This window comes from Methanococcoides sp. AM1 (genome assembly GCF_900774055.1).
GTDB lineage: Archaea > Halobacteriota > Methanosarcinia > Methanosarcinales > Methanosarcinaceae > Methanococcoides.
Genome location: NZ_CAAGSW010000006.1, coordinates 56758 through 114167, shown reverse-complemented (window position 1 = coordinate 114167; position 57410 = coordinate 56758). Strand labels below are relative to the sequence as shown.

The window sequence follows — 57410 nt, the reverse complement described above, 5'->3', positions numbered from 1 at the left end:
TGCACGAATGGGGCATGAGATCGAGCAGAGGATACAGGGTGCTGCAAGCCAGACTGATACATATGTCTGTACCATGGGTGGAGTTGTCATGATACCCCAACGTAAGGTGCTTGATCTTATTGATTGTTCTATTGTTGTCGGTAATACCAATATCTTCTCTTCTACAAAGGAGCTTGTAGCAAATGTTGCAGAGCTGAATGAGAAATTCCCTGATGTTGTCGGTCCTGTTCTATCATCCATCGGAAAGATGTCAGTAACGGGCGAGGAACTTGTGAATGCAAAGGATTATGTTTCTATCGGCAAGCTCATGAATATTAATCAGGGTCTTCTGGATGCTATTGGTGTGGGTTGTTCTGAATTAAGTTCATTTACGTATGCTGCCCGTGACAGTGGAGCATATGGTGCAAAGATAACCGGTGCAGGAGGTGGTGGTTGTATGGTGGCGATCGCTCCGCATGAACTTGTGGGCGGGGTAGCTGCTGCAATTGCTTCTGCAGGCGGGGAAGTTGTTGTTACAAAAGCAACGGATATTGGTGTAAGGGTGGAATCCCTGTGAGTTCAACAAACGATATCACAATATTGAAAATTGGCGGGAGCGTCATTACCGACAAGAATTCGGAGGATGGTCTTGCCTGGGAAGAAGAGATAGTCCGCATTGCGCGTGAGATCTCAGGGTTTGAAGGAAAACTTATCATTGTTCATGGTGCCGGTTCATTTGGTCATCCTCAGGCAAAGAGGTATGCACTTACCGAAAGATTCCATGCAGAAGGTGCGGTTGTCACTCACAAGGCTGTAAAATCCCTGAACCGGATCGTTGTGGACATTCTGGACGAAGAAGGTGTCAATGCGATCGCAGTTCATCCTATGGGCTGTACTGTTGCAAAGGGTGGCCGGATCTCAGAGATGTATCTTGGCAGCATCCTTTTGATGCTTGAAAAGGGTCTTGTGCCTGTACTGCATGGTGATGTAGTGATGGATACTGAAAAAGGCGTGTCTATCGTATCAGGTGATCAGGTAATTCCTTATCTCGCAACGGCACTTGGTGCTTCCCGCATTGGTGTTGGCAGTGCTGCAAACGGTGTCCTTGATGACAAGGGCAACACTATTCCTGTGATCACTTCGGATAATTTCGAAGAAATGAAGGGGTATATCGGTGGTTCGGCAGGTACGGATGTGACCGGTGGTATGCTTGGGAAAGTGCTTGAGATGCTGGATCTTGGAAAAGCATCAAGTATAACTTCCTATATATTCAATGCAACAGTTGCAGGGAATGTTTCGAGTTTTCTGAATGGTGAAAATATCGGGACTGCAATTAGAGAATCATAATATACATTTACAGGTTTGATAAATTTGAGTACGTCCAGAAGAAAGATAGAACATCTTGAGCATTGTGCGCAGCGTCCGGTAGAATCAAGGGACGTTACGCCAGGATTCGATGATGTGATGCTTGTACACAGAGCACTACCTCAGATCAATATGGACGAGATCGACCTTTCCACCAAATTCCTGGGAAAGGAGTTGAAGGCACCTTTTTTGATAGCATCAATAACCGGAGGTCATCCGGATACCAAGCCGGTAAATGCAGCACTTGCAGAAGCTGCTGAAGAGGTTGGTGTTGGGATCGGCGTGGGTAGCCAGAGGGCTGCCATAGAGGACCCTGAACAGGAAGATTCATTCAGTATCGTGCGTGATGTAGCTCCGAATGCATTTGTCTATGGGAATATCGGGGCAGCACAGCTCAGGGAATACGACATTGAATCGATTGAAAAGCTTGTGGAAATGCTGGATGCAGATGCAATGGCTGTTCATCTCAATTTTCTTCAGGAGGCTATACAGCCTGAAGGCGACAGGGATGCTACCGGTGTGCTTGAAGCTATAGAAGAGGTCTGCTCATTGAAGGTCCCGATAATTGCAAAGGAAACCGGTGCGGGTATCTCCAAAGAAGATGCACAAATGCTTAAAAAGGCAGGCGTCAGTGCAATAGATGTTGGGGGAGTTGGTGGAACCAGCTGGTCCGGCGTGGAAGTTTATAGGGCAAATGAAAGTGGTGATACAATATCCGGGCATCTGGGTGAACTATATTGGGATTTCGGAATTCCCACAGTTTCCAGTGTGCTTGAATGCAGAAGTTCCCTTCCTGTGATAGCCACAGGTGGTGTCAGGACAGGCCTTGATATTGCAAAATCCCTCTCTCTGGGAGCATGTGCTGCAAGTGCAGCGCTTCCTTTTGTTGGACCTGCACTGATTGGAAAAGATGCGGTGGTAGAAAGCTTGTCAGGCATGCTCAATGAACTGAAAGTTGCAATGTTCCTTTGCGGATGTGGGACTGTCAATGAGCTTCATACTGATTCGAAGACCGTGGTCACAGGCTGGACAAAGGAATACATAACACAGCGTGGTTTTGACTTAAAGGAACTTTAAGTAAGGTCGCATCTGTAAAAGAGCGATCATCATCAAAACACAACAATTCACATTCATTTTTTGGTCAAGGGACCAAAGGAATAACTTGTATTGAAAGTAACCGAAATTTATTGGAGGAAAATATGACAGATATTGGAATAATAGCAGTTGGCGGATATAATGAAATGGGCCGCAACATGACTGCTATAAGGGTTGACGAAGACATCATTATCGTAGATATGGGTCTGAGATTAGATAGGGTCCAGATCCATGAGGATGTGGAAATTGATAAGATGCATTCTCTTGAACTGATTGAAATGGGTGCTATACCTGATGATACGATCATGAAGCAGGTCAACGGCAACGTTGCTGCTATCGTTTGTACACACGGGCACCTTGATCACATTGGTGCGATCTCAAAGCTTGCACACAGGTACACTGCACCGATCATCGGTACTCCGTACACAGTTGCTCTTGTTAAGCAGCAGATCGAATCAGAACGCAAGTTCGGTGTAAAGAACAGGATCATCCCGGTTGAAGCAGGTGGTATCTACCAGGTCAATGATGAGGTATCTATTGAGCTGATACGTGTCCAGCACAGTATAATCGACGCTGTATTCGTAGCAGTCCACACACCAGCAGGTGCTGTACTTTATGCTTGTGATTTCAAGCTTGACCGTACACCTACACTGGGTGAGCAGCCGGACTTTGACAGGCTCAGGGAACTCGGAAAGGAAGGCGTCATCTGTATGATGGTGGAAAGTACCAATGCAAAACGTGCAGGGAAAACACCTTCAGAGAGGATCGCTCATGACATGGTCCGTGATGTACTTCTTGGTACAGAGGAATCAGATGTTGGAATGATCATAACGACATTCGCTTCTCACATATCCCGTATTAACTCTATCATCCAGTTCGCTGAAGAGATGGGGCGTATTCCTGTATTGATGGGTCGTTCCATGGACAAGTATGTAGTAACTGCAAAGGATATGGGATACATTGATTTCCCTGATAATGTAGAGATCTACGGTAAGAGAAAGGATATCGATAAGGCGTTCAAGAAGATCATGAAAGAAGGTAAGGAAAAATACCTGCCTATTGTAACTGGTCATCAGGGTGAACCTGGTGCTATTCTTTCACGAGTTGCAAAGGGTGATACTCCTTATGAAATTGAGTCCGGAGATCGTGTTATCTTCTCTGCAAACGTGATCCCAAGTCCAATGACACAGGCAAACCGCTACGCACTGGAAACCAAGATCCGAATGAGAGGTGGCCGTATCTATGATAACGTGCACGTTTCAGGACATGCTTATCGTGAAGATCACTGGGAACTTCTGCGTTTGATCAATCCAGAACACGTAATCCCTGCTCACGGTACTATCGAGATGCACAGCGCTTATATCGAGATGGCAGAAGATGCCGGCTACGTTCTGGGCGATACCGTACACCTGTTGAGAAATGGTGAAGAACTATATATTGAAGAATGATCATTTGAATTATAACATAGTCGTGGTTAGTATGGATCTTATGGATGAAATAAAAAAGCGAAGTGTGCATGTCGATAAAGGGATAGGGGAACTTCTTCCGATCGCACATCCTGAAGAGCTTTACAAAGCATCAAGGTACTTGCCGGATGCAGGTGGAAAACGTCTCCGTCCTACTGTCCTTATGCTTGCAACTGAGGCGGTAGGTGGCGATCCCATATCCGTTGTTCCGGCAGCAGTAGCTGTTGAACTGGTTCACAATTTCACCCTTGTCCATGACGATATAATGGACAATGACGATGTCAGGCGTGGAATGCCTGCAGTTCATGTAAAGTGGAGCAGTGAAGGTGCTATCCTCGCAGGAGATACTCTCTATTCCAAAGCTTTTGAGATCATCTCATCTATGGAGAAGGATCCTGCACGCATACTGAAGTGCGTTGCTCTTCTTTCAAAGACCTGTACTGAAATATGTGAAGGTCAGTGGATGGATATTGATTTTGAGACTCGTGATTCTGTTTCAGAAGAAGAGTATCTTGAGATGGTTGAGAAAAAGACCTCTGTGCTCTATGGTGCAGTAGCAAAGGTCGGTGCCCTGCTTGGCGGAGCTTCCGATGAGGTTGCAGATGCGCTTTATGAGTTCGGCCGTCTTGTAGGGATAAGTTTCCAGATACAGGATGATGTCATCGACATGGTGACTCCTGAAGAGATCCTCGGCAAGGTCCGTGGAAGCGACCTGATAGAAGGCAAGAGGACACTGATAGCTATTCACGCTCTCAACAATGGCGTTGAACTTGAGATATTCGGGAAAGGCGGAACTGCTACTCCTGAACAGATCGATGAGGCAGTTGCCATACTTGAAAGATCCGGTTCAATTGGATATGCACAGGAACTTTCTGCAACTTACCTTGAAAATGGTAAAAAGATGCTCGATGTTCTTGACGACTCTGAGGCAAAGGATATTCTGCTTGCTATCGCAGACTACATGGTAACCAGGAACTATTGATTTCGTTTCCCTTCCATGGTGGAGGGAATCTTTTCTTCTTTTTTATTTTGATCTTTATTCTATTCTACTCCTATCGATTCCACTCCACTCCATCTCACTTCATTCACACCAGTCTGATCTATTGCACTTTATTCCACTCTTTCTCATTTAACTGGATCTTATCTCATCTCGTTCCATTCTACTTAAAGAAGGTTTTTTAACCATCTGTGATAATGTTGTCTTGGGGAATACTAATGCTTAAAGAAGCGATGTTCTATGAAAAGCTGGATGAGGGGAAAGTTCGATGCAACCTTTGCAATCACAGGTGCAAGATATCTTCAGGTAAAAGTGGTATCTGCGGGGTGAGGGAGAATCGCGATGGTATGCTTTTTTCCCTGATCTACAACACTGTTTCCAGTGAGGCAGTTGATCCAATTGAGAAGAAACCATTGTTCCATTTTAAACCCGGTTCAAAGGTTTATTCCCTGGGGACCATTGGATGTAATTTCAGATGCAAGCACTGCCAGAACTGGACAATTTCCCAGGTCAGGCTGGATGAGGCTGTATCCATGGAGATCACGCCGCAGGAAGCAGTGGATAGGGCCATTGCCACAGGATCATCATCTATTGCATGGACCTACAACGAGCCGACCATCTGGTATGAGTACACTTATGATTCTGCAAAGCTGGCAAAAGAATCCGGACTGGGGACAGTATATGTGACCAATGGTTACATCACTCCGGAAGCATTGCGGCACATATCTCCTTATCTTGATGCTTTCAGGGTGGACATCAAGGCTTTTACGGAAGAGTTCTACAGGGAGACTGTCGGTGCCAGGCTTGCACCTGTGCTGGAGTCTGCAAAACTGGCAAAGGAACTGGGGATGCATGTGGAGGTAGTTAATCTTGTCATACCGACACTGAACGATTCTGAGGATGAGCTACGGCAACTCTCCGCATGGGTATATGAAAATCTGGGCGCTGACACTCCGATACACTTTACCCGATTCCAGCCATATTATAAGATGAAGCATCTGCCGCCAACACCGGTGGAAACACTTGAGATAGCCCATGGTATTGCATTGGATGAAGGTTTGAGGTACGTTTACATTGGAAACGTTTTTGGCCACCAGTATGAGGGCACATATTGTCCTTCTTGTGGCGAACTTCTGATAGGGCGCGGGCTATTCGATGTGAATGAGTACAATATTACTCCGGAGCACAAGTGCCGCAATTGTGGGGAGCCTATCAATATCTATGGTGAATATGGTGGTCTTTGAGTGGAATCCTAGGGCGGTATTTTGGTTCAAAATTGCGAAAATTCCTGCTTATTGCGGGCATTTTTGCTTTTTCGAACAAAAGGTTTAAGTTCGATAACTGCATTAGGAGGAATCGTGCGTTGAAGCGCAATCAAGTGCCGCTATAACTCAGTTGGTAGAGTGTCTGACTGTTAATCAGAATGTCACAGGTTCGAGCCCTGTTGGCGGCGTTTTCTACTTACCTTTTTTTGAGGGCCTATAGCTTAGTCAGGTTAGAGCGCCCGGCTCATAACCGGGCGATCACCGGTTCAAATCCGGTTAGGCCCATCTCAATATTCAATTAAGTTTAACTCTGTTCTTTGCAGATCTTAATAATAATAAATAACAAAAACAAGAAACAAGCTGAAAGAAGTCTTGGGTTCTTTTAAGGCTCTACCTTATACTTCCTGCCTTCTTCTGTTGGATGATAGATTATCCAGTTACCACTTTTCTCCCGATGAATAAGCCCATTATCCACAAGGATCGAAAGATGGTAGGAGAGTTTTGAATCGGGCATATTTGTGATATCCTTGATCAGGCAGACACACAGGGGCTGCACCAGCACAAGGTTGAGTATTTTCAGGCGTATCGCGGAGGATAGTGCATGATGTATGCCACTTTGCCTGGCGATCTTGTCATCATCTGCGATCCTCAATGCAATACCTTCAGTTCCCCCAAGCAGTTTCACTTCATTTTCGATCGGTTCAGGAATTATCATCTAATGCACCTATTGGAAATAATATTGAGTAAACGCTGTTATTATTATGATATCCATTAATGGTATCAGAAGTGAAATATCTTTTGTAGCGTAAGATCATTTCATGTACTTTAATTCCATCATCCTTGTGATAGCAGATGGTCCGTCAAGTTCGTTGGAGAGGTCATGTAGCTCCCGACTTTTTTCAAGTAACTTTCCGTCATTTGTGATCTCATGTATGTATTCAAGGAGTTGTGCAGGGGACGTTGAATAGTTCAACTTCCTTCCGCATCCGTCTTCTTCCAGTGCATTAGCGTTGTTCTCCTGCTCGTTGTGTCCAATGTCCGGAAAAGATAACATCGGGATGCCAAATGAAAGAGCTTCCATCATCGTACTGTGACCTCCGGGTGCAATTACAAGATCGGAACTTTTTATGTATGGGAACTGGTCCTCAATGAACCTGAGTATGGTCACGTTTTCTGGCAGGTCAGTGAAGTCATCGGGATCGACACTTGGCCCGGACAGGAGTGTATAACTGATCGTAGTATCCAGTCTTGCTGTTTCGATGACCTTTCGAAATATCGGTTCACGATATCCAAAACCACCAACTGTGGAAAGCACATGCGGTCTGCTAAGATCCGCTTCGATCACTTCTTCATACTTTTTCCCGACAAGTGGTCCGCTGTAGAACACATTATCTTCTTTTTCATCCTCAAGATCAAGGTTCAGGCGACAGATTGTGTCTGGCATAGGATAGTCCGGTATGATGATCCCGTCAACTTTCCTGAATATCGCGTTATAAAATCTCTTTGTTACCTTTCCAATGAGCTTCATGAAAGATCCTTTATCGTAAAAGAATTCCTCCATGTTAGATTGGTTTATCATAAGGTGCACAGGGATCTTTTTGAACATCGCAGCAAGGGTTGCAGTGTAATAACTGTCTGATATAACCACCTGGGGTTTGAATTCTTTCAATTGCCTGCTGACCTTTCTGATCCCGAGCAATTGACCACTTTTGATGGTAGCAAGGACTGATCTTTTAAGATCAAGGCTGCCTGCATCACCCACAAGCTGGATCTCCGGCGGAATCTCTATTGTTTGCAATCCTTTCTTTTCAATGAGTTCTCTGGAATACCCGTAGGCTCCGATCATTACATCATGACCTGCTGCCTGTATTTGTTGTGCAAGTGGTATGCAGCGGCTGGTATGTCCGAGTCCTTCCCCGCAAACAAAGAGCATTATTTTCATTGTGATATCCTTCCCTTACTCTCTTTTTCATTTTTTCTGATTTCCTGTTCGTCTTTACAGTTAATCCTTTCCGACCATCCTAATATATTCTCACGGTATCTTGTTGCAATATAGTAACTTGTAACTGCCAGCATTATACCTCCGATCATATCAGTGATCCAATGTATTCCCAGATACAATATCGTAAACTGGATGGCAATAGTGATTGCAACTGCAACTGCTTTATATCCTATGTTTTCTGCCCTGGATATAATGAGCAACATTGCCATTAGGGAAAGTGCTGCATGAAGGCTTGGGAAGCAATTGTCAAGTGTAGGGTCGCAGATACGCACGAAATGCACGATGGATGGATCAAGGGTGTAAAGCAATGGTGCCATATTGGGTAATGTTTTACTTGTCACGTCCACAGGGAACAATATGTAGAACGGGTATGCTATCAGGTAGATGAGTGTAAATGCTATAGAGAACTCCTGCAGGCTTTTTTCATCCTTTTTATATGCGAATATAAGGAAAGTACCTATCAGGAGGCCGGTGAATCCAATAAGGTATACAAAGGCTGAAATGTACGTAAGCAAGGGTGAAGCAAAAGCCTGTAGGTGAGTTACGGCACCTCCTTCGATCATGACCATGAAACTTGCATAATTCAATGTAGGGTTCAGTTTCAGCAAATGCTCAATATCTAGTTGCAGAAGCATCAGGCCAAATACAAGGATTGCAGCAAATGCATATGGGAGGAAATTAGATATAAAATGCAGTTTGTTGTTTGGTTCTGTTCCTTTTCTTCTAAGGTTTAAATCTTTCTGCATTTTTTACTTCCGTCATCTTCTTTAATTAGAATGAATTAGGTTGCATCATATTTATACATTATGTATATCGTCAGACAAGTCGATATATCGAAACAAATCTGTTATATGGGACTACGTATATAGTCAGTAATATTAATTCGACTGAAAAATCCCCTTATTTATAGGAATGATCTATGTGAACAAGCTAAGAAAATGGTTGTTAATTTCTTTTCTTATAAGTGCCATTTCCATTGTTCTTGTTATGTTCTATACAATAGGTCCACAAACACTGGAACTTATCCATGATATAAGGCCGGAGTTCCTTCTGGCTGCTGTATTTCTTCACTTGAGTTCCTATATCCTCTGGGGCTTGCGGACAAAAACAATGTGTAACTCACTTGGCTTCAGGGTGGGTTTATCCAGATCGATCGAGATCGTTACTTCAAGCACTTTCCTTGCATCTGTCACTCCATCATCAATTGGCGGAGAGCCTTTGAGGGTACATCTGCTAAATCAGGACAATGTACCTGTGGGAAAGGCTACTGCGGTAGTTCTTGGAGAGCGATTACTTGACGGTATCCTTATCATGATGTCGGCCCCACTTGCCCTTCACCTGTTCCGCAGGATCATATCGTCATCCGGCCTGGATATTGTGATAATGGTCGGAGAGTTGTTCCTCATTCTGATATTTGTAATGGTGATCTATGCAGTCTGGCATCCTCACCATACAAAGAAAGCGCTTTACTTCATACTTCATCGGGTTGCAGGATTTATGGGGAAGGGAGGCGATCCTCGTCTTGACAGGGTTCTGGGAAAGATCGATCTTATCATTGAAGACTTCCATGATAGCATGGCCTTCTTTGTGACAAAAGGGCGCAAAGGATTGCTATTTGGTAGTGTTTACACTGTTCTCTTCTGGTTGGTTGAATTTGCCATGGTTCCGGTGATCCTCATGGGATTGAATCAGCCACCATCTATTATCATCTCATTTGCTGCACAGATTCTGCTAATGATACTCTTGGTCATTCCGGTCACTCCGGGTTCAAGTGGCGTGGCAGAGCTTGGTGCAACTTCCCTGTTCTCGGTTTTCGTTCCGGCTTACATGGTTGGCATAGTTGTTATTGCATGGCGTGTTTTCACACTTTACATGAACCTTATTGTAGGTGGTTTTGTAAGCTTCAAAATACTCAAGGATACAGATTATATTCGGAATCTTATGAAATAATATTCTCGAATATCTCAAATATATTGAATGTTTAAATGGGTGTTCAAATAAATATTTAAATTAATAGATGAACTTGGATGCCTGAATTATCAATAACCGGAACCGATACTTGAATTAATGAACAATACCTATGCGAGTAATAGAATGTTTCCAATAATAGCTGTTGATATCTCAGGTCGTCACAGGATAAATCGGGGGTACTACATGGTCTGTGCTGCTGTTGCAGTTGATGTCTCTGCAAGTCATATCGAATCAGTTTCCCAGATAGCCGTAAAACCTTTTCTGGTATCTTCAGCACCAGATATTGTAGATGTTGTCAGTATTATCGAAACAACTGTTGCGGAGATAAATTACCCTGGTGCCATTATATTGGAGCATGGGGATCTGTACAATCAGCCGGAATGGCTTTCACAGAGAATGTTCTCACGCGAGTTCAAATATCAGGAATCTCTAAGCGAAAGGTTGGCAATAGAATTTGCACACCATGTGTCCCTTAGTTCCAGAAATCTTCTTATGAAGGAATTGGGCATTGATTGATTGATTGATTGATTGATTGATTGATCGATTGATTAGTTTAACCACTTACCTATACATCCATCAATTTGTTTATCACTAATAGATAAACATTGGATATGTATCCGCATGATTCCGTTCAAGGTTGTATTATGAAAAAAACCATTGTTGTCCAACGAAATGATCCGAATTCTGATGATGCTGCAAATGAGCGGAAGCTGGCCGAGCTCAAGGAGTTAGCACATGCTGCTGATTATGTGGTTGTTGGCACATTGGTGCAATCAAGATATCCTGACCGGAAGTACCAGGTAGGTCGTGGCAAGGCAGATGAACTCGCAGAACTTGTAGAAGCTCTGGATGCTGAAAAAGTAATTTTTAACAACCAGCTATCAACGACGCAGATCTATAATATCTCCGAGACCTGCAAATGTGAGGTTATGGACAGGTTCCAGCTTATCCTTGAGATATTTGCTGCAAGAGCTACCACAAGACGTGCAAAACTGCAGGTCGAGCTTGCAAAATTGCAATATGAGCTTCCTAAGGCAAGGTCTATTGTTTCCCTGCTGAAAAAAGAGGAACGACCGGGGTTTATGGGTCTTGGAGGATATGAGGATTCGTATGAGCAGGATATTAAGAAACGGATCGTAAGGATCAGGACCGAACTTCTTCATTCGTGCAAGGGGAGTGAGTCACTTCGCAGTTTCAGGCATGAGCGGGGTTTTTCACTTGTAGCTCTGGCAGGGTATACGAATGCGGGAAAAAGTACCCTTTTCCAGTCACTTGTCGAGGAGGGGACAATAGTCGAGGACATGCTTTTTACGACACTGTCTCCTACAACACGTTCTCTCACGATCAACAAAAGAAAAATGCTTCTGACGGATACTGTGGGATTTATCGAAGACCTTCCTCACTGGATGGTAGATGCTTTCAGGTCAACTCTTGATGAGATCTTCCTGGCTGATATCATTCTTCTTGTGGTGGATATGAGTGATCCTGTGGATGTTATCAGACAGAAACTGGCAGTCAGTCATGATATCTTTTGGAAGAGAACAGAGGGTGCTGTGATAGTTACTGCTCTTAACAAGACAGACCTGCTTCCTGAAGATGATCTGAAAGAAAAGCTGGACGTGATCGATTATCTTGCTCCTGATCCAGTCATGATATCTGCAATATCTGGAGAAGGCCTTGACGAACTTAAGCAGCTTCTATATGGTAACCTTCCTGAATGGGAACATTGCAGGATATCCATCCCGATGTCCGAAGAGGGGATGTCCATGGTATCATGGCTTTATGATGAAGGTATTGTGCACACGATCGAGTACGGTGATTCTATTATTATGGATATAGAAGCAAGGGATGAGATCATTCAGAAAATGCAGTCTTTCGCTATTTCTTCTTAATAATATTAACATTCGGTTAATATTTGTTCGTATACATGCGAAAAGTATATATGGGTACAGAACGTTTGTATAATTGCGAACGGGTTTCTTCATACATCCCCTAAGTACTACACCACAAATCCCCTATTTAATCGACTTGATTCATCCCGTTCGCTTTTTAGTCCTCCTATTTTTCTTTTTTTGACCAATTATGCAGGGCATTCTTCAAAAACTTTATAACTGGAAAGCACAGCTTTCTCTATATGCGTATTGATCTTCATGTCCACTCCTGTTTTTCAAAGGATAGCAATGCTGAAATAGATTCTATTCTTGAATTTGCAAAAAAAAATGGTCTTAATGGTGTTGCAATATGTGACCATGATACCCGGGAGGGAGGCCTTGCCTGTGCCAGAAGGGCAAAGGAATTAGGTTCTGATATGGTTGTTATCCCTGGGATTGAGGTCACCTCTTCTAAAGGACATATCCTGGTACTTGCTCCGGATGGGGACATCGAACCAGGAATGACCCCTGAGAAAACAATAGAACGTGCAAGAGAGCTTGGAGGTGTTGTGGTAATTCCTCACCCTTTCAAGATAACATCTCATGGTATCGGGTACGTTGAAGGGCTTGATGCTGATGCTGTAGAGGTCCTGAATTCCAGGTGTGTGACCGGTGGTGCTAACAACAAGGCAAAAAAGGTTGCAAAAGAGCTTGATTTCCCGCAGGTAGGAGGCAGTGATTCACATGAAGCAAAGATGGTTGGTTGTTCTTATACTGAGGTGGATACTTCGGAAAGGACGGTGGAATCAGTGCTTCAGGCCATACGTGACGGGAACGTAACTTCCGGAGGGCGAAGGACGCCTGTTTCCTATGTTGTAAAACAGATGATCGTGGGAACCGGGAAAAAGATAAAGCGCGCTTTCGGCATGCACACTTGATATTATGTTAATATCATATTATTGCACAATATTTTCATTGTTCCCATTCTTTCATTCCTGAAGGTATTCCTCATTGAACATCTTCAATACCAAAAGGAATGTTGAGATCAGTAATGGTCCTACTACGATACCTATGATCCCGAAGAGGTAGATACCTACAAATATTCCGAGCAGGGACACAAAGGGGTGCATAGCTCCTACTTTTTTCTGAATAAAAGGCCTGAGGACATTATCTATATTGCTGATTATTATTCCGATCACGAGTATTGCAACACCTGCAACATAGTTCTTCAATGCAAATTGTACAATGGCTGCAGGGATCCATACAAGGGGTGCACCTACCACAGGCAAAAAAGACAGGATCGCAGTGACAGCTCCCCAGAGTGTTGCTCCTTGTATTCCTAATGCATAGAAGGTCAGACCAATTAGTGATCCCTGAAGGAGTGCTATTAATAGTGTGGCAATGAGGGTGGATTGTATGACGTTCTTGAGCTCTCTTAAAAGTATCTCGGTGTTCCTGTTGTTGAACGGGACAAATTCCTTGAGCTTATTATCAAACCCTGTGTTGGTGGATGTGAACAGGTAGTATAGCAAAAAGAACATGATAGTCAGGGAGATGATCTGGCCGCTGATGTTCTGCAGTGCTGATAAGATGTATTTGCTAGTGTATGAACCTATGGTGGATGCGATGTTGACCACTTTTTCCTGAATTTTCAGGTCAGGTGCAATCTCATTCAGGTAGTTTATGTTCTCTGTGATGTCAACATAGCTAATGTTGGTAGCAATACTGCTGATAACAATTTCGAGTTCTCCTACGATAGAAACGAACAGGAAATAAAGTGGTATGAGTACCAGTATGATTGACATCAACATCACGGAAACTGCAGAGACATCTTTACGCAGTTTGAATCGTTCTGTAAGCAGGCAATATACCGGTTTGAATATTACATAAAGGATGAACGCTCCCAGAAAAGCATTAACGTAGGGTAGCAGTGCATAGCTTAGCACGATGGCAAGTATGATTATGCATAGGAGTGCTAAAACCATCTTTACAGACCGTTCTTTTCTCATCATAAATCATCCAGTCTTATTATATTTATAGTGTTCGAATAGAAAGGAAGATCACTAAGGGAATAAAAATGATCTTGGGTCAAACCGGAAGTATAATTGTGAATGTTGTGCCAATTCCTTCCTCACTTTCTACAAAGATCTCTCCCATGTGAGCTTCAATGATCTTCTTACAAATATGTAATCCAACACCGGTTCCACCATATTTTCTTCGGGTAGATCCGTCTACCTGATAGAAACTGCTGAATATATTGGGCAAAAGTTCCTTGGGGATTCCGATGCCTGTGTCTTTTATCTTTATTTCTAAAGTATCGTCGTAGGTTGAGGCAGAAAATATGATCTTTCCTTTAGAAGGTGTAAATTTTATTGCATTATCCAGAAGGTGAGTAAACATCCTTTCCAGATGTTCGATGTCTCCCAGTATGGCAGGAAGGTTTTTCGGAACATGATTTTCAATTATCAGTTCCTTCTTCTCTACATATAAGGCTCTATCTTCAATTATGTCTTCAATAAGTCTTGCAGGATAAAGTGGTATTATATTATACTTTATGTTCTGGTTGCGTTCTCCACTTACGTACAGTAGAGAGTCGATCAGATGTCGAAGCCTTTCTGAATTTCTGAGGACCGCATCCAGTGCATTTTTCTGGGAATCGTTCACTGTCCCCAGCTTCTCTTCCATTAATAGTTCGCAGAAACCTTTTATGGATATGAGTGGAGTCCTGAGCTCATAATTAAGATTTGTCAGGAACTGGTCCTTTATATTATCGAGTAACTTAAGTTCCGTGTTCGCTTCTTCCATTGCGCTTTCTGCAAGTTTTCTCTCCGTAATGTCATCGCCGGAACTAATGGTTCCCAATATGTTCATTTCATCGTCCCGAAGTACTACGTCGTGCCAGAGTACCCACTTTTCATCTTTATTTTTGGTAATGATGGGCTTTTCAGAGAATTCAGGAGGCTCAATAGTTCCGCTAATGACGCCTAAATAGCCTTTCTTTATATCATCTCTGATGTATTCCGGTACGAAAACATCGAACCAGTTCTTCCCCATGACCTCCTCTTTTGAGTAACCAAGAACATCACATGCCTTCTGGTTCACGAGGGTAACTCTGAAGTCCCTGTCAACAACTCCGATGATCGAACCTGCGACATCAATATATCGTTGTACCTGATCCCTTTCTTTGACAAGTTCCTCGTGCAGATGACGCATGCGAAGAAGTGAACGTACTCTCGTTGTAAGTTCCAGTTCATCAACAGGTTCTATAAGGATCTCATCCGCATTTGCTTTAATGATATCTGTCTTTTCCTCATTTTCGAGGAGGGATGTAACTACTATTACGGGTAACAGCTTGTTCCGAATCTTGTTCTTTATTTTCTTGCAGACATCGTGTCCTTCCATATCTGGTAGGTCTTTGCCAAGAAGAATAAGTTCGGGATTTTCTTTTTCTACTAGTTCAAGGGCTTCATTGCCTTTAGTGGCCCTTATTATATCGTAGTCTGCTGAAAGAACAAGGCTCAAGCTTTCAACATCAGGACCTTTTGCTTCTGCAACAAGGATCTTTGATCTCTTGCTTCCGTTATGTTCCCTGGTACTTGTCTTCATTAATGCTCCCTGTAATGTTCCATCAATTGTATGGTATTACAGTAAATAAAAATGTATAATAAGGTTATGGTCATTCTTTTGTTTTGAAATAACTATTATCTGGAAGATCTGATAAATATGGCACTTATTATTTGAGAAGTCCGATATTCTCTTTCTTGATCACGTGATCATAGTTCTTGTATCCAAGAATATCTGCTATCACATTCGTTTGTTTACCTTTGATGGCTTCAAGTTCATCGGATGTGTAGTCTGTGATACCTTTTCCAAATACTTCTCCGTCACATTCCAGTTTGACTATATCGCCTCTGTCAAAGTTGCCGATGACCTCGACAACACCGGATGGGAGCAAACTCATACTGTTAGTTAGAGCCTCCTTTGCTCCCGGATCGACTATGACGGTTCCGGATGCTTTGCTAAGTATTATCCAGCGTATCCTGTTCTTTTGAACGTACTGGTTTGCAAGGAAGAGTGTTCCGATGGTTTCTCCGGCAAGTATTCTGGTAATACTATTATCCACACTGCTATTGGCAATGACCATGTAGCAGCCGGCCATATTGCATATCTTTGCAGCTGCTATTTTAGTACGCATGCCTCCAACACCTTTCATGCTGGTAGGGCTTCCGCCATAGCTTTCGATGGTAGGTGTGATCTCCTCCACGGTATTCAATAGTACTGCGTCATCATGCCTTTTTGGATTCTTGTTGAACAGGCCGTCTATATCGGTCAGCAGTATCAATAGGTCAGCTTCAGTCTTACTTGCGACCATTGCTGAAAGCTTGTCATTGTCGCCAAGTGTTGCTTCGATCTCATGAACACAGATGGGATCATTCTCATTGATTATCGGGATAACTCCGTAGCTTAAAAGTGTGGATATGCTGTTCCTCAGGTTCAGGTATGTCAACCTGTTGGTGAAGGAATCGTATGTCAGGAGTATCTGTGCCACATTAAGGTCATACTTTCGGAAAGCATCCATCCAGTGCTGCATCAATACGCCCTGTCCGACAGCAGCAGCTGCCTGACGTACGGGTATCTCCTTTGGGCGGCAGTTCAGGTTCAGGATCTCTATACCAATTCCAATTGAACCGGAACTTACCAGTATTACCTGCTTCCCTGCGCTATGCAGCTCGGATACCTGTGATGCGACCTTCTCCATAATTTCAGTATTAAGGCTTCCATCTTCCCTGCTGATCGAAGTTGTACCTAACTTGATGACTATTTTCTTAGCATCACCTAGTATCTGTTGCCTGTTGATCAAAGCGGACACCTTTTTGTTATTATCAGTTGTTCAAAGCATCGGATAGTTTTTTATCGATCACTCTGTGAGTAAATGGCTTTGGCTCATCTCCTGCATAATCGGAGACCTTGTCCCCATTACCTAACAATACATATTTGTAAATGACGAGTCCTTCCATTCCCACCGGGCCACGTGAATGTATCTTGTTAGTGCTAATGCCGACCTCTGCACCTTTTCCATAGCGGAATCCATCTGCAAATCTGGTGGATGCATTTACCATAACACTGGATGAGTCCACAAGATCGATGAACTGCTTTCGTTTTGGTGCATCTTCTGTGATGATCGCATCTGTGTGGTGTGATCCATAGTTGTTGATATGGTTTATCGCCTGCTCAATGGAGTCAACAAGCTTTACTGAAAGGATCAGCTCATTGTATTCTGTTTTCCAATCTTCATCGGTTGCCTTTTTAATATTTTTCAGGCCAAGTTTTTCTGCGATGGTGTATGATCCTTCATCAAAACGAAGCTCGACGCCTGCTTCATCATACCTTTTCATCATTTCGGGAATGAAGTCCTCAGCGATTTCCCTGTTTATGAGCAGTGTTTCCATGGCGTTGCATACTGCAGGGTACTGCACTTTTGAGTCAAAGCATACATCATACGCTTTGTTCATATCAGCATTGTTGTCTACATAAACATGACATATTCCATCTGCGTGGCCGAGCACCGATATCTTTGTATTGTCCTGTATATATTTCACGAATTCGTTAGAACCGCGTGGGATCAGGAGATCAATATAATCGTCAAGTGCAAGGAGGTTCATGACCTCTTCCCTTGTTTCCATGAGCTGGAATGCACCGTTTGGTATTCCTTCCGTATTTTCCATTGCCTTGACAAGTATGTCAAATATTGTGCGGTTGGAGTTCAATGCTTCGCTACCACCTTTGAATATGGTGGCGTTCCCGCTCTTGAGGCAAAGTGACATGATCTGTGGGACAACATCCGGACGGGATTCGAAAATAACTCCTATGAGTCCGATAGGGCAGCTTACCTGATAAAGGTCCAGGCCGGTGTCAAGTTCAAGCGTCTTCATTGTTTTACCGGAAGGATCCTCAAGTTTGATAACATCACGAATACCGTTGATCATTCCGTCGATCTTCGCATTACTGACCTTAAGACGGTCTACAAGTGCCTGTGACAGTTTACCTTCGGCCTTCATTCTCCCGGCTTCTTCCAGGTCAGCGTTGTTTGCTTCTATTATTCTGTCGCGGTTCTCGTCAAGTGCGTTGGCCATGGCTTCAAGAGCCCTGTCCTTTGTCTTAGTGTCTACACTTGCAAGTGTAATGGATGCCATTTTAGCTTCCATTACTTTCTTTTCTATCTCTGTGGCCATGAAGTGATCCCCTTGTAAAAAGATAATATGATGATCTGTTCGAAGTTTAGTTTCTTCGGTCCTGTTTGAATGCTTTTGATGATGATTACTTTACTGATATAATTATCGATTTACCTGCTCTTTTTTCATGTTTATAGCATGCCGAATATGTCATCGGTGAAGGGTTTCCATCAAACAAAGCTTTCGCTCATGAACAAATGTTGTATCGAGATTAAAAAAAGCGGACTAATATCCGGATCAAAAAAGATAGAAAAAAGCAGGCAAAGCCTGCCTTTTCAAATTTATGTTTATTTTGCTGGGATGATGAGTGATCTCTCACCAGCTGGCTCGAACTCCCTGATTGCGCCTCTTCCAAACTCTTTCCTTGGTGCGGTAAAGTCGAATGGTAGAAGGTCATCTGCGAAGCAGACCTTGATCAGTGGGTTGACTGCCCATGCATCTCCACGTCCAGCGTGTGCTGCTGAAGCGATTGCGGTGTAACCACCCTGGTGACCTACGTTCATTGCGTAGTTAGGGTAGTTTGGACCACGGAGCTCAAGAGGCAGACCTTCGTCGGACTGGAAGGAGAATACGTTTGTAGCACCACACTGGTCCTGCAGGTCGAATCCGAAGAAACCAAGACGTCCGAGGGCTTCCTTGTGCAGGTACATTGAAAGGTACCATGCGGAAAGACCAGCGTTTCCGTTTCCGGTTGCGAGTGCTGTTGCACTACCTGCTGCTGCGGAGAGTACTGTTGCTCTCTGGGAACCACCGAAGTGGTCTTCGAGTGCTGTTGGGTACTTCTCGTAGTTCTCGATACCGTAGATCGTGGACTCTGTTGCGATGTCCTTGACAACATCCATTGTTGCCTTGACCTTGTTGTCGGTACCCTTGTTTGCTGCACCATCGTACTTGTCGTTGATGTAGTCAACGTTGTAGTACAGGTTATCGTCAAGGATGTTGTTGGTGTATGCAGCGGTTGCATACTGTGTGAATCCGACACCACCAGACATGTAGGAACCAAGCCAGATCTGATCGTAGAGCATACATCCTGCACCTACTACCTCGAGAGCTACGTGTGCTGGGTCTTCTGCGTCGACACGGCTTGTCTGAACGATATCAGCCATGTGACCGAAGGAAATTCCACCAGGCTCGTTTGGACCACGTGCACGTCTTGCTGGAAGCATATCTCCCATTGAGATTACACCAGCGTGCTTTGCTGCATATGAAAGGTCAGCTACTGCTGCTTCACCAGCACACATGTTGTATGCTGCGATGAAGGACATACCGACCTGCATTGCCATCCACCTTGAGGTCTGTGCACCATCTGTTGTTCTGCTTACAACGGTTGGGATGTGTGCTGCCTGCCAGGTTGTCTTTCCGATAGCTGCTTTGAGTGCTTCTGCCTGCTCTTCTGGGAACTGCTTGTTGATGTCGATGAGGAACTGGTCATCGATCTCATCTGCAAGTTCGTCGTCACCGGTGAAGATCTTACAGTAACAGTCATCTACAAGAGCTGGGTGTGTTTCGACCATGTGCTCCTGAACAACTGCTCCACCAGGGAGTGCGTGGTTGAGCACTTCAAGGTAGTGGTTGATGGTTTCTGGTGTGACTTCTATACCGAGACGCTTCTCGAGTGTCTCGTGAGCCATGTCCATACCGACGATTGTGGTTCTTCTGATGTCATCCCACATCTGCTGCATTGCAGCGTTGTTGACGTAGTGGAGGTCATCGGACTCGACCATGATGTCAGTGCCGGAAATGAAGGATGGTGTGAGTGCTCTCTGACCGAGTGGTATACCACCACAGTGCATCATTGGGTTGTAACCAACGAGTCCCCTCGCTGCAGCCATATCCTGGCCAGCTTTCTTCATCTCGACCTTTCTTGGGTTCTGGTCAACACCAAGACGGTAGTATGTCACTTTCTTGTCAGTGATCTCTCCGCCTTCCATCTTGTTGTCGCCGTGTTCTTTTGTGAATTTGATTTCCAAATCTTTCTGGAACAATCTCTTTCTATCATCTGCCATTTATCTCACCTCGATTACTCTGGCTTGAATCCATATGCGGTTCTCTTCTCAAATATTGTGTGGACCCATTCGATGACCTCTGCGTCATCTCTGAATGCGACATTGTCCACACGGTAGATTGTGGTTCTCTTGGCAGCCTCGTCCTCTGACATTGGCTTTCCAAAGTCGACCTTCTTGTCGATTGCCCTTCCTACCTGGTCCTTGTGCATGATAACTACGCCATTCTCAAGGCGGCATCTGTCGAGCATGTCGAACATAATTCCATCTTCTGGGAGACGGAGTGAGTGACCGTGGACAGTTGCGCCACGAAGGCTTGCAAGTGCTGGACAGGTCATTTCTGTCTCGAGCTGGAACTTTGCGATCTCTTCCATGTCTCTCTCACGAGCTTCAACGACCTGACGACCGGAAAGTGTACCTGGGTCGACACCTCTGTAGTTGATTGCTGCTGCGTAGGACCTGAAGTATGGTGTTGATGGTGCGTTGTACATTGAGTCAACGAACTGAACGTACCTTACCCTGTCACCGGCTTTTGCGCCTGGTGTTGGTTCGACCATTTCTCTGATTGAGCATTCTGGTTCACCCATCTCAGCGAGTGGTGGGTGTGTGCTTGGGTAGTCACTACCTGGTGCACGGTGTCCGAGTACTAATGTAAGATCGTCGTCAGAGACTTCCCTGAGTTTTTCGACCTTTCCGGACATGTGCTTTCTTCTGTTTTCTGCAACGGATGTTGCACCTGGATAATATTGTGCTTCGTATGCCATATTATACACTCCTTAGTTATCAATAGATCTCATTGTGTTCTTTACGGATTTCACAAGTTCGTTCAACTTATCTCTTGAACATGATTCTCCTCTTGTGACTCCTGACACAATATCCATAACTTTTCCTTTTGTTAGGGTCTCGTTATTTTTAGGCTTCACAAATTTGGTCTTAATTCCTCCCTTGGCAAAATCCTCGAAGTCGACATTTGTCTGACAGACGATTATTGCCGGGACCTCTGCATCCTTTAGAATTTCTCTTACTTTTTTGACCACATGGTCTCGTATGTTCCCTGTATGGATAACTGCCAGCTTATGCCTTGATATCTGCGCAACTTCTTCAGGTGTTATCCCGAATGCGCCTGATCTCATTGGTGTATCAGGAATTCCTGATCCTGAGTTCAATACAAGGACACTGACTTGTATATCCTCCCTGCGCATACCGTATGTGAGTTCACATATCGGTTTTGTGATGTGACGTCTGCCGGGACTCATTGCGACGGTGATGACATCAGGGCGTCCGGTCTCGGAAAGAGTGCCGCGTTGTGCAAGCCCTCCACCGCGTCCCAGGCCCATTCCATGCCTGCAGTCTACAACTTGTGTTTCCCGGTCAAACATTTAACATCATTCCGCTGGATTTAAGGTACAAATACGATTACCCACTTTGCCTTTCGGATCTGCCAGTCCAAGGACTGTCGGATCTGCTCCAGGACCACGTTTTGCATAGTCGGAGACGGTCTGCTTTTTTTGTAAGAAAAGTCCTTCCCTGAACTCGAGTCCCATCGGGAGTATTCGCTCACAAACTTCCCTGATGTTGTCTCTTATTTCAGAGTTGAGGACTTCCAGCCTTATGCGGCCAACGATCACAGCCAAGCTAATGTCCGTTTCACCGATACTGATCGTGTCACTGAACTTATGGTTGACATCCTGTCCTGTCGCAGGACCGTATGGTACGGTCACTGGAAGTCTTGGGCCCTGTACGAATGCCCTTGTGATGCCTTCTATTTTGCTCAGTTCGACGAGTAGTTCCTGTGCGGTTTCCGGGCTGAGTAACCTTCGTGGAAATATCTCGATCTGTATGAGGTTCTCTGTGTTTGATGCAGAATCGACCATTATTGATTACCTTCAAGATCTGTTAGAGCTCTTTATTTAGAGTGCCCCTGCAACTGCTTTGATTGGCTCTCTGAATTCTTCGATTGAACCGAACACATTTCCGACAAGTCCTGATGTCTTCTCGATGGTGATCATCTGAGTACCTGCATCAAGTGAACATGCAGCGGATACACAAGGAATTGCGAATCCTCTGGAGTGTCTTGTTACAACGTGGTTACCATTGAAGATACCTGGTCCACCGCCACCATAGATTGAGTGGCTGAAGAAAGAGAATCCGACTCCAGTACCCTGTGCTCTACCCATGTCACAGCCTGGAAGACCTGTTTCCTTCTCGAGTATATCGTTGAAGTACAGGATGGTTGATGATACGTTCTGAGCTGCTCTGCCTGCTCCACAGTTTACGAGTGTAGCTGCGAGCTGACCGGCTGCTGCGCATGCGTTCCACATGGAAACGTCATTTGCTTTGTAGAAGTTGTATCCGGATGGTGCCTTGTGGTCTACCTCAATGATACCTGCTTCGATTGCTTTCTCGACAATGGTGTCGATGACTGTACCGACTGTACCGTTCTTGCCGTTCTCTTTGACAGTTTCGTAGACGAAGTTGTTAGCGTTAAGACCCTGATATGCGAATCCGAGTAACTGGTGTCTCTCGAATGAACCCACTGCGTTACCCATCTCGAACATACCTGCCTGCTCGTATATTGAGGAGAGTGCAGCAGCGTTGAGTGCCTTTCTGCCTGTGATAGCAGCGACGTGGTTGGTCATGATGTTCCTAAGTGAGAAACCGAGACCTTCATTCTGCTGTGGTATGCTGAGAATTGATGCAACGTTACCGCCGCTCATGTCCATGGTCTGTGGATAGCTACCCCAGACAGCACCCTTTACGAGTGGTGCATCGAACATGTCGGTGTTGTATGTATCAATGATGGTCTGTACAACAGCTGCTGCACTTACTGTACTTCCTGAAACGAAGTCAGCACCAGCGTCTGTCCTTGCGCTTGGAACCTGCACAAGAAGCTGTTTTCCGCCACCGATCACTTTTACGTTTGTGTCGTCGTCGTCGCTTACCTTTACAAGGTTTGCAACAGACTCTGCGATAGCATCTGCGTTCCCTACGATATCATACTCAAGTTCACGTCCGAGAATCTGACGTCCTTTACCACCATACTTGCCGGTTGCGAGACCTTTCTCGATACCTGCAAGGTTGACAGCTACAGTCCTCTTTGTGTCTTTGATGATCTTTCCGATTGCTGCATTTGTTGTTGGTGCGAGTGCCATTATGTCGACGCCGCTTTCCAACAGTGTACCTCTGTCGTCATATATGTCTATTTTGTCAGACACGATATTTCCTCCTAATTTTATTCCAGAAATCCCGATGGAAACCACATGATTTGAGCGATGGCACAGTAGTTTCCTACTGATGCCGGTTATGTGTTAAATGATGTTTCCAATTGGTCATTCTTCTAATTGATTCAAATTTGGAACGTTGTTTTCAGGTTTAAAGCTTTTGGATTTGTCGTGAGGTTCTGAATTTCAATCATCATTAATCATTAAAGAATTTGCCTATTATGCCTTTTAATTTGAATTATTCAACGGAATAAACATACTATAGACATACTTACGGTTGAATTTGTATGAAATGAACTGCCAATCATCTCTTTCTAAATTAATTCTGTGTGGAATAATAATCTATGTCTGTTCTCTCCCGTTTTTTGCACCACAAAGGTTTAGTACTACATTCATTAAGGTACCCACGATCGATATGGAAATAGTCGCAGATGTCGGTGGAAATCCCGGCGTAGATTGTCGCGGGTTTTGCAAATACTGTTACTTTAAGAAAGTAAAAGACGTACCTGCTTTTGGTTGTAAACATTGTTTCCCCTTTTCAAAGGGATGTGACTACTGCACACGCGGCGTCAAAGAACTCTACTCCGGCTTCAAACCTGCTCAATATGTTATGGGTGAAGTTTCACAAGCCCTGCACTTTGGTTCGGGGGAAGCTGACAAGTTTACCATAAGTGGTGGAGGTGACATCAGTTGTTATCCTGAACTTAAGGAGCTGGTTTCTTTCTTATCACAGTTCAAAAAACCAATACATTTGGGATATACCAGTGGTAAAGGATTTACTTCGGAAGATGATGCTGCCTTCTTCATTGAGAACGGTGTTACCGAGGTATCATTTACCGTATTTGCGACCGATCCGGAAATTCGTGGGAAGTATATGAACGATCCCGAGCCGGAAGCCTCTCTTGCTGTACTTCGTGACTTCTGTGCTCATTGTGAGGTCTATGCTGCAATTGTTGTAATTCCGGGTGCCAATGATGGTGAAGTCCTTGAGAACACACTTTCAGACCTTGAAGAAATGGGTGCCTCAGGTGCGATACTCATGCGCTTTGCGAACTCAAGGGAAGAAGGGCTGATACTTGAGAATGCACCTATAATGGAAGGCATCGAGTCTCATAGCGTCGAGGAGTTCACTCAGATAGTACGTGATGCTGCTAATAATCATAACTTCAGGGTAACCGGCACACCTCTGGAAGATCCACTCTATGGGTCCCCGTTCGCGATCAGATCGCATGATGATCTGCTCGCAAAGTTACCTGAGGTTACAAAGGAAGCTACAATAATCACAAGTAAGGTTGCAGAAGAAAGGCTTTCCGGGATATTCGACAAATTGGGAGGCATTGTGAATGTAATTGGTTTGAACAAGGACATCGGCTGCCTGATCACTATCGATGATTTCCGTGATCTTGATCTTTCCAATGTAAAGGAGACGGTTATCATTCCCGGTCGTGCTTTTGTCCATGATCCCGAAGTTAAGGGACTGCTTTGCAGCGATGGTGTGGACCGGCTCGTAAGGCGTGGGCCTGATACATTGACAGTTGATGGCGAGATGTCAATAGGTATGAGCGAAGAAGATGTTCTTGATCTTGAAATGAAAATGTTCACAGAGCTCATTCAGCAGATCAATGCCATAGGTATACCTGTGCAGTGATATTTATCGGTAATAGATTGCTCGATCAGTTGCTTAATCTATCTATTTATCTGCTAATGGATAATTATCCAATGCTCGATCGTAGTTGTACACTAATATATTGCAGCATCTGCTGCAATATTTTCACATAAAGTCTGAAAGTCCCATCTGTTTGGACCTGTCATTTTCAAAAAGTGACTTCATGTCATAGCCTATCAGTTCAATGCGCTGTTTTGTGTAACTGGAAACATTGTACTCTTCTGCTACTTTCATTGAGACCTCAAGATACTTTTTGACAGCTCCCTCGTGAACCGTAAGGATAACCCTGCCACCACATTTTTGACAACTACCTGTAAGTGGTGGTCTGCGGTACTTAGCACCACATTTTACACATCTTGTCCCCTGTCTTGAGAATGCTCTCAGGTTTCCGAACATATCCGGCAGGAAGTGGGATATAAGTACCCTCTCTGCGACGTCTGAAGCATCAACAGCGCGTATCTTCTTTCCAAGTTCAAGTTGTGCATCCATCTTTTCGACCATACTTCCAAGTGTCTTATATGCACTTTTAAGCGGCCCTGCTGCAATGTTGGATGTATCATGGGTGAACATGAACTTTTCATATTGTAACGGGGTACCAAGTCTGTTGCTGATCAGGTCAAAAGTGTCTTCGAACTCCTTCGGGTTTGCAATTCTCAGTGTAGCTTCGTAGAACTCAAGCGGATATGATTCACATACGTCGATATTATGTGCTTCCTTGTCAACCTCACTAGGATCAAGGCGTGTGGTCAGAACAAGAGGTGCATCCATCTTTCCTCCCCTTTTGTCCGGCAGGTACTCGCGGGAGAAGTTGAGTAGGCCATCCATAAGCAGCATGACACAATCTTCATCCCCATCACAATTACGCCTTTTTGCAGCATGGAAGAACGGGTGTGCATATCCTACTGCAGCTGTGGTAAATCCTACAAGCCTTCCAAGCACTCCTGCTGATGTATGCGGTGCCAGTCCCATCAGGAGGGTGCCAACCGTGTCATCCCTTGTCTTTGCATTATAATATGGGTCAACTTTATAATATTTGACAAGCAGGTCGTCAATGTATTGCATGGTCCTTAGAATATAATCAGCACAATCGTATGATACCACGAGGTCCTGAACCTTCAGGCAGAGCACCTGGTCAGGATCAGTAAGTGGTTTTCCGTAGATATCCTCTTCATAGCCAAGTTCCCTGAACTTCTCGCAGGTGACGCCCAGCTCTGAAGGCCGGATGTGTGTAAGTGGTATGTCCGACATGTCATAACGGACCGTTCCGTCCTTGAAAGTGAACAGATCGTGCTTTGCCCGGAGGATCCCTTTCTCAAGTGGTTCGGGTGTCATGTCCTTTGACATCATCTTTTTAACACCCTTGAAGGAATCGAGTTTGTCCCTTTCACCTACCTTTTCGAATGCTTTCTGATAAATGCTTTTGAAATCGATCTTTCTCATACTTGTGCAGGTTGTCTTTGTACCGCACTTGGGACATTCCGCTTTGTTCACAGATATCCCGCATCTGGGGCAGAAAAGTTTTGGTATGGTATATTCGCCACAGTCACATCTGTATTCGAGGGTTTCCACTCCGCATGCCGGGCAGATCCTATTACCGATCTCTACAGCGATCTCGCCGACCTTTGCATTTGTTGATGCCTTGAAGCTGGCGGCATTCTCAAGTTTTCGTGTATTGCCTCCGGATTCTGCAATAGGGAACAACACATGAGGTGCCGGTGACATCTTTCTTTTATCAGATTTCTCCGGTCTTCCCATCCTTGCACCGATACGCGTGGGTGCCCTTGGACGGACTTCAAAATCCGTGATCTGGTTGATATTGTCAAGCACCTCTTCGTGTTCAAGAGACGTCCACTTTTTCCGGAGTTCATCATCAAGTCCAAGTGTATATATGAATGGCAGTGGTTCCTCTATCAATATCATTCCATCGCGGACCTTGTGAAGGACAAGCATTATCTCAAGTATTCTTTTCACTCCGCTTGACATGGCAGCATCATTTGGCAACCTGAGCATTGATCTATCATTCTCAAGGATGCCGTTCTCAGATATGAAGTCCGCAAGCTGTTCGAATTGTTCATTTTCAATATCATGCCACAGGTATGTGAACTTAGGATGCAGTGCGACTCCATACTTCTTGCTGATATCCAATGCAACATTTTGGTATGGGTCTTTAAGGACTTCTTCGTCAACTGACGGATCTCCTCCGGCTTTCCTGTATTCCTGTATCCACCATTCGAAACAGTAAGGGGATGGTGCGAGAGGGTGATTGTTCTCAAGGAAATCGCCATAATTTATCAGTATCTCGCCGATGTCAATGATCTCTTCGACATCTGATCGCAACTCATATGCTTCATCTATGCGGTCGATCCTGACAACATCTCCGGACCTGAGTTTTACAGTGGGACCTTCGATGGAATCCACTGGTGCCATTCCTGCTGCTTTTCCAGGTCTTTCAACTTTAAGCTGTGTTCCAGGTGCGATGAAATCATCCATCACGATCATTCCGGATGGATTTATTCCTGCGGCTGCAAAGGATGTATTGCGCGACCTTCCATAGCGCAACCGGAATCCTCCTGGTCGGGATGGGTGGGAAAAAACAGGTCTTCCGGCGATCAGGTCTCGCATGTACTTATCCTTCGGCTTGATCTTCGGTTTTTCATCCGTTTTCTCTTCACCACTATCATCAGATGCAGGTTTTGTACCGGAGATCAGCTGGTCGAGCCATTCCCATCCGTCGATCTTAAGCTTTTTTACATGCTTCTGTATCTTTGGGGCTTTTAATGCCAGACCTTCCGCAAGTACCAAGGCCATTCCGCCACGCACTCTGTTAGTATCTATCCTGTCGAGATTGCGGTGTCCTTCAACCTCTTCTGCTTCGGTTGGTTCCCCGTCAATGCATATTGGACAGTTCTCTACGATCAGCCGGATCTCTTCTTCGGATGGGGTGTACTGGAGACTTGCAACCCTTTTGTAGAGCATGATCTCTTCGATATAGCGTTCAACCTCTTCTTTTCGGGGTTTATACCTGTCAATACCAACACCTCTGCGTACATAATCGCCAACAAGTACTGATAGTGCCTGTGCAGTACCTCCTGCACTACGTATCGGGCCGGCATAGAAAATGCTGACGTATTCAGATCCGTCATCGTTCTTTCCAATCCCTGCGCGGTCAATTCCTTCAATTGGGGCAGCAACAACTCCTTCTGTCAACATGGCAACAGACACACGGATCGCCGCTTCGATAGCATCAGATTTTGAATCAAAGGTACCAACTTTTCCCTGAGCTACTTCTCTTCCAAGGGCCAATGCAGCTTCTTCTCTTGACCTTGTTTCTTCCAGTTTCCGGATGAGTTCTGCTACACCTTTAACTCCGATAAGGTTCTCCACTCTGTCGGCCAGGTCCTTTGCAAGTGGTATTTCAACATGGGGTTTTGGATCTTTTCCTTTTGAGCGTGCATTGTTGACTATTTCTATCTCTTTTTTCAACGTGCCCTCAAGCGTATTGAAGTACTCATGCATTTCCTTGCTTGCTACAATTTCTGCCATGTTGGGTTGATCTCCCTGATTTCATTGACTATGGCTTTTGAAATTAAAAAGATGTTGATGTTCTTTTAGATCGATTCCATCTCATTTTTATATTTTGAATATTATATGAATTTATATATTAATACGGAGGATTTGTATTGAACAGGATTATTCTAACATTATTGATTATTGCAACTCTGTTTTCAGTCCCTGCATCAGCTGATCTTTCCAGTGAACTGGACTTTGTAATAACTGAATTCAACTTGAACGCAGATAGTGCTCCCGCTCCTCTTAAAGGCCTGCTTGGGAATGAAGATATCCTTGCAGTAATTGATATGAACGACGGAAGTACTCTTGCTTTGAAGATAGTGACTAAAGATATGATCGTAACTGATTTTAGTGCCGTTGATCCGGATGGGTCGGATCTCAGTCCTTCTATTATAATTAATACTAATGAGAAAACTGTACGTGAACTTCTTGGATCGGATGATCCGGTGAACGATTTTCTTGAGGCTTATGATGGTGGTAATGTTAAAATTGAAGCAGTAAGTATTGTTAATAAAGTTACCCTTTCTGTTGGCAATGTTATATTGAAACTTTCACAGTTGTTAGGTCTTGTATGAGGAACTTCCTATCATGTTACATTCTCATTTTCAGGCAGAGATGTCTGTTCCTACTTTTTTCGTTGTTCTCCTTTTATTATCTATTTGATATTTTGGTATTAGAAAGGCGGTGTACACGCACAACATCTATTTTATTTAAACACAGATATGCTTACTTTATTTTTTTGCTTATATATGCTTACCAGAAAGTACATAAAAGGAGATGTTTAATTATGTACAATTTAAGCTTATCATGAATACAAACCCCGGATCGGGTCTAAATAGATCTTATTATGAGGTAAAATTATGTCAGTAAAAATCACGGAAACAATTCTTCGAGACGCACACCAGTCTCTTCTTGCGACCCGTATGCGAACCCGTAACATGTTACCGATCGTTGAAAAATTGGACGAGGTCGGATATTACTCTCTTGAGATGTGGGGAGGTGCTACATTTGATACATGTATAAGGTACTTGAATGAGGATCCGTGGGAGCGCCTGAGGGAACTTAAAAAGCAAATGGTGAACACTCCGGCACAGATGTTACTTCGTGGTCAGAATCTTGTGGGATACCGTCATTATTCAGATGATGTTGTGGAGAAGTTCGTAACCAAGGCTCATGAGAATGGTATCGACATCTTCAGGATATTCGATGCTGTCAACGACATCCGAAATATGGAAAAGTCAATTACGGTCGCAAAGAACGTTGGTGCTAATGTTCAGGGTACGATCAGCTATACCATCAGTCCGGTTCACACAGTGGAAAAATATGTTGAGTTTGCAAAAGAGCTTGCGGATCTGGATTGTGATTCTATCTGCATCAAGGATATGGCAGGGCTGCTTGCACCTCATGAGGCGTATGAACTGATAACCTCGCTCAAGAAAGAGGTCGGACTTCCTGTTGCACTTCACTGCCACTGCACATCAGGCATGGCGTCAATGAGCTATATGGCAGCATGTGATGCTGGTGTTGATGTTCTTGACACGGCATTGTCTCCTCTGGCAGGCGGGACTTCCCAGCCTCCGACAGAGTCAGTTGTTGCAGCGCTTGCAAGGACAAAATATGATACTGGTCTGGATCTGGAACTTCTGACCGAGTCTTCAAGATACTTTAAGAAGATCAAAGAAGAATACAGGGGTATACTTGATCCGATATCAGAACAGATAGATGCGAACGTCCTGCTTTATCAGATCCCTGGCGGTATGCTTTCCAATCTTGTTTCACAGCTTAAGGAGCAGAATGCCCTTGACAAATATGATGCTGTGCTGGAAGAAATGCCACGGGTACGTGAAGAACTTGGATATCCGCCACTTGTTACTCCAACCAGCCAGATTGTGGGTACTCAAGCTGTATTGAATGTTCTTATGGGTGAGCGCTATAAGGTCATTCCTAAGGAGGTGAAGGACTATGTGCGTGGTCTCTACGGAAGGTCACCTGCACCTATCAGCCCGGAAATGATCTCAAAGATAATTGGTGATGAAGAACCTATAACCTGCCGTCCGGCAGATCTTCTGGAACCTGAATATGAGTCTCTTAAGAAAGAGGCAGAAGAACAGGGTCTTGTAAAGAAGGAAGAGGATGTTCTTACCTATATCCTGTACCCTGCTATCGCACCAAAATTCCTGCTCGGTGAGGCTGAGGAGGAGGAGCTGCTTCCTGTAGATGCTGTGCAGGCTGCTCCAAAGGTCGACATGGCTATTCCAACCGATTACCGTGTTGAGATCGATGGTGAGGTATTTGATGTCAAAGTAGAACCTACAGGAGGTTCTGTCCAGGTCGTGGAGAGCTCAAAAACGACGGTTGAATGTGAAGGCGCCGTTACAAGCCACATGCAGGGAATGATCCTTTCGATCAATGTCAATGTTGGCGACACCGTTGAAGAAGGAGATAAGATCTGTGTTATTGAAGCCATGAAGATGGAGAATGCGATCCATGCTCCGGCCAGTGGTGTGGTAAAGGAGATCTTTGTCTCTGAAGGCGATCCCGTTGGTACGGGAGAAGTATTGATGGCAATCAACTAATCGAGGTACAGATCATGTTCAAAAAAGTTCTTGTAGCCAACAGGGGTGAGATCGCTATACGCATCATGCGTGCTTGCAGAGAGCTTGGCATCTCCACTGTGGCTGTATATTCAAAAGCTGATGATAATGCTCTTTTCTCTAAATATGCAGATGAGGCATATCTGATCGGTCCTGCTCCTTCAAGCCAGAGCTATCTTAATATGGATAAGATCCTGGAAGTTGCGAAGGAATCAGGTGCAGAAGCTATTCATCCGGGATATGGTTTCCTTTCCGAGAATGCCGTGTTCGCAAAGAAATGTGAGGAAGCAGGCATTACTTTCATAGGTCCTTCAAGTGATGTAATTGAAAAGATGGGTAGCAAGATCGCTGCCCGGGCACTGATGATCGAAGCTGGTGTTCCTGTCGTCCCCGGATATGACAAGGCGATCGAGAATGTTGATGAAGCAATTGAGATCGCAAATTCCATCGGATATCCTGTAATGATCAAGGCATCTGCAGGTGGTGGTGGTATCGGTATGAAGATCGTCCACTCAAAGGATGAGTTTGCTTCATCACTGGAATCCATCCAGTCAGTTGCACAATCTGCTTTTGGCGATTCTACAGTATTCGTCGAGAAATATGTTGAAGAACCACGCCATATCGAATTCCAGATACTTGCTGATAGTTATGGAAATACTGTCTATGTGTCAGACAGGGAATGTTCCATACAGCGCAGGCATCAGAAGCTCATGGAGGAGGCACCTTCTCCTATCATGACACCTGAACTTCGTAAAGAGATGGGTGATGCTGCAGTAAAGGCAGCTGAATCAATAGGTTATGAGAATGCAGGTACGGTCGAATTCCTTTATTCAAAGGGTGATTTCTACTTCCTTGAAGTTAATACACGTCTTCAGGTAGAACATGGTATCACTGAGCTTGTTACCGGAATAGATCTTGCGAAACAGCAGATACTCATTGCGGATGGTGAAAAACTTCCTTTCAAGCAGGAAGATATCAAGATACAGGGTCATGCAATCGAATGCCGTATCAATGCTGAGGATCCTCTGAACGACTTTGCACCATCTCCTGGTAAGATCAGAGGTTATCGTTCCCCGGGTGGTCCGGGTGTACGTATGGACAGTGGTGTCTACATGGGTTACACCATTCCGCCTTATTATGATTCCATGGTTGCAAAATTAAGCACCTGGGGCAGTGATCGTGAAGAGGCTATTAACAGGATGAAAAGAGCACTTTATGAGTTTATCATATAGGGAGTTACTACCAACATACCATTCCATAAAGCTGTCCTGGACAATGAGGCATTCGTACGTGGTGATCTGACCACTCACTTCATTGATGATCATAATATCATTGATGAGGTCGTAAAGGTTGTCGAACATGATCTTGAAAAGGGTGTTACTCTGGGATCAGTACTTTGTTCCAATTCAAGGAATGTTGCAGCTGCAGGTGTGGCGGTTAGTGCCTACGTAAATGCTGCAAAACAGAAGATGAACAATCAACAGACTAAATAAGGTCTGTTGATATATTCTTTTATAATAATGATTTGATCATATTGGGGGTTACTATCTTGGTCGACAGGAAAATGGATATTCTTATAGCTCTGAAAGAAGCGGGCAAAGAACCTATTTCCGGGGAAGAATTGGGTGAAAGGTTGGGTATTTCCCGGACAATGGTATGGAAATATATTAAGGGCCTTGAAGAAGATGGTTATGTTATTGGATCCTCTCCTGGTTCGGGGTATAATCTTGTTTCCGTTCCTGATAAGCTCTATCCTTCTGAGATCAGCATTGGGCTTGACACAGACATCATCGGGAAAGAACTTCACTATTTCGAAACAGTGGATTCTACCAATGATATGGCAAAGAAAATGGGCTTTAAGGCTGAAGAGGGTACGGTCGTAATTGCTGAGATGCAGGAAAGCGGACGTGGTCGCAAAGGGGACCGTTGGGTATCCCCTAAAGGTGGCATCTGGCTTTCGGTCATTCTCAAACCAGGTATTTTGCCTGCTCATGCACCAAGACTAACCCTCATGGCAGGAGTTGCTGTTGCCAAAACCATAAGACAGTTTGGTGTAGATGCATCTATCAAATGGCCAAACGATGTTGTCATTGGTAATAAGAAGGTTTGTGGTATCCTTACTGAAATGGATGCAGAAGTGGATCACATTGGTTTTGTTGTGATCGGTATTGGCATCAATGCTAATGTATCTGTCGAGGAGCTCCCGGAAGAGTTAAGGGATAGTTCCACCAGCCTTAGTTCCATCAAGGGTGAATCTATAAACAGGGCTTCATTCGTACAGGCTTTACTCAGATCTCTCGAGACGGAATATCTGCGTTTTAAAGTTGAGGGTTTCTCGAAGATCCTGGAAGATTGGATCTCTTTATCTGATACAATTGGAAGTCAGGTTGAAGTTATAACTCCTCAGAAGATAATTGCAGGTAAAGCAACTGGAATTACTGCCGAAGGTGCTCTAATTGTAGAGACTGCTGAAGGTGTGAAAGAGGTCATGGCAGGTCGATGCATCTATAAATGAATGGTGTGGGACATGAGTTACAGTAGAATTAACCGGATACGTTTCTTTGTATCCTTCCTTATTATTTTGTCACTTCTTATACTGCCAGTGCTCGGAGCTCAGGTAAAGGCTGAAGTGCTAATGGATGGTGACAGTATTTTCATTGAGACCGGAAGTTTCTGGGAGTTCAGCCAGGGTTATGTCTTTGTTATCAAAGATGTGAATGCAGATGGGGGTGTATGGGTAGAACTTTCGCTTGATGGTGTTAGTCTGAAGGACGAAGTTCTTTATGAAGGAGACATTTTTGTTTATTCCCGTGATTCAACAGAATTATTCAATATGACAGTTGATACTATCTATTATGGTCCGGGTGGTGATCTGGTGACCTTTGAACCCGTTTTCCAATATCGTGATCGATCACTTCCAGCTCCCATCCCGGAAGATCCTGACATATCTCTAAATGATTCCAATACATCTTCGGAACCGGGTATAAATCCTGATAATGGCATCCCGGGTTTTGGTCTTGTGGCATCGATATGTTGCATGGCCGTTGTTTTTATTTGCAGTCGCTTTTTTGAATCGAAGTGATCAGGGAATCGACCGAAGCTTCACTAATGTTTAGTATTGACTCGGTGTAGGAAAATATCAGGGTCGTAAAATAAAAATTAAAGAAAAGAAAATTTAAAAAAGGAAAAGTTAGTGATAACTAAGTTTAGAACTTAATATCTCCCTTTTCCATTAACAATTTGAGGTCCTGCAGGCTCATCTTTCCTGTCTTCTCAAACTTCTCTTTTGCTACATTATGCTTTTCATCTATTTTCTTCTCATCTTTTTCAAGCTGGATATCGTTGAGCTTGTCAAGGTATACGCTGAGTTCATCCCTGAGCTGTGAGATCTTAGCTTTAAGTGGATCGATCTTTTCTCTTATCGGGGATACTACATCATATGTTTCCTTGATCTGTGAGTGGTACATATCCGCTTCTTTGCGAAGCTCATCGACCTTCTTGTAGCTATCAAGCATTGCAAGATGGTGCTTCTGTGAATCTTCTGCGAGATCCTTAACGCTACCGCTAATGGTTCCATCTGATTTGTAGATCGATTCGGATTGCTTGTATGTTTCGACTATCTTCTTGTGGATATCGTCTGCATTGCTTGCAGAGTCGATCCTCTGTTGAAGCTCCGTAAGTCTTCCAAAGATATCGATCTCATGTTTTAGTGGAATGTCGGCATTCAGGAACTTGTCAAGCTCTGCAGCATATGCTTTTGTGAGGGATTCAACACTTCCGCGGGAAAGCTTATTGTACTCATCACGTTTTGCTTTAAGCTCTGAAATGCTACCTGTGATCTTGTCCTTTTCACCACGTATCTTCTCATTTGAAGCCTTGATCTCAGCGATCTTTTCATTCACTGCATCACGTAGTGTTTTTTCTTCACGTGCCTTTTTTGCCAGTTCTTTTACCTGTGCATTTAGCTTGTCCCTTTTTTCTTTCAGCTCATCGATGTTCGTTCGGTGTAGCTTCAGGTCTCTGAAAACAGCTTTTAGGGTACGCTCGTTCTGTGAGATCTTTGTTCTGTAGTCGTTTACCACATTTTTAAGATCCTTTTCGTTCATGATTGATGCATCTGGTAAGTCGCTCATGCGTTTACCTCCTGAGTGCTCTCTTCACTGGATGGAAGCTTTTCCCAGTATTCAAGAGCTTCATTGTGACTCTTTATTCTGTTGTCAAGCCAGCCGTGGCGAGGTGAGACCTCTTTGAGTTCATCTCTTGCTTTTTGGAAGGCATTTTCAAAGTTCTTCTCAGTCCCGAATATATTTGCAAGTTCGGTACTGGAAATGATGGCTTCATTTACCCTTGTCCTTATTTGCTGAACGGATTTCTGGACATCTTCATGGGTTCCCATGCCATCCAGTTTTTGGAGAAGTTCGTCTACGACCTTCTTCTCTTCATCGATCTTAATAACTCGCTTTACCTTTGTGATGTCATCGTGGATGCCATGCATAAGCTTGTTATCCAGTAGTTTTTCATCGATAACGTCAAACATTTCTTCGAGTGTGTTCTCTGCCTGGTGGTATAGCTGTTGACGCTTTTCTTTTAGCAGTTCAGTTCGGCTCAATACGTCTTCCTTTTCTTTCCTGGAAGATTCTATCTTTTCGTTCAATGCCTTTACTTTCTCTTCGAGTCCGCTGAACTCTTTGTTGTATTCTTCTAAAAGGCGTTTGTGCTTCGTGATCACATTCTTGATCAATTCATTTTTGTCAAGAATGGAAACTTCATTATTTTGTGTACTCTCACTCATAGTTCCACCAAATTTATGTCAGAATTGTAATATTTTATAATCTATATAATTGTGCATGTGGTATTCCTTCAATATATATAACGCATCCGGATTCGATCACGCCGGCATCGATGGCGCATTGGACTGCGCGACTGCCAAATATATTTGCGGTTGTGGCGTTTGATATAGCTTCGATGATCTTTTCTTCAGATGCTATCTCGCCTTTGTAGAATCCTTCACTGATCTCGATGACCAGTTCGCCTTTTTTAAGCTTTTTACCTATCAGTTCTTTATCGCAAACTGCAACGATCATCTGATTTCCGGATTTGTGTATTTTCAGGTACATGTGTTCACTTTATCATACTAATTTTATGTGTTTATTATCAGGTGCAAGGAGATCCCCCTGCCTTTTCATTTTTGTGACAAGCTCTTCTGCCCTTTCCCTGTCTATGTTTTCGCTCTCAGCTTCTGCATAGACTTCTTCAAGAGGTGCCTTTGAACCGGCATGCCTTTCACTGACACGTGTAATGATTTCTTTTATCAGATGAATCTTATCTCTCTGGCTCTTGCTTGTTCCGGATGCGACCACATCTACATCGAATGCGCCGGTGTCCGGATCGACTCCTACCTGTCGCATACATGCCATAGAAATTCGTGTGGTCCTTTTCGCATCATCCATTGTAACTACATTACTTAAACGTATGCGAGCACTTGCTTCAGAAAGTCTGACAAGGGCTTCGAGCTGTCTTGCAGTTACGGGTACGGGTGAATCTTTGCCTTCTCCCTGTCTCCTAAGGTCGAGATAGAAATTAATTATGTGTTCACGGGCATCGTCTTCCATGATTGGGAAAACTTTTCGTCGTGCATAGGCTACATATTTTCTCATCATGTCATTTTCGATAGTAGGAAGTATAACATCTATATGTGCTTCTACATCTTCCTTCGTTACCTTGGACGATGGGAGTCTACTCTTCTGTTCTAAAAGTTCTCCTGCATATTGCGATTTCAATATGTGGTTTGCGATATTGCTATCCTTTGTGCGATCAGGAACATCTAGAAGTATGAAAATAAGGTCGAACCTGGATATGAGTGCAGGTGGCATATTGATCTGCTCGGCAAGCCCCTCATACTTGTCGAACCTTCCGTATTTAGGATTTGCAGCACCAAGGAGTGCACATCTTGATTTAAGCGTTGCAAGAATACCTGCTTTTGCAACACTGATGGTCTGTTGTTCCATTGCTTCGTGCAGTGCACTCTTATCTTCCCTGCTCATTTTATCCATTTCGTCCACTGCTGCAAGACCCATGTCTGCCATTACAAGTGCACCGGCTTCCAGTGTCCAGCGTCCGTCTCCAAGGTCGTCTTTAACTGCTGCAGCTGTCAGACCACTGGATGATGCGCTTTTACCTGATGCGAACACACCACGGGGTGATATTTTCACCATGTATCGAAGTAACTGACTTTTAGCGATACCCGGATCTCCTACCAACAGAATGTGTATGTCACCTCTGACACGAGATCCGTCGGGTAACATCTTTGCAACTGCCGAGAATAATTGCAGGCTGAGTGCTTCCTTTATGTCCTCATAACCGTAGATGGACGGTGCGATCGATCCGGTTATATTTTTATAAATGTTCGGATCCTTGCTCATTTCAATGATCGCTTCCTCATCTTCCGGAGTGATATCAAGTTCATCGAATTCCTGATCTACGTATTCGATGGAATTTGCATGAAGGACGAGGTCGTAAAACGTGGATTTACCCTCTCTCAGGGTTCGCTGGTGTGAGCGTAGTATTCCGTTTATTACAAGACGGTCACCGGGTTTGACAAGTCCTGCAAGATCATCCTCTGCATCAACATCAAGGCTTTGTGGTTGTGTGCCACCCTTGAGATTTTCGGGTGCTTCCTGTACCTGAAGTTTTTGTGCATCTACAAAGCTGGACTGGTCGATAAGTAATTTGAAAGGTCCTTTTTTGCCGCATGATTCGTTCTCACACTCGTTCGGTTCTACGAACTTGGGTCCCTCCTGTGGCTCATAGCTTGTGTTCTCACAACGCATGCACATGAATGCTGCATTTGTGATCTTTGGCCTGACTTCCGTTGCTTTGCGTATCATTCCTTCAATGGATACGAACTTCAGCAAGTGTTTGCTACGCAGGTCCCTTATTGTAACACGGTTTGGGATGTTAATGAATTGTACATGGGCATCATCGAGTTCCTTCTCGATAGGAATGTCAATTTCACGAAGCGCCTGCTCAGCATATGGTATTACATCATCGGGATGCTCGAGTAGTTCATATGCAAGATCTGCATCGAATTGCTCAAGGTCCGGAAAATCGACTGTAATGCTGCGCAGTTCAGGGTATTCATTAGCAAGCAGGAGTATATCGTCCCAGCAGTATCTTTTTAGAAAATCCCTGAATTTTTCATCCCATTTAACTTCGCTCATTTGATTCACATTTTCCTGTTTTGGAATGATCCTTCATTTATAGAAGGTTACAACACATCATAATACATATCAATATTTCGAGTCGGCATCGTTAAATAATAATTTGGGGAGATGGTCTGGTCAAAATCGGTTTGATTTTCATTTCAGCAGTTGCTGTATCTTTCCAAAAAAGCCTCTCAATGTCTGCACTTCTCTTGGCATGAGCTGTGCCCTTCCGAATATCCTTTTGAACATAAGGTGTGTCTTTTCCTTTTTATGTTCCGGGTATTGGATATCGTCCAGAAGTTCTCCAATATGCTCATTTAGAAGCTTAAGATCAAAACCATCAGCAAGTTGCTGTTCTCCTGCATCGATCTGACTCAATTCATATAGCATAATCGTTGTGGCATGTGATAGGTTCATTATTGGATAGATCTCTGAAGTTGGGATGCTTACGATCATATCGCTTAGTTTAAGCTCATCATTGGTGAACCCATTATCTTCCCTGCCAAAGAGGATGGCAATAGTTCCATTAGTGCCATTGAACTTTTCCTTAAGTTCATGTGGTGTATATGGAGGCATGCGTATATGTTCATCTGTTTTAATCCCGGTGATGCCTGTTGTTGCAACTACCACATCAGCTCCTTCAATGGCTTCTTCAATGTTGGTGACTATCCTTGCGCCGTTAAGTACATCCCAAGCATGGGATGCAAGTGCACGTGCTTCAATTTCCAGTTTGCATGGATTTACTAGCACAAGGTCACTGAATCCAAAATTTTTCATAGCTCTTGCTACTGATCCAACATTACCCTGGTATAAAGGTTCCACCAGAACTATCCTTAAATTAAAAGTCATCTCATCCTTCAATATCATCAATACATGTATATTTTGCGCAATTGCCTATATTGTTCATCGACCGCAAAGCCAAAACAGAACTGCTGTAATTGCACAGTATTTGTCAGTATTCCATAAACGTTATCAAGAATCCTGCTAATATTAATTATACAATTTGTATCAAGGAGGTAAATAAATGAGTTTAGAAGATATTCTGAAAGCTACTTTTAAGGGTGAGACTACTGAAGTTGGATGGTACCTTGCAATGTCAAAGCTGGCCGAGCGCGAAGGTCATTTTGATGCTGCTCTCTATTTCCGTCAGATCGCGATGGATGAGGCATGGCATGCTACAGAAGTTGCTGAGATCCTTGGTGTTATAAAAGGCACTACAATTGAGAACATCGAGATGATGCTCGAGGGTGAGACAATGGCTGAAGCTGAGAAAGCAGATGCTGCACGTATTGCTCGCGAAGAAGGTAATGAAGCTGCTGCATTGTTCTTTGCAAAGGCATCACTTGATGAGGCAAGGCACAAGGCAGGTCTTGCAGGTCTTCTCAGGAAACTGAAACAGACTGAATAAGTAAGACATTAAAGACTTAAGTCGGGTGTGGGATTATTGGCAAAGGATCTGTTAGATAAAAACGCTATACTTCAGCGTGACAAATGTTCTTATGCCATAGTTCCACAAACTCCGGCAGGCATCGTAACTCCTGATGAATTGCAAAGGATAGTGGATGTTGCACGGAAATATGATGCTGATATTCTTAAATTTACATCTGCACAGCGTATTGCTATTGTCGGACTAAAAGAAGAGGATCTTGATAGTGCATGGCTGGAACTTGGAATGGGATCCGCATCTTCGATAGGTAAATGCGTTCGTAGTATCAAGGTATGTCCTGGTACAAGCTTTTGCAAAAGGGCACAACAAGATGCTGTTTCTCTTGGTTCTATCATTAATGAAAAATACCATGGAATGGAGCTCCCCTCAAAGTTCAAAATGGCTGTTAGTGGATGTATGAATTCCTGCTCCGAACCAGCCGTAAAGGATATTGGCATAATGGGAACTCCCAGGGGCTATACTGTAATGGTGGGTGGGAATGCTGGTATCAAGCCAAGACTTGCTGATGTGGTCAGTGAAGGTCTCAACGAAACTGAGGTTCTTGAACTAGTGGAAAAAATCATTGGTATTTACAAAGGTTATGCTAAAAGATATCGTATTGGCAGGCTCATCGATGATATGGGTCTTGATAATTTCAAGAAGGAACTTGGCTTAATATAACTTCGATGTTCTTTTGTATTTGTTAGCTTTTTATTATGTGTGCAGATTTCTCTTCTCTATATTTGTTTGGTTTTCTAAAGCATCCTTAAACTTTTAGCTATTATTATAATTATTTCAGACGTTGGAATAAGCTTCCATCTGACCATTTTTGAAATATTTTTAGGTCTTCTGATGCACACTCTGCTAATGAAAATATTTAAATACAATAGGTTCCACCAATACACAAACCGTATTCGGTATCATAATAATTTTTAGAAAGATGTAATATTACTGTTTCGTAGCAATATCAGGAGAAGAATTTATGAGTATGGAATATTTCAGTGGACTTACTGAGTCTGCGGAGATCGTAAACAGTTTCGGGATGCTTACTGAATCTATGAGGATCACATTTGCAGCGGTCATGATCATGGCCACAATCTCAATAGCGATCTTCATGGTCGGTATGTATATCAATCTTAAAAAATGGGGCGAAGGTTCCGAAGGATACAGTCTTAAGCCTTCAGGAAGCATACTTGCATTCCCTAAAGCGTTAGCCTATCAGATGAGTGCAAAAGGACATGGCCATGGCCAGAACATATTTGTTACACTTATTCTTGATGCTCTCCTTCAGAGACGTGCTTTACAGCGCAGTCCTGCAAGATGGGTTATGCATCTAGCCATCTTTGGTGGATGGATCGCACTTTGTATCATGTCAATAGCTATGTTCGTTGTGGAGATCATTCACATGGTAGGCATTCACATAATATCACCTGAAGTTTTCAGGGAGATGCTCAGTGTGCCAAATGATGTATTCAGCTACATACTGTTGTTCGGTATCATAATTGCAATTTTCAGGAGACTTTTCGTCACAAAGGCTCGTGAGAGCACCATTGCTTTTGACTCTGTCCTTCTTATCGGACTTACAATCATCGTTGTCACAGGTTTCGTTGCTGACGGTGTAAGGAACGGTACTTTCTGGGGCATGGGGATGCAGTCAGATCTTGCACCACCTGCATCACTGTTCCACGTTGTTATCTCATTGTTCTTCTGTATAGCATATATCCCATTCAGCAAGTATATGCATATGATCGCAGGACCACTTACCCTCATGGCTAACAAGGGAGGCGAATGATCATGAAAGGCGAACCTTCAATTAATACAAATAACTTAACTGCTGTCCAGCTCATGGAGCTTGATGCTTGTGTACGCTGTGGTGAATGTGTCAACTGGTGTCCAACCTATGATGCATCCAACAAAGATCCTGGACTTGCACCAAGGGATAAGATCCTCAGGTGGAGACAGTTTATGAATAAGTCCTATGGTCTTCGTGCCAGACTCTTCGGTCCAAAGGCAATTCCTGAGGAAGAGATCGAGCAGTTCAAGGATGATGTCTATGGCTGCACCACTTGTGGAATGTGTGCTACAGTCTGTGAAGTTGGTATCAACACCATTGAGTTGTGGGAATCTATGCGTGCAAACCTTGTCAAACGTGGTAATGGTCCATATGGTAAGCAGGGAATGTTCGTAAAGCTCATCGGCGAGTACATGAACCCATACATGGCTGACAACAAGGACAGGCTCAACTGGATTCCTGATGATGTAAAGATCGCTGACAAAGCAGAGATCCTTTACTTTGGTGGCTGTACTGCAGAACTGAGGCAGACAAAGCTGGCATTTGCTACGGCACGTGTCCTTAACTACCTTGGAATCGAGTTCACAATGCTTGGTGAGGATGAGGCTTGCTGCTGTTCCGCACTTGTCAGGACCGGTCAGTACGAGATCGAGGACATTGCACGTAAAGCTGCAAGGAAGAATGTTGACGGTATCGTTGCAAAGGGTGCAAAGAAAGTTTTGTATGCATGTGCTGGTTGCTACCGTACTTCTCTTGTGGACTGGCCAAGGTTGCTCAATGAGGAAATGCCATTCGAGATCATCCATATCACAGAGTTCCTTGAGGATCTTATCAAGGAAGGCAAGCTTGAATGGAAAAAGCCATTCGATAACCTTACAGTAACATACCACGATCCATGTCACCTTGGACGTCACGTTGGTGTATATAATCCGCCAAGGAGTGTTCTTAACGCGATTCCTGGTCTAAACCTTAAAGAGATGGATCGTATCAAGGAAAACCAGCGCTGCTGTGGAGCTGGCGGTGGTGTAAAGGCAGGTGTTCCTGATCTTGCTCTCAAGGTCGCTGAGACCCGTGTTCAGGATGCTCTTGCAAAGAACCCGGATATCCTTTCAAGCGCATGCCCGTTCTGTAAGAGGAACCTTTCTGATGGAAGGGACTCCCTTGGTGCAGATGAGCTTGTTGTTGAGGATGTTATCGTCCTTACGGCTGAAGCACTTGGAATTTCACTTGATGACTGTGTAGAGAGCTAATATCTCTACCTTTCATTAATTTTTTATATTCTTTTTTATTTTTACTCAGTTCTCTTTCACAGTTACTTTTAAATATTGCTACTTCCTCTCTGATTCATGGAAATTCCCTATGAACTTCTGGGTAAGCTATTCGTATATCTGCTTCTCTTTGTTCTACTGGGGATCGTTCTGGCTTTACTTGTTGGATCTTACAGTTTTAAGAAGAAAAAGGTCGTCTTCCCGAATTTCGTTTTATTCATGCTTTATCTGTTCTACTCACCTGCCAAATGGATGTGTGGCGTCTTCTCTATAAGGGACACTCTTGTGGATGAGATCCTTATTGAGGTAAGAAATGCTGTAATGCTTGATGATTTTATCAATGCAAAAGGCCCAAGGGCTGTATTTTTGCCTCAGTGTATGCGTCATGCCAATTGCAGGGCCCGATGTGATCCCATAATTGGATATGAATGTAAAAAGTGTGGTCTATGCGATATCGGAAACATCTGTGAAGCTGCTGATGAACATGGTTTCAGGGTTTATGTGATTCCTGGTGGTAGCTTTGTAAAGAAGATCATGAAAGCACACAGGCCCAATTCGTGTATAGGTGTGGCCTGTTATAATGAGCTCTCAGAGTCCATGGAGGAGATATCATTTATGCCGGTTCAGGGTGTTTGCCTCTTGAAAGATGGTTGCTTCAACACAAAGGTGGATGTTTCCGAAGTGATCGAAAAAATGGAGCTCTGCAATGTATAACTTGATAGGCAAATTATTATTGGTCTTTTTAGGGCTATCTATTTTTATTTCGGCTCTATCTCTTTATGTTAGCCGTGTAAGTCTTACTCGAAGCGTCTGGCTTTCTGGTTTTTTTGCTAATGTGCTGGATTTCTTTTTCCTGCCACTTAAATATTTCTTTTGTAAGTTCTCAGATCCAAGAAAACTTGATAGGTGGATGGTCTCTTTAAAGAATTCTGCACACAAGTCTGATTTTGCAAAGACAAAGAAACGGCTTATGTTCGTTCCACATTGCATGCGTTCACTTGATTGTCCTGCATACGCAACGAAATATGGTATACAGTGCAAGTCCTGTGGCAAGTGCGTTATGGGTGAGTTGAAAGAAGATGCAAAAGAATATGGGTATGATCTCTACATTGTAACTGGTTCTTCTTTTGTCAAGAACATCCTGAAGGACCACTATGCAGATGGTGTACTGGTCATTGCATGTGACTATGAGATAAATAAGGGAATGAGATCACTTGCAGGAACAAGTGTTGTGACCTATGGTGTCCCTATGCTGAACGATGGTTGCTATAATACAAAAGTAGATTACGATCTCGTTACTGACACTATGAAGATGTTTGCATGATTGTTTTTCGACCGTTTCGTCCTTGTAACTTTATTCCGAAACAAAAATGTGGTTTGTGAGTGAGGAGAGTAAGCTCCCTTCTGTTGATGCAAAATTCCTTATCCGCAGGGCGGATAGTGAAGGTCCTTACGGACTCTTGCATTGACGACATTCGGCTAAGCGTTAATAACTTCGGGACGGTCCAGAAACCCGTTTTATCCCTACTTCCAACTTGCACCCACGAGGTTTCGCCGTTCCATCCACTTGCCATGCGACCTCAACCTTTCAGTATCATAGCATTAACATGGGGTGGTATCGTTTCTGTGCCAGCGCCCTGGCTCTCGCCAGACACCCTTCACAGGTGTTCGTGTATCTGGATGATGGGGAGACTTTCCTCAGGCCAAAGGCCCGGTGGTCGTCCTTCCTCTCTCGGTTGTATGGTTGTGTATGTTAGATATATATCTGACGATAACGCTTGGCCTAATAATGGTGCAACTTTCTCTAAATTTTACTTTTTTGTTTACTTTAGTTTTCTTTTTTCCTGCCTTTTGAACTTATTTCTTCATTAATTTGACAAAGGCTATAAATGCTATCACTTATATATTCTCCATTGCAATTAATAATCTGAAATGATTTTCTTGGTGGTGGTAATATGTCTGAAAAAACGGTGTTTGATCAATACAAGGAAATGGTCGAGAAGACAAAACAACTTCATTCTGAATTAGTGGAGTTGTCTTCAAAAGTAGGTGGTATGGTGGACACTATCGATTCAGGTCTACCTGGGTCAGTTATACCTGTGCAAAGGGTTAATGTGCGTGGTTCTGACATTAATGCTGTCAACGTCCTGGGGATCCACTCTTCGAAGGATACTTCTTTGAAGGGGCATGAATCGGAGATTAAGGATTGAGTTTTTTGGATATGTTGATTAGTTATTCAAATATATTGTCTCATAAATTTTTTTTACTGCTTCAATCGAATGCGTTCTTATTTTTTTAAGAGACAATTGAAAAATGCATAATATTTATGTAGTGTTTGATATTAATGGTCATATGTATGTTTACGTCATGTAAATTCATAGTGTATGGAAGTAATCCAGGAGTTCTGTTGCATTGAACAAGAAAATAATGATCATCGATGATGAGGATGATACCATTTATCTTGTCAGGTCCATCCTTGAAGTAGAAGGTTTCGAGGTAGTGGGAGTCAGCAGTGGTGCTAAATGTCTGGAACTCCTTGATATTGAAAAACCAGATGCTATACTGCTGGATCTGATGATGCCTGATATGGATGGTTGGGAAACTTTCCATAAGATCAAAAAAGAATTGCCTGATGTTCCTGTTTCTATCCTCTCTGCAAAAGGGCAGAAGTTCGACCAGATGCTTGGACTTAACGTATTGAATGCAAATGATTACATTACAAAGCCATTTAATAATGTTGAGTTTGTAGAACGTATCAAGTTCCTTGTCGGGGATACTTGATACGAAACTATGTCTGATATCTGTATTCTATTTTCCGGGATACAATTTGTCAACATTGCAAGTTCAATACATTATCTTGCATATGATGGCCTTGCCATCCTTTGCAAAAAGATGTATTGTACCTGAACCTACTAGACCTTCCTCGATTTCATTTCGCATTTCCCAGTATCTTGCAGGGTCAATTCCGGCTCTTAATATTACTGCGCCAATATCTTCTTTCCGGAGTTCTTTATTTATTAGTGCAGTGTCCAGTTCTACTACCTTAAGAACTTCGTAATTGTTCTTTGCAATGGCGTGGTCGATGGGTGATTCGGAAGTAAGCAGTACCCTCTTTTGGTCAATGCTGAATAGGCTTACTTGCGAGCTTGATCTTTCCATGATCGCATCTGCAAGCTCTGGAAGCAGTTCGGCTTTGATGACTGAAGGTTCCGGTTCACAAGCAAATGATCCAATATTCTCTGCTTTCACGATCTCTGCTTTTGCGTCATTCGAATCGATCCTTGCTTCGGATGGTAGGGAAACTGCTGAACGGTCGCAGGATCTTATGTCTCCAAAGTATAGGTTCAAACGATTTAACTGCCCGTTAAGTGAGAGGTATTCCTTCTCGCAATCGAAAGGGATCCTGTCCGGTGTCATTTGAGGTGGTGCTTCGAATGCGAAATTATTCGTTTTTTCAGCATATGCAGAAAGTACATTTGGAATTCCGGGCTCAAGGCTTGAAACGTGACGTTTATCTTCTGATGGTGGTCTTGCAGGGTCTGAGAACAGGATATCTATTTTTGGAACCTGTTCGATCACTTCCTCTGAGAGTGCATCTCCGCAGATGAATTCCACGTTGTCCAATCCATAACGTTTGCAGTTCTTCTTTGCAAATTCGATCTTTTTTGGATCTATCTCTATGGCGTAGACCTTTTCACATTCTTTTGCAAAGAAAATAGTCTGGCCACCGATCCCGCAACTGATGTCTGCGATAGTTTTGCATCTGAGTCGTTTGGCACGGTAGCTTGCAACTACTTCCGGTGTTGCAAAACGCAGGCCATCATTGTCGGCTTTAATTCTGTTATCAAATTTCTTTTTTCGTGACACTTATGATCAGTAGGAAAGAAAGGTTCAATCGATTTAAATCCATCCAATGCTTTGGTCTATATTCTCCGGTACATTTAATTATATCCGGACACTTTACGTTAATATCCATTGTATCCATTGAGATATCTGGATAAGTTCAATGGTGATCTCTATTTTTCATCGTTGTGTGAAAACCCCTTGTCGTATGCATTTTAGTCGGTCAATTTCGTGGGGCAATTGTGCAAAACCTTTATATATACAATCTAACATTTAGAGAGCCTAAGTTAGGATTAAGTATGTAATTTGGCCTTGCCACTTTACAAGACTAAAGATCATAACGTAGGAATAAGCAAGTGTGAAAAGTCGGATTTAACAGGAAGTGTTCATGGGCCTCTTCACGGAATGCCCGCTCTTGTGTGCAAATGTGTACAAGGGGACACCGAATGGCTAGATCTTTTAGAGATGATTGAGTACGAACGTACGGAAGGATTCATCCTATCCGTAATTACAAGTATGTTAGTTATCTTGCTTTCCGCGTAATGTGGGCAGTTGGTCTGCATAGCTCTGTTTCGAGCTATGGGGGCATTGCATACATTTTGGAACTTAAACTCTTTTCACTGTCTTGGCCTACATCATGAAAAAACGAAACGTTGTTTCAAAAAGAATCGTAAAAGAAGGAGAATACAAATGGCAAAAGGACACAGACCAAGACGGGGTTCACTTGCATTCAGTCCACGCAAGCGAGCACAAAGTCACATTCCAAGGTTTAGATCATGGCCAGAGTCTAGTGCCGAACCTAAACTGCAGGGTTTTGCAGGTTACAAGGTCGGTATGACTCACGTTATCATGATCGATGACACAAAGAACAGTCTTACAGAGGGTACTGAAATATCCGTTCCTGTAACTGTCATTGAGACCCCAGCAATCCGTGTTGCAGCAATTCGTGCATACGGCGAGAACACTCATGGTGAGAAAGCTCTTGCAGAAGCATGGACAAATGTTCTGGACAGCGATCTTGACCGCAGGATCAAAGCTCCAAAGAACCATGACGTCAATGCAGCACTCGAAAAGATCGGGTCACTTGTCGAAAACGGCAAGGCAACGGACATCAGGCTCATCACATACACATTACCTTCAACACTTACTGGTGTTCCAAAGAAGGTACCTGATGTAATGGAAACTGGTGTAAGTGGATCTGATGTGGGCGCAAAGTTCGAGTTCGCAAAAACCATTCTGGGAACCATGATGGATGTTTCAGATGTGTTTGACAACGGTGGAATCATCGATGTTGCAGCTATCACAACCGGTCACGGTACACAGGGTCCGGTAAAGAGATGGGGAATCAACCTCATGAAGAACAAACACTCCCGTCAGGGAAGTTTGAGACAGGTCGGTACCCTTGGTCCATGGACTCCTGCACACGTTAGCTGGAGAGTACCACAGCAGGGTCAGATGGGTTACCATCAGAGAACTGAGTACAACAAGAGGATCTTAAAGATGTCTTCAGACGCTGAAGAGATCAATCCTGCAGGCGGATTTACCAACTATGGTGTTGTTCGTGGCAACTATATCTTGATCAAAGGCAGTGTTCCAGGTCCATCAAAGAGACTGATCAGACTCAGGGAACCAACAAGATCAAAGGTATCCAGCATGGGAGAACCTCAGATCGTTCACATTAGTACACAGTCCAAGCAGGGGTGAAGTGAATGACCACAGCAAATATTATTGATTTATCAGGAAATGCTAAAGGCGAGATCGCATTGCCGGAAGTCTTTAATGAGATTTTCAGGCCGGATCTTATCAAGAAAGCAGTTCTTTCTGCACAGGCTAACAGACTCCAGCCATATGGTCCTAAGAAGTATTCAGGTATGGAAACATCAGCACACTCCTGGGGATCAGGCAGAGGTGTTGCACAGGTTCCAAGGATATCCAATGGAAGCCGTGTCGCAAGAATCCCACAGGCAGTGGGCGGAAGGCGTGCACATCCTCCAAAGCCGGAGACCGACCGTACAGAGAAGATCAACAAGAAAGAGAAGCGTCTGGCTATCAGATCCGCAATTGCAGCAACTATCGATGCTGACCTTGTAAAGGCACGCGGACACAGATTCGACGCAGAAGTTCCTCTTGTTGCAGAGAACACCATTGAAGATCTTTTGAAGACAAAGGACGTAATCAGCTTCCTCCAGGCAGCTGGTGTCTACGATGATGTTATCCGCGCAAAGGACGGTAAACACATAAGGGCCGGTAAAGGTAAGCGCAGGGGTCGAAAGTACAAGACAAGAAAGAGTGTTTTGATCGTTACTGGGGATGCAAGTCCTATCAGTAAGGCAGCTAACAATCTTTCAGGTGTCGATGTTGCTACAGTAGACTCCCTGAATGCAGAACTTCTGGCACCAGGTACCCATGCAGGCAGACTTACAATATGGACTGAATCTGCAATAACCAATATGGAGGGTATGTTCATATGAGTGCTATTAAGTATCCATTCATTACTGAAAAAGCAATGATGCTTATGGATGATAATAAGCTTCAGTTCGTTGTCGACACACGCTCTAACAAGAAGCAGGTGGAAGATGACGTGGTCAAGATGTATGGCTTTTCTGTAAAGTCAGTACGCACAATGACCACCATGAAAGGCTTAAAGAAAGCATTGGTGACATTCGAGGAACCGGATGCTGCACATGAGATCGCAACAAGGATCGGTTTGGTGTGAGGTGAAGGTACATGGCTAAAAGACTTATATCACAAAACAGAGGTCGAGGAAGTCCAACATACAGGGCTCCATCACACAAGTACAAAGCCGCACTCAAACACCCACGTGTGGATGAAGAGAGCGTTCTCAATGGTACAGTTATTGATATTACACATGACCCTGCAAGGTCAGCTCCTATTGTCAAAGTAGCCTTTGAGAATGGTGAGGAACAGTTGATCCTTGCTCCAGAGGGAATTGCTGTTGGTGAGAAGATTGCCTGTGGTGTTTCCGCAGAGGTCAAACCAGGTAACATTCTGCCTCTTGCAGAGATCCCTGAGGGTATTCCTGTATGCAACATTGAGTCAAAACCAAACGATGGCGGTCAGTTCGCAAGAGCATCAGGTGTTTATGCAACACTTGTTTCCCGTGAAGCTACCAAGGTCGTTGTAAGGATGCCATCCGGTGTCTTGAAATGGTTCAGTCCTAAATGCAGGGCAACAATCGGTATCGTTGCTGGTGGCGGAAGGGTTGACAGACCATTCCTCAAAGCAGGTAAGAAATACCACAAGATGAAAGCAAGGGCTGCAAAATACCCACGCGTATCAGGAGTTGCCATGAACGTTATCGATCACCCGTTCGGTGGAGGTAACAGAAAGCACCCAGGAAGACCAACTACTGTGAGCAGGAATGCACCGCCAGGACGTAAGGTTGGTCAGATCGCAGCACGTAGGACCGGAAAACGTTAAACAAAGAGGTAATATACATGGCAAAGAAATCAACATCAAGATTACCAAAACGAAAGGGAGAGTTCACATTCCGTGGTCTTACGGTTGAGAAGCTCCAGCAATTGAGTTTTGAAGAATTTGCAGAACTCCTGCCTGCAAAGGAACGCAGGTCTATACGCCGTGGTCTTTCTGACAAACAGAAGGATATTCTGCAACAGTTCAAGGACGGTAAGGAAAACGTACGAACTCATTACAGGAACATGATCATTTATCCAGAAATGGTCGGTAGGACCATTGAGGTCTACAATGGTAAGACGTTCGTAGCAACAGAGATTATGCCTGAAATGATCGGGCACAGATTCGGCGAGTTCTCTCCAACACGTAACAGGGTTTCACACGGAAGCGCTGGTGTCGGTGCAACACGTTCGAGTAAGTTCGTACCATTGAAGTAAGGTGATGTGAATGGCAAGAATCAACTATACAACGGATCTCGATCCAGAGACCAGTTCAAAAGCAATGGGTTCAGAGCTTCATATCTCACCTAAGAAATCACGTGAACTCTGCAAAGCAGTAAAAGGCATGAAAACAAAAGCTGCAAAACGCTATCTTGAAGAGGTCGTCTCTTTGAAGCAGGCAGTACCTTTTGGCAGGCACAATGACAGCCTTGGTCACAGAAAGGGGCCAATGGCAGCAGGTCGTTATCCTGTGAAAGTTGCATCTGAAATGCTTAAATTGCTCAAGAACGCAGAGAGCAATGCAGAATACAAGGGTCTGAATGCAGATCACATGTACATTGCACATGCAGCAGCAAAGCGTGGACGTGTGATTCATGGTATGAGGCCAAGGGCTCGCGGAAGGGCAAGTCCGAAAAACACGGAAACTGTCAATATTGAGATGATCATAAGCGAGGTGCGCTAATGGCTGTAGAGAGAAAGTTCGTCCAGGATGGATACGTAAAGGCATCCATGGATGAATATTTTGCAAAACAATTAAGCAGGGCTGGTTATGGTGGTATGGAAATCAACCGTACTCCAATGGGAACCCAGATAACAGTCTATGCTGAGAAACCAGGTATGGTTATCGGAAAGGCTGGAAAGGTTATCCGTAAACTGACCCGTGATGTAGACAGGTTATATGATCTGGACAACCCTCAGATCGATGCACAGGAAGTTAAGAGGCCTGAGCTGAATGCACAGATGATGGCATCAAGACTTGCTTCTTCCATCGAAAGAGGATGGTATTTCAGGAAAGCCGGTCACAACACCATGCGTGCTATCATGAACGCTGGTGCACTTGGCTGTGAGATCGTCATCTCCGGAAAATTGACCGGTTCAAGGTCAAGGGTGGAGAAGATGGTCAACGGCTATATCAAGCATGCAGGAAAGCCTGCTGAAGATATTGTCGACGACGGTTTCGCTGTTGCTGTCAAGAAACTTGGTACCCTTGGATGCAGTGTACGTATAATTCATCCTGATGCAGTCCTTCCGGACGCATACAGAATGAAGACTGCCGAGGAACTTGCAGCATCTGGTGTCGTTGCTCCTGCTGAAGAAGCAAAGAGTGCAGGCATTGAAGAGCTTGTAGAAGCTGAAGGTGCAGCTGTAGAGGCTGAAGAAACAGTTGTTGAAGCAGCAACAGAAGTAGAAGCTGAAACTGTAGAAGCAGCAGTCGAAGAAACTTCAGAAGCAGAAGTTGTGGCAGAAGAACCTGTGGCTGAATCCGCAGAAGAGTCAGAAGCTACAATTGAGATAGTTGATGGAGAAGAGCGCCGTGAGGTCAACAATGTATGGCAGCACAAGCATGAAGGTCACGACTACTGGCACCCAATGGCACGTGTCCACAGGGAGGGCTAATCATGGCAATTCTTCGTACAAAAGAAATAAGGGATATGAACCCACACGAACGTGTAGATGAACTTGAGAAGATCCGAAGTGAGCTTATCCGTGAGCGCGCACTTGCATCAGCAGGTGGAGCTCCTGATAATCCCGGTAGAGTCGGTGAGCTTAGAAGGACAGTTGCAAGGATCAAAACGATCCAGAACGAACTGAAGGAGATCTGATTTGGGAGCATCGGCTTCTAATCTGATTTTCCACGAGCTTATCGGGCTTGTTACGGAAATAATCGAGTCAACAAATCCCACACTAAATAACATAAAAGGCAGAGTGGTCAACGAGACGCGCAATATGCTTGTGATCGAGATGGAAAACATGGACGAGAAAATGGTTCCTAAAAAAGGAACTGTTTTTATGTTCCATATTCCATCCCATTCTGCTAATCAAGATCAACGTGTTATGATAAACGGGAAATTATTGCTCTCACAACCCGAGAATAGAGTCAAGAATCTTAAGAAAATACGCATGAGGTAATAATCATGGCAAAAGATATTGGATTGGATGTACCTAAGCCGTCCAAGGAATGTGATGACGTTAATTGTCCATTCCACGGCAACCTCTCCGTAAGGGGACAGATCCTCGTCGGTACTGTTGTAAGCGACAAGATGGACAAGACAGTGGTCATTCAACAAAGGCGTGAAAAGCTGATAAACAAATACCAGAGATATGAGAAGAGGCAATCAAAGATCCACGCTCACAATCCACCATGCATCGATGCAAAGGTTGGAGATATTGTGACGTTCGCGGAATGTCGCCCTCTCAGTAAAACCAAATCATATGTAGTCGTTAAGTCGGAGGTGCAGGCGTGAGGGGTATTCGTTCAACGATCCCACGCGCACTGAATGCCGGCGCTAAGATCGAATGTGTTGATAACACTGGTGCACGTACTGTAGAGATCATCTCAGTCAAGAAGTACCGAGGTGTAAAGAACAGGATGCCAAAGGCAGGTATTGGCGACATGTGTGTCGTATCTGTAAAGAAGGGTACTCCTGAGATGCGCAAGCAGATCATTTACGCAGTCGTTGTACGCCAAAAGAAGGAATTCCGCCGCCCGGATGGTCTGAGAGTAAGTTTCGAAGACAACGCGGTAGTGATCGTAGATGATAAAGGTATCCCAAAGGGAACCGACATCAAAGGTCCTGTTGCAAGAGAAGCAGCAGAAAGATTCCCAAAGATCGGCACAACAGCATCCATGATCGTATGAGGTGTTAAATTATGGTATCAAATCAGCCAAGAAAACAGAGGAAAGCACGTTACAATGCACCCCTCCACATCAGGCAGAAATATATGGCTGCACCTCTTTCAAAGGAGCTTCGCGGCAAGTTTGGTCGCAGTGCAAGCGTTATTATCGGTGACACTGTTGTGGTAATGCGTGGTGACCATGCAGGTACTAAAGGAAAGGTCGAAGCATTATCCTTGAAGAGCGGAACCATCGTAGTTGAAGGTGTTTCTGTTAGCAAGGTAGATGGAACAGAGGTTCCAAGACCGATCTATCCTTCAAATGTGATGATAACATCACTGGAATTGAACGATAAACGCAGAGAATCAATATTATCTAGAGGTAGGTGATTCTAGTGGGCAATCATCAAAAGAGAATATCTGTCCCAAATAGCTGGCAGATCTCAAAGAAGTCCAACAAATGGATAACATCCACAAGACCAGGTCCTCATAACAGATTACAGAGTCTTCCTCTTGCTGTTGTGCTTAGGGACATGCTTGGTGTCGTTGACAACCGGGCAGAAGCAAAGAGAGTACTTTCAGAAGGCAAGGTCCTTGTTGACGGAGTTGCAAGGAAAGATCTTAGGTTCCCTGTAGGTTTGATGGATGTAATTAGCATCCCATTGAACAGTGCAGAATACCTTATATTGCTTGATGGTAAGGGAAGGCTTGTTCTGAACAAGCTTGAGGGTATGGGCGCAAACAAACTGTGCCGTATTGAAAACAAGACTGTAATCAAGGGCGGAAACGTGCAGATGAACCTGAACGATGGTACAAACCTTAATGGTTCCAACGATTACAATACAAAGGATTCAATCATAGTTTCCCTTCCTGGCAAAGAGATCGTGAAACACATCAAGTACGAAGTAGGCAATCTTGCAATGATCGTTGGTGGAAGCCACTCTGGAGAGATCGGCACCATCAAAGGGATCAACAAGGTAAGGAGTTCTAAGTACAACACAGTGACCATCTCCGGTGAAACCGAGTTCGAGACGATCGAGAACTATGTTTTCGTAGTAGGCGAGAAGGAGCCAGAGATCAGCTTAGGTGGTGAGTCAATTGAGTAACTCAATGAGAGATCCTAAGGTCGATAAAGTGGTCGTCCACATGGGTGTTGGAGAAAGTGGTCAGCACCTTGTAGATGCAGAAGGGATCCTTGAAGCTGTTACCGGTCAGACCGTTATAAGAAGCTATGCAAAGAGAACTTTGCCTGCTTTCAGTATCAAAAAGAACGAGCCTATCGGATGCAAGGTAACTCTCCGTGGAGACGCTGCAGAAGATTTCCTGACAACATCTCTGGAAATTATCGAGAAAACACTCCGTGCATCCCAGTTCGATGACTATGGTAACGTTTCCTTTGGTGTTGAAGAACACACTGATTATCCTGATATGAGGTACGATCCTAACATCGGTATCTTTGGAATGGATATCAATGTGGTTGTAAACCGTCCTGGTTACAGGGTAAACAAAAGAAGGGTCATGAAGCGAAAGATACCAACTTCCCACAAGATCTCAAAAGAGGATACGATATCTTTCTTTAAGGAAAATTATGGTGTGGAGGTAGAATAATGACTCAGACAGAGAAGAACTTTGGAAGAGGCGCAAACGAGTGTAAAAGATGCGGCAGAAAGCAGGGTCTGGTACGCAAGTATGGTATCTACCTTTGCAGGCATTGTTTCAGGGAAATTGCCCATGATATGGGATTTGAAAAATATACATGAGGTGATCAGGTATGGTATTATTAGATCCTCTTGCTGACGCGTTATCTATGATCAAGAACGCTGAAGCTGTTGGTAAAGATTCCTGCACTATCAAGCCCGCATCAAAACTCATAGGAAATGTCCTTAAGGTCATGAAGGACCGTGGATATATCGGTGAGTTCGAGTTTGTGGAAGATGGTAAGGCTGGAGTATATACAGTAGAACTTATTGGACGTATTAACAAGTGTGGAGCTATCAAGCCACGTTATTCAGTCGGGGCAACCGAGTTCGAGAAATGGGAGAAACAGTTCCTTCCTGCAAAGAACTTTGGTGTTCTGATCCTTACAACCCCTAAGGGAGTAATTTCCCAGTATGAGGCTCGTGAGAATAACGTTGGTGGCCAGTTATTATCATTTGTGTACTAATTTAAGGGTGAGATGATATGGCAAAAGAAATCAAAAAAATAATCTCGATTCCTGAAGGTGTGACAGTAACGTTAGAAAATAACGTTCTGTCCGCTTCAGGGCCCAAAGGTACCAACACAAGATTCGTGTGGTATCCAGGTGTAAACATTGAAGTGAACGGCTCAGAAGTGGTCGTTGACTCTCCATCATCGAGGAAAAAACAGAAAGCAATGGTCGGAACGCTTTCTTCCCACATCAATAATATGATGAAGGGAGTTGTAGATGGATTTGAGTACCACATGAAAGTGGTCTACTCTCACTTTCCAATGCAGCTTAAGGTCGAAGGAAAGCAGTTTGTCATCAGTAACTTCCTTGGTGAGAAGAAATCCAGGGTTTCCAATATCCTTGGTGAGACAACTGTAAAAGCAAGTGGTGACGAAGTCATTGTCTCCGGTATCAACAAGGAAGATGTCGGTCAGACTGCTGCTAACATCGAGCAGAAGACAAAGATCAAGCGCTTTGATCCACGTGTGTTCCAGGATGGTATATACATCGTTGAGAAGAGGGTATGAGAGAGAAGTGTAGGTGATCTGAATGGAAGATACAGTTAATGAAACTAACATGAAAGAAGCAGTGACCACCGAACTTGCACTTGATGATGAGTCCAAGAGACTTTTTAAAGTCAGGAAAGTCCAGAAGGCTAAGAAACCTGCATTCAAGAGGACTGATTCACACAAGTACAAGCGTCTGGATTCCAACTGGAGAAGACCAAGGGGTCTTCAGGGCAAGCAGCGCAGGCATATTGCCGCAAAAGGTGCTCTTGCACAGGCAGGATATGGCAGTCCTGTAGCAGTAAAAGGTCTTCACCCATCCGGGTATGCAGAAGTCCTTGTGAACACTGTTAAAGACGTTGATGACGTTGATGCTTCCCTCGAAGCTATAAGGATCGCAAGAACCGTTGGTGCAAGGAAGAAAGCAATCATCGAAGCAAAAGCAACTGAAATGGGTATTAAGATATTGAACCCTACCAGGAGTGAGTAAGATGACTGATCTCACAAACCAGAAAAAACTTGCAGCAAAGGTCCTGGGATGCGGAGTGCACAAGGTCTGGTTAGATCCTGAAGCTTCTGCTGAAATAGCAGTTGCTATTACAAGGGAAGATATCCGTGGTCTGATCGCAGGCGGAAGCATAAAAGCAGAGCTTGTAAAGGGTGTTAGCCGCGGACGCGCAAGACAAAGGGATGCAAAGCGTAAATACGGCCACCGCAAGGGTCATGGTTCCCGTAAAGGTAGAAAGGGTGCACGTAACCCAAGGAAAGAGCAGTGGATGAAAAAGATCCGTGCTCTCAGAAGGAGGCTCAAGGAGCTTCGTGCAGAGGGTGCACTTGATAAGTCCACATACTGCAAGGTCTACCGTAAAGCAAAGGGTGGCGAGTATAGGAACTTAGCTCATATGGAAGCGCATCTTAATATTAAGAAGACAGAATGAGCCTGAGGAATAGACAATGAAGACAAATTTACATGTTAAGTTGATGTGGAGGATCTAATATGGCTACAGGAGCCCGTTATAAAGTCCCGTTCAGGCGACGAAGGGAAGGGCGTACAGATTATCACCAGAGACTCAGGTTACTTCTGTCAAAAGAGGATCGTGTGGTTGTGCGTAAGAGCGCAAGGCACATGCAGTTGCAACTTGTGGCACCAGATGCAAAGGGAGATATGACATTAACGTCAGCTATCTCTACTGAGCTTGGGAAATATGGATACGTGGGAGCAACCGGTAACACAACCGCAGCATACCTTACAGGTCTCTTGTTCGGATACAGGGCACTTAAGGAAGGCTATGAGAGCGGTGTACTGGATATCGGAATTCAGGCATCATCGCCAGGATGTCGTGTATATGCAGCACTCAAAGGTGTTGTTGATGCAGGACTGGATGTGCCTCAC

The 57410-nt window shown here is 43.9% G+C and carries 62 protein-coding genes, 2 tRNA genes, 1 other RNA gene and 1 pseudogene (2 of these 66 only partly in view); 46 read left to right on the top strand and 20 right to left on the bottom strand.

The annotated features are described in order from the left end of the window. From E7X57_RS11740 to E7X57_RS11705, 8 genes are all read left to right on the top strand, one after another. A protein-coding gene (locus tag E7X57_RS11740; protein WP_135613141.1) for a mevalonate kinase crosses the window boundary here: on the top strand, window positions 1–556 show its 3' portion. Its footprint begins 356 nt before the window's first position; 556 of the gene's 912 nt are visible here — the last part of the coding sequence; its start codon lies off the left edge, out of view; its stop codon occupies window positions 554–556. Then, window positions 553–1326, top strand: coding sequence for an isopentenyl phosphate kinase (locus E7X57_RS11735; protein WP_135613140.1), 774 nt, complete (start codon window positions 553–555; stop codon window positions 1324–1326). Before E7X57_RS11740 ends, E7X57_RS11735 begins: the two co-directional genes overlap by 4 nt. Before the next feature lie 15 nt (window positions 1327–1341). Next, complete coding sequence (gene fni, locus E7X57_RS11730) at window positions 1342–2421, top strand: type 2 isopentenyl-diphosphate Delta-isomerase (RefSeq protein WP_135613139.1); 1080 nt, start codon at window positions 1342–1344, stop codon at window positions 2419–2421. A 122-nt stretch (window positions 2422–2543) separates the two neighbouring features. Further along, the gene (locus tag E7X57_RS11725) at window positions 2544–3887 is read left to right on the top strand and encodes an RNase J family beta-CASP ribonuclease (protein WP_135613138.1); all 1344 of its coding nucleotides are present in this window, start codon (window positions 2544–2546) and stop codon (window positions 3885–3887) included. A gap of 31 nt (window positions 3888–3918) precedes the next feature. Further along, the gene (locus E7X57_RS11720) at window positions 3919–4887 is read left to right on the top strand and encodes a polyprenyl synthetase family protein (RefSeq protein ID WP_135613137.1); all 969 of its coding nucleotides are present in this window, start codon (window positions 3919–3921) and stop codon (window positions 4885–4887) included. Between the two features lie 233 nt (window positions 4888–5120). After that, window positions 5121–6146, top strand: a complete 1026-nt coding sequence (amrS, locus tag E7X57_RS11715; protein ID WP_135613136.1) for an AmmeMemoRadiSam system radical SAM enzyme — start codon at window positions 5121–5123, stop codon at window positions 6144–6146. Window positions 6147–6282: 136 nt separating this feature from the next. After that, a tRNA-Asn gene (locus E7X57_RS11710) sits at window positions 6283–6355 on the top strand. Between the two features lie 22 nt (window positions 6356–6377). Further along, window positions 6378–6452: transfer RNA gene (locus E7X57_RS11705), tRNA-Ile, on the top strand. Between the two features lie 97 nt (window positions 6453–6549). Here E7X57_RS11705 and E7X57_RS11700 read toward each other — a convergent pair. From E7X57_RS11700 to E7X57_RS11690, 3 genes are all read right to left on the bottom strand, one after another. Further along, window positions 6550–6882, bottom strand: coding sequence for a helix-turn-helix transcriptional regulator (locus tag E7X57_RS11700; RefSeq protein WP_135613135.1), 333 nt, complete (start codon window positions 6880–6882; stop codon window positions 6550–6552). Between the two features lie 96 nt (window positions 6883–6978). Then, window positions 6979–8109 (bottom strand): UDP-N-acetylglucosamine--N-acetylmuramyl-(pentapeptide) pyrophosphoryl-undecaprenol N-acetylglucosamine transferase, encoded by a 1131-nt coding sequence (locus E7X57_RS11695; RefSeq protein WP_135613134.1) that lies wholly within the window; start codon window positions 8107–8109, stop codon window positions 6979–6981. After that, the gene (locus tag E7X57_RS11690) at window positions 8106–8915 is read right to left on the bottom strand and encodes a phosphatase PAP2 family protein (protein ID WP_135613133.1); all 810 of its coding nucleotides are present in this window, start codon (window positions 8913–8915) and stop codon (window positions 8106–8108) included. The genes E7X57_RS11695 and E7X57_RS11690 overlap by 4 nt, the downstream gene beginning before the upstream one ends. A gap of 166 nt (window positions 8916–9081) precedes the next feature. On the opposite strand from E7X57_RS11690, the gene E7X57_RS11685 reads away from it, so the two are divergent. The 4 genes from E7X57_RS11685 (at window position 9082) to E7X57_RS11670 (ending at window position 12949) form a co-directional block, all read left to right on the top strand. Next, on the top strand, window positions 9082–10119 hold the full coding sequence (locus E7X57_RS11685) for a flippase-like domain-containing protein (protein ID WP_256369423.1): 1038 nt from the start codon (window positions 9082–9084) through the stop codon (window positions 10117–10119). 144 nt (window positions 10120–10263) lie between these two features. Beyond that, a complete protein-coding gene (locus tag E7X57_RS11680; protein WP_135613131.1) occupies window positions 10264–10656 on the top strand; it encodes a DUF2209 domain-containing protein in 393 nt (130 codons plus the stop codon). Between the two features lie 128 nt (window positions 10657–10784). Beyond that, window positions 10785–12032: a GTPase HflX gene (hflX, locus tag E7X57_RS11675; protein ID WP_135613130.1), complete on the top strand. Its 1248-nt coding sequence runs from the start codon at window positions 10785–10787 to the stop codon at window positions 12030–12032. Window positions 12033–12274: 242 nt separating this feature from the next. Further along, window positions 12275–12949, top strand: coding sequence for a PHP domain-containing protein (locus tag E7X57_RS11670; protein ID WP_135613129.1), 675 nt, complete (start codon window positions 12275–12277; stop codon window positions 12947–12949). 51 nt (window positions 12950–13000) lie between these two features. On the opposite strand, the gene E7X57_RS11665 is transcribed toward E7X57_RS11670, so the two are convergent. The 9 genes from E7X57_RS11665 to mcrB all read right to left on the bottom strand — a co-directional run bounded on the left by E7X57_RS11665 (window position 13001) and on the right by mcrB (window position 23462). Beyond that, on the bottom strand, window positions 13001–13996 hold the full coding sequence (locus tag E7X57_RS11665; protein ID WP_244603693.1) for an AI-2E family transporter: 996 nt from the start codon (window positions 13994–13996) through the stop codon (window positions 13001–13003). Window positions 13997–14099: 103 nt separating this feature from the next. Further along, window positions 14100–15617 (bottom strand): ATP-binding protein, encoded by a 1518-nt coding sequence (locus E7X57_RS11660; RefSeq protein WP_135613127.1) that lies wholly within the window; start codon window positions 15615–15617, stop codon window positions 14100–14102. Between the two features lie 127 nt (window positions 15618–15744). Next, complete coding sequence (gene proB, locus E7X57_RS11655; protein WP_135613126.1) at window positions 15745–16872, bottom strand: glutamate 5-kinase; 1128 nt, start codon at window positions 16870–16872, stop codon at window positions 15745–15747. A gap of 22 nt (window positions 16873–16894) precedes the next feature. Beyond that, complete coding sequence (locus E7X57_RS11650; protein WP_135613125.1) at window positions 16895–18244, bottom strand: glutamate-5-semialdehyde dehydrogenase; 1350 nt, start codon at window positions 18242–18244, stop codon at window positions 16895–16897. 287 nt (window positions 18245–18531) lie between these two features. Then, window positions 18532–20250, bottom strand: coding sequence for a coenzyme-B sulfoethylthiotransferase subunit alpha (mcrA, locus tag E7X57_RS11645; RefSeq protein WP_135613124.1), 1719 nt, complete (start codon window positions 20248–20250; stop codon window positions 18532–18534). A 14-nt stretch (window positions 20251–20264) separates the two neighbouring features. Continuing rightward, window positions 20265–21011: a coenzyme-B sulfoethylthiotransferase subunit gamma gene (mcrG, locus tag E7X57_RS11640; RefSeq protein WP_135613123.1), complete on the bottom strand. Its 747-nt coding sequence runs from the start codon at window positions 21009–21011 to the stop codon at window positions 20265–20267. A 12-nt stretch (window positions 21012–21023) separates the two neighbouring features. Beyond that, complete coding sequence (gene mcrC / locus E7X57_RS11635) at window positions 21024–21626, bottom strand: methyl-coenzyme M reductase I operon protein C (protein ID WP_135613122.1); 603 nt, start codon at window positions 21624–21626, stop codon at window positions 21024–21026. Window positions 21627–21632: 6 nt separating this feature from the next. Further along, window positions 21633–22121 carry a methyl-coenzyme M reductase operon protein D gene (mcrD, locus tag E7X57_RS11630; protein ID WP_135613121.1) on the bottom strand — a complete coding sequence of 163 codons (489 nt, stop codon included), beginning with the start codon at window positions 22119–22121 and terminating at the stop codon, window positions 21633–21635. 36 nt (window positions 22122–22157) lie between these two features. After that, complete coding sequence (gene mcrB / locus E7X57_RS11625; RefSeq protein ID WP_135613120.1) at window positions 22158–23462, bottom strand: coenzyme-B sulfoethylthiotransferase subunit beta; 1305 nt, start codon at window positions 23460–23462, stop codon at window positions 22158–22160. A 421-nt stretch (window positions 23463–23883) separates the two neighbouring features. Between mcrB and mmp10 the strand changes: the two genes are divergently transcribed. Then, window positions 23884–25116, top strand: coding sequence for a methyl coenzyme M reductase-arginine methyltransferase Mmp10 (gene mmp10, locus E7X57_RS11620; RefSeq protein ID WP_135613119.1), 1233 nt, complete (start codon window positions 23884–23886; stop codon window positions 25114–25116). A 123-nt stretch (window positions 25117–25239) separates the two neighbouring features. Here the strand turns inward: mmp10 and E7X57_RS11615 are convergent, their stop codons facing one another. After that, window positions 25240–28677 (bottom strand): DNA polymerase II large subunit, encoded by a 3438-nt coding sequence (locus E7X57_RS11615; RefSeq protein WP_135613118.1) that lies wholly within the window; start codon window positions 28675–28677, stop codon window positions 25240–25242. 161 nt (window positions 28678–28838) lie between these two features. Here E7X57_RS11615 and E7X57_RS11610 point away from each other — a divergent pair, with 161 nt between their 5' ends. From E7X57_RS11610 to E7X57_RS11590, 5 genes and pseudogenes are all read left to right on the top strand, one after another. Further along, complete coding sequence (locus E7X57_RS11610) at window positions 28839–29279, top strand: hypothetical protein (protein WP_135613117.1); 441 nt, start codon at window positions 28839–28841, stop codon at window positions 29277–29279. Window positions 29280–29564: 285 nt separating this feature from the next. Further along, window positions 29565–31280: a sodium-extruding oxaloacetate decarboxylase subunit alpha gene (gene oadA / locus E7X57_RS11605; RefSeq protein WP_135613116.1), complete on the top strand. Its 1716-nt coding sequence runs from the start codon at window positions 29565–29567 to the stop codon at window positions 31278–31280. Window positions 31281–31294: 14 nt separating this feature from the next. Further along, window positions 31295–32791, top strand: a pseudogene (locus E7X57_RS11600) (acetyl-CoA carboxylase biotin carboxylase subunit). Between the two features lie 56 nt (window positions 32792–32847). Beyond that, entirely contained in the window at window positions 32848–33813 is a 966-nt protein-coding gene (locus E7X57_RS11595) for a biotin--[acetyl-CoA-carboxylase] ligase (protein WP_135613115.1), read from the top strand. Between the two features lie 12 nt (window positions 33814–33825). Further along, window positions 33826–34380, top strand: a complete 555-nt coding sequence (locus tag E7X57_RS11590) for an S-layer protein domain-containing protein (protein ID WP_167880994.1) — start codon at window positions 33826–33828, stop codon at window positions 34378–34380. Between the two features lie 124 nt (window positions 34381–34504). Here E7X57_RS11590 and E7X57_RS11585 read toward each other — a convergent pair whose 3' ends face one another. From E7X57_RS11585 to E7X57_RS11565, 5 genes are all read right to left on the bottom strand, one after another. Continuing rightward, window positions 34505–35431, bottom strand: a complete 927-nt coding sequence (locus tag E7X57_RS11585; protein ID WP_135613113.1) for a coiled-coil protein — start codon at window positions 35429–35431, stop codon at window positions 34505–34507. Beyond that, on the bottom strand, window positions 35428–36090 hold the full coding sequence (locus E7X57_RS11580; protein WP_135613112.1) for a hypothetical protein: 663 nt from the start codon (window positions 36088–36090) through the stop codon (window positions 35428–35430). The genes E7X57_RS11585 and E7X57_RS11580 overlap by 4 nt, the downstream gene beginning before the upstream one ends. 34 nt (window positions 36091–36124) lie before the next feature. Further along, window positions 36125–36415, bottom strand: coding sequence for a DUF424 domain-containing protein (locus E7X57_RS11575; protein WP_135613111.1), 291 nt, complete (start codon window positions 36413–36415; stop codon window positions 36125–36127). 12 nt (window positions 36416–36427) lie between these two features. Beyond that, complete coding sequence (locus tag E7X57_RS11570; protein WP_135613110.1) at window positions 36428–38518, bottom strand: minichromosome maintenance protein MCM; 2091 nt, start codon at window positions 38516–38518, stop codon at window positions 36428–36430. Between the two features lie 138 nt (window positions 38519–38656). Further along, entirely contained in the window at window positions 38657–39352 is a 696-nt protein-coding gene (locus E7X57_RS11565) for an RNA methyltransferase (protein WP_135613109.1), read from the bottom strand. Window positions 39353–39527: 175 nt separating this feature from the next. Between E7X57_RS11565 and E7X57_RS11560 the strand changes: the two genes are divergently transcribed. From E7X57_RS11560 to E7X57_RS11535, 6 genes are all read left to right on the top strand, one after another. Further along, window positions 39528–39911, top strand: a complete 384-nt coding sequence (locus E7X57_RS11560; RefSeq protein WP_135613108.1) for a ferritin family protein — start codon at window positions 39528–39530, stop codon at window positions 39909–39911. A gap of 36 nt (window positions 39912–39947) precedes the next feature. Next, window positions 39948–40610: an NAD(P)/FAD-dependent oxidoreductase gene (locus tag E7X57_RS11555; protein WP_135613107.1), complete on the top strand. Its 663-nt coding sequence runs from the start codon at window positions 39948–39950 to the stop codon at window positions 40608–40610. A gap of 301 nt (window positions 40611–40911) precedes the next feature. Then, entirely contained in the window at window positions 40912–41721 is an 810-nt protein-coding gene (locus E7X57_RS11550; RefSeq protein ID WP_135613106.1) for a disulfide reductase, read from the top strand. Beyond that, a complete protein-coding gene (locus E7X57_RS11545; RefSeq protein ID WP_135613197.1) occupies window positions 41721–42971 on the top strand; it encodes a (Fe-S)-binding protein in 1251 nt (416 codons plus the stop codon). The genes E7X57_RS11550 and E7X57_RS11545 overlap by 1 nt, the downstream gene beginning before the upstream one ends. Before the next feature lie 96 nt (window positions 42972–43067). Beyond that, window positions 43068–43703: a DUF116 domain-containing protein gene (locus tag E7X57_RS11540; RefSeq protein WP_135613105.1), complete on the top strand. Its 636-nt coding sequence runs from the start codon at window positions 43068–43070 to the stop codon at window positions 43701–43703. Further along, window positions 43696–44313, top strand: coding sequence for a DUF116 domain-containing protein (locus E7X57_RS11535; protein WP_135613104.1), 618 nt, complete (start codon window positions 43696–43698; stop codon window positions 44311–44313). Before E7X57_RS11540 ends, E7X57_RS11535 begins: the two co-directional genes overlap by 8 nt. Window positions 44314–44370: 57 nt before the next feature. On the opposite strand, the gene rnpB is transcribed toward E7X57_RS11535, so the two are convergent. Next, window positions 44371–44723, bottom strand: an RNA gene (gene rnpB / locus E7X57_RS11530) — RNase P RNA component. A 221-nt stretch (window positions 44724–44944) separates the two neighbouring features. Here rnpB and E7X57_RS11525 point away from each other — a divergent pair. Both E7X57_RS11525 and E7X57_RS11520 read left to right on the top strand, forming a co-directional pair. Continuing rightward, entirely contained in the window at window positions 44945–45199 is a 255-nt protein-coding gene (locus tag E7X57_RS11525) for a hypothetical protein (RefSeq protein ID WP_135613103.1), read from the top strand. A gap of 202 nt (window positions 45200–45401) precedes the next feature. Beyond that, entirely contained in the window at window positions 45402–45770 is a 369-nt protein-coding gene (locus E7X57_RS11520) for a response regulator transcription factor (protein WP_135613102.1), read from the top strand. 63 nt (window positions 45771–45833) lie between these two features. On the opposite strand, the gene E7X57_RS11515 is transcribed toward E7X57_RS11520, so the two are convergent. Continuing rightward, the gene (locus E7X57_RS11515) at window positions 45834–46856 is read right to left on the bottom strand and encodes a methyltransferase domain-containing protein (protein WP_135613101.1); all 1023 of its coding nucleotides are present in this window, start codon (window positions 46854–46856) and stop codon (window positions 45834–45836) included. A gap of 666 nt (window positions 46857–47522) precedes the next feature. On the opposite strand from E7X57_RS11515, the gene rpl3p reads away from it, so the two are divergent. The 20 genes in view from rpl3p to E7X57_RS11415 are tightly spaced (at most 59 nt apart) and all read left to right on the top strand, a layout consistent with a single transcriptional unit that may run on beyond the window. Continuing rightward, window positions 47523–48536, top strand: a complete 1014-nt coding sequence (gene rpl3p / locus E7X57_RS11510) for a 50S ribosomal protein L3 (RefSeq protein ID WP_135613100.1) — start codon at window positions 47523–47525, stop codon at window positions 48534–48536. 5 nt (window positions 48537–48541) lie between these two features. Then, entirely contained in the window at window positions 48542–49303 is a 762-nt protein-coding gene (rpl4p, locus tag E7X57_RS11505) for a 50S ribosomal protein L4 (protein ID WP_135613099.1), read from the top strand. After that, on the top strand, window positions 49300–49548 hold the full coding sequence (locus E7X57_RS11500) for a 50S ribosomal protein L23 (protein WP_135613098.1): 249 nt from the start codon (window positions 49300–49302) through the stop codon (window positions 49546–49548). Before rpl4p ends, E7X57_RS11500 begins: the two co-directional genes overlap by 4 nt. A gap of 11 nt (window positions 49549–49559) precedes the next feature. Then, a complete protein-coding gene (locus E7X57_RS11495; RefSeq protein WP_135613097.1) occupies window positions 49560–50273 on the top strand; it encodes a 50S ribosomal protein L2 in 714 nt (237 codons plus the stop codon). Between the two features lie 17 nt (window positions 50274–50290). After that, entirely contained in the window at window positions 50291–50704 is a 414-nt protein-coding gene (locus E7X57_RS11490; RefSeq protein WP_135613096.1) for a 30S ribosomal protein S19, read from the top strand. Between the two features lie 10 nt (window positions 50705–50714). Next, a complete protein-coding gene (locus tag E7X57_RS11485; RefSeq protein WP_135606321.1) occupies window positions 50715–51170 on the top strand; it encodes a 50S ribosomal protein L22 in 456 nt (151 codons plus the stop codon). Further along, on the top strand, window positions 51170–52105 hold the full coding sequence (locus tag E7X57_RS11480; RefSeq protein WP_135613095.1) for a 30S ribosomal protein S3: 936 nt from the start codon (window positions 51170–51172) through the stop codon (window positions 52103–52105). The genes E7X57_RS11485 and E7X57_RS11480 overlap by 1 nt, the downstream gene beginning before the upstream one ends. A gap of 2 nt (window positions 52106–52107) precedes the next feature. Then, complete coding sequence (gene rpmC / locus E7X57_RS11475; protein WP_135613094.1) at window positions 52108–52311, top strand: 50S ribosomal protein L29; 204 nt, start codon at window positions 52108–52110, stop codon at window positions 52309–52311. A gap of 1 nt (window position 52312) precedes the next feature. Continuing rightward, window positions 52313–52618: a ribonuclease P protein component 1 gene (rnp1, locus tag E7X57_RS11470; RefSeq protein WP_135613093.1), complete on the top strand. Its 306-nt coding sequence runs from the start codon at window positions 52313–52315 to the stop codon at window positions 52616–52618. 5 nt (window positions 52619–52623) lie between these two features. Continuing rightward, a complete protein-coding gene (locus E7X57_RS11465) occupies window positions 52624–52953 on the top strand; it encodes a 30S ribosomal protein S17 (RefSeq protein ID WP_135613092.1) in 330 nt (109 codons plus the stop codon). Next, a complete protein-coding gene (locus E7X57_RS11460) occupies window positions 52950–53348 on the top strand; it encodes a 50S ribosomal protein L14 (RefSeq protein WP_135613091.1) in 399 nt (132 codons plus the stop codon). Before E7X57_RS11465 ends, E7X57_RS11460 begins: the two co-directional genes overlap by 4 nt. An 11-nt stretch (window positions 53349–53359) precedes the next feature. Beyond that, window positions 53360–53713, top strand: coding sequence for a 50S ribosomal protein L24 (rplX, locus tag E7X57_RS11455; protein WP_135613090.1), 354 nt, complete (start codon window positions 53360–53362; stop codon window positions 53711–53713). A 5-nt stretch (window positions 53714–53718) separates the two neighbouring features. Then, entirely contained in the window at window positions 53719–54429 is a 711-nt protein-coding gene (locus E7X57_RS11450; RefSeq protein ID WP_135613089.1) for a 30S ribosomal protein S4e, read from the top strand. 4 nt (window positions 54430–54433) lie between these two features. Next, on the top strand, window positions 54434–54931 hold the full coding sequence (locus E7X57_RS11445; RefSeq protein ID WP_135613194.1) for a 50S ribosomal protein L5: 498 nt from the start codon (window positions 54434–54436) through the stop codon (window positions 54929–54931). Continuing rightward, the gene (locus E7X57_RS11440) at window positions 54931–55083 is read left to right on the top strand and encodes a 30S ribosomal protein S14 (RefSeq protein WP_048193264.1); all 153 of its coding nucleotides are present in this window, start codon (window positions 54931–54933) and stop codon (window positions 55081–55083) included. The genes E7X57_RS11445 and E7X57_RS11440 overlap by 1 nt, the downstream gene beginning before the upstream one ends. 11 nt (window positions 55084–55094) lie before the next feature. Next, window positions 55095–55487 (top strand): 30S ribosomal protein S8, encoded by a 393-nt coding sequence (locus E7X57_RS11435; RefSeq protein WP_135613088.1) that lies wholly within the window; start codon window positions 55095–55097, stop codon window positions 55485–55487. A 17-nt stretch (window positions 55488–55504) separates the two neighbouring features. Continuing rightward, the gene (locus E7X57_RS11430; protein WP_135613087.1) at window positions 55505–56038 is read left to right on the top strand and encodes a 50S ribosomal protein L6; all 534 of its coding nucleotides are present in this window, start codon (window positions 55505–55507) and stop codon (window positions 56036–56038) included. Window positions 56039–56060: 22 nt separating this feature from the next. Next, window positions 56061–56507: a 50S ribosomal protein L32e gene (locus E7X57_RS11425; RefSeq protein WP_135613086.1), complete on the top strand. Its 447-nt coding sequence runs from the start codon at window positions 56061–56063 to the stop codon at window positions 56505–56507. A gap of 1 nt (window position 56508) precedes the next feature. Beyond that, a complete protein-coding gene (locus E7X57_RS11420; protein ID WP_135613085.1) occupies window positions 56509–56955 on the top strand; it encodes a 50S ribosomal protein L19e in 447 nt (148 codons plus the stop codon). Between the two features lie 59 nt (window positions 56956–57014). Further along, window positions 57015–57410, top strand: the 5' portion of a protein-coding gene (locus E7X57_RS11415) for a 50S ribosomal protein L18 (RefSeq protein ID WP_135613084.1). 126 nt of this gene lie beyond the right edge of the window; 396 of the gene's 522 nt are visible here — the first part of the coding sequence; it begins with the start codon at window positions 57015–57017; its stop codon lies beyond the right edge, outside the window.

Coding starts and splice junctions, on each gene's coding strand:
- E7X57_RS11420 (WP_135613085.1), top strand. CDS start 56,509: ATGACTGATCTCACAAACCAGAAAAAACTTGCAGCAAAGGTCCTGGGA.
- hflX (WP_135613130.1), top strand. CDS start 10,785: ATGAAAAAAACCATTGTTGTCCAACGAAATGATCCGAATTCTGATGAT.
- E7X57_RS11685 (WP_256369423.1), top strand. CDS start 9,082: ATGATCTATGTGAACAAGCTAAGAAAATGGTTGTTAATTTCTTTTCTT.
- E7X57_RS11485 (WP_135606321.1), top strand. CDS start 50,715: ATGGCAAGAATCAACTATACAACGGATCTCGATCCAGAGACCAGTTCA.
- mmp10 (WP_135613119.1), top strand. CDS start 23,884: ATGGAAATAGTCGCAGATGTCGGTGGAAATCCCGGCGTAGATTGTCGC.
- rpl3p (WP_135613100.1), top strand. CDS start 47,523: ATGGCAAAAGGACACAGACCAAGACGGGGTTCACTTGCATTCAGTCCA.
- E7X57_RS11670 (WP_135613129.1), top strand. CDS start 12,275: ATGCGTATTGATCTTCATGTCCACTCCTGTTTTTCAAAGGATAGCAAT.
- E7X57_RS11650 (WP_135613125.1), bottom strand. CDS start 18,244: ATGGCCACAGAGATAGAAAAGAAAGTAATGGAAGCTAAAATGGCATCC.
- E7X57_RS11560 (WP_135613108.1), top strand. CDS start 39,528: ATGAGTTTAGAAGATATTCTGAAAGCTACTTTTAAGGGTGAGACTACT.
- mcrG (WP_135613123.1), bottom strand. CDS start 21,011: ATGGCATACGAAGCACAATATTATCCAGGTGCAACATCCGTTGCAGAA.
- E7X57_RS11440 (WP_048193264.1), top strand. CDS start 54,931: ATGACTCAGACAGAGAAGAACTTTGGAAGAGGCGCAAACGAGTGTAAA.
- E7X57_RS11570 (WP_135613110.1), bottom strand. CDS start 38,518: ATGAGCGAAGTTAAATGGGATGAAAAATTCAGGGATTTTCTAAAAAGA.
- rpl4p (WP_135613099.1), top strand. CDS start 48,542: ATGACCACAGCAAATATTATTGATTTATCAGGAAATGCTAAAGGCGAG.
- mcrD (WP_135613121.1), bottom strand. CDS start 22,121: ATGGTCGATTCTGCATCAAACACAGAGAACCTCATACAGATCGAGATA.
- E7X57_RS11680 (WP_135613131.1), top strand. CDS start 10,264: ATGTTTCCAATAATAGCTGTTGATATCTCAGGTCGTCACAGGATAAAT.
- E7X57_RS11565 (WP_135613109.1), bottom strand. CDS start 39,352: ATGACTTTTAATTTAAGGATAGTTCTGGTGGAACCTTTATACCAGGGT.
- E7X57_RS11435 (WP_135613088.1), top strand. CDS start 55,095: ATGGTATTATTAGATCCTCTTGCTGACGCGTTATCTATGATCAAGAAC.
- E7X57_RS11665 (WP_244603693.1), bottom strand. CDS start 13,996: ATGGTTTTAGCACTCCTATGCATAATCATACTTGCCATCGTGCTAAGC.
- E7X57_RS11425 (WP_135613086.1), top strand. CDS start 56,061: ATGGAAGATACAGTTAATGAAACTAACATGAAAGAAGCAGTGACCACC.
- E7X57_RS11575 (WP_135613111.1), bottom strand. CDS start 36,415: ATGTACCTGAAAATACACAAATCCGGAAATCAGATGATCGTTGCAGTT.
- E7X57_RS11580 (WP_135613112.1), bottom strand. CDS start 36,090: ATGAGTGAGAGTACACAAAATAATGAAGTTTCCATTCTTGACAAAAAT.
- E7X57_RS11695 (WP_135613134.1), bottom strand. CDS start 8,109: ATGAAAATAATGCTCTTTGTTTGCGGGGAAGGACTCGGACATACCAGC.
- E7X57_RS11490 (WP_135613096.1), top strand. CDS start 50,291: ATGGCAAAGAAATCAACATCAAGATTACCAAAACGAAAGGGAGAGTTC.
- E7X57_RS11445 (WP_135613194.1), top strand. CDS start 54,434: ATGAGAGATCCTAAGGTCGATAAAGTGGTCGTCCACATGGGTGTTGGA.
- E7X57_RS11525 (WP_135613103.1), top strand. CDS start 44,945: ATGTCTGAAAAAACGGTGTTTGATCAATACAAGGAAATGGTCGAGAAG.
- E7X57_RS11585 (WP_135613113.1), bottom strand. CDS start 35,431: ATGAGCGACTTACCAGATGCATCAATCATGAACGAAAAGGATCTTAAA.
- E7X57_RS11550 (WP_135613106.1), top strand. CDS start 40,912: ATGAGTATGGAATATTTCAGTGGACTTACTGAGTCTGCGGAGATCGTA.
- E7X57_RS11540 (WP_135613105.1), top strand. CDS start 43,068: ATGGAAATTCCCTATGAACTTCTGGGTAAGCTATTCGTATATCTGCTT.
- oadA (WP_135613116.1), top strand. CDS start 29,565: ATGTCAGTAAAAATCACGGAAACAATTCTTCGAGACGCACACCAGTCT.
- E7X57_RS11725 (WP_135613138.1), top strand. CDS start 2,544: ATGACAGATATTGGAATAATAGCAGTTGGCGGATATAATGAAATGGGC.
- E7X57_RS11690 (WP_135613133.1), bottom strand. CDS start 8,915: ATGCAGAAAGATTTAAACCTTAGAAGAAAAGGAACAGAACCAAACAAC.
- E7X57_RS11615 (WP_135613118.1), bottom strand. CDS start 28,677: ATGGCAGAAATTGTAGCAAGCAAGGAAATGCATGAGTACTTCAATACG.
- E7X57_RS11500 (WP_135613098.1), top strand. CDS start 49,300: ATGAGTGCTATTAAGTATCCATTCATTACTGAAAAAGCAATGATGCTT.
- rpmC (WP_135613094.1), top strand. CDS start 52,108: ATGGCAATTCTTCGTACAAAAGAAATAAGGGATATGAACCCACACGAA.
- E7X57_RS11660 (WP_135613127.1), bottom strand. CDS start 15,617: ATGAAGACAAGTACCAGGGAACATAACGGAAGCAAGAGATCAAAGATC.
- mcrC (WP_135613122.1), bottom strand. CDS start 21,626: ATGTTTGACCGGGAAACACAAGTTGTAGACTGCAGGCATGGAATGGGC.
- E7X57_RS11535 (WP_135613104.1), top strand. CDS start 43,696: ATGTATAACTTGATAGGCAAATTATTATTGGTCTTTTTAGGGCTATCT.
- E7X57_RS11480 (WP_135613095.1), top strand. CDS start 51,170: ATGGCTGTAGAGAGAAAGTTCGTCCAGGATGGATACGTAAAGGCATCC.
- E7X57_RS11430 (WP_135613087.1), top strand. CDS start 55,505: ATGGCAAAAGAAATCAAAAAAATAATCTCGATTCCTGAAGGTGTGACA.
- E7X57_RS11590 (WP_167880994.1), top strand. CDS start 33,826: ATGAGTTACAGTAGAATTAACCGGATACGTTTCTTTGTATCCTTCCTT.
- rplX (WP_135613090.1), top strand. CDS start 53,360: ATGGTATCAAATCAGCCAAGAAAACAGAGGAAAGCACGTTACAATGCA.
- E7X57_RS11465 (WP_135613092.1), top strand. CDS start 52,624: ATGGCAAAAGATATTGGATTGGATGTACCTAAGCCGTCCAAGGAATGT.
- E7X57_RS11720 (WP_135613137.1), top strand. CDS start 3,919: ATGGATCTTATGGATGAAATAAAAAAGCGAAGTGTGCATGTCGATAAA.
- E7X57_RS11700 (WP_135613135.1), bottom strand. CDS start 6,882: ATGATAATTCCTGAACCGATCGAAAATGAAGTGAAACTGCTTGGGGGA.
- E7X57_RS11495 (WP_135613097.1), top strand. CDS start 49,560: ATGGCTAAAAGACTTATATCACAAAACAGAGGTCGAGGAAGTCCAACA.
- amrS (WP_135613136.1), top strand. CDS start 5,121: ATGCTTAAAGAAGCGATGTTCTATGAAAAGCTGGATGAGGGGAAAGTT.
- mcrA (WP_135613124.1), bottom strand. CDS start 20,250: ATGGCAGATGATAGAAAGAGATTGTTCCAGAAAGATTTGGAAATCAAA.